We start from the raw sequence: 55,448 nt of genomic DNA on the forward strand, positions 1-55,448 counted from the left end.
CAGGCGCCGCCGATGCCCTCGGTGAAGGTCTCGCCGGTCCTGGGGTCGATGTCCTCGCCGGTTCCCGGCGTGCCGGGCGCGGCCTCGTCACGGTCGCTGGCCGGTTTCCGGCTGTCGGGATCGTAGCTGCGCGGGGGATGGACGGCGGTGTCGTCCGGCTTCTTCGGGTCGCTCATGCGCCACCTCTGCGAAAGGGATTGCAACCTTCCCGTCAACAAGGGCGGCGGCGTATCCTCACGCGAACCGGCGACGCACCGACAGGGAAGGGACACGCCATGACGACCGCCAAAAACACCATCTGCCTCTGGTACGACAAGGACGCGGAGGCCGCGGCCCGCTTCTACGCCACGGTCTTTCCCGACAGCGCGGTGGGGGCCGTTCACCGCGCGCCCGGCGATTACCCGTCCGGCAAGGCGGGCGACGTGCTGACGGTGCAGTTCACGGTCGCCGGCATTCCTTGCCTTGGCCTCAACGGCGGGCCGACCTTCAAACACAACGAAGCCTTCTCGTTCCAGATCGCCACCGACGACCAGGAGGAGACCGACCGCTATTGGAACGCCATCGTCGGCAACGGCGGGCAGGAAAGCGCCTGCGGCTGGTGCAAGGACCGCTGGGGCGTCTCCTGGCAGATCACGCCGCGCGTGCTGACCGAGGCGCTGGCGGCCGGCGGCGACGAAGCCGGGCGCGCCTTCGCGGCGATGATGGGCATGACGAAGATCGATGTCGCCGCGATCGAGGCCGCAAGGCGCGGCTGACGATCCCCGGAGGGAAGGTTACCGGCCGGGGGCCGACGCCTCCACGGTCTCCGCCGCACCGCTCGCGGGAACGCGCAGCAGGCTGGTCAGGCCGCCCGCCAGGGTGAGGGCGGCGGCCACGGCGAGGCCGAGGCGCGGCGCGGCTTCCGGGCCGGACAGCAGCGAGAACAGCACGGTCATGAGCACCGCGCCGGCGGTCTGCCCGACCAGACGCGCGGTGCCCTGCATCCCTCCGGCGGCGCCGCTGCGCGTCTTGGGCACGGTCAGCAGCATGTTGCGGTTGTTGGGCGTCTGGAACAGCCCGAAGCCGAAACCGCACATCACCATGAAGGCCAGCAGCGGCCGCGCGTCCTGCCCGAGCGGCCAGACCGCCGCCAGGGCGAGACCGGCTGCGAGGAGCAGGCCGCCCAGCGCGCACAGCCAGCCCGTGCCCACGCGGTCGGACAGCCGGCCCGCGATGGGTGCGGCAACGGCGGTCGCCAGCGGCCACGGCACCAGGAACAGCCCTGCCGTGACGATGTCCTGGCCGAGCCCGTGCTGCAGGTAGAAGGGCAGGGCCACGGCGGCGGCCATCTGGCCGGTGAAGCAGAGGACGGAGGCGACGACCGACAGGCGGAAGGAGCGCACCCGCAGCAGATCGAACGGCACCAGCGGCGCCTCGCGGTCCTTTTCGCGCCGGACCAATCCGGCGAGGCAGAGCGCCGCGGCCAGCAGCAGCGCGCCGCCGCGCAGGGGCTGCGCCGCGACGGTCTCGGCCCCCATCACCAGGGCGGCGAAAAAGCCGGCGTTGAGGGCGACGCTGGCGGGATCGAGGCGGCGCTTGGTTCCCGCGACGGCGGGCAGCGCGCGGGCGGTCGCCAGAACCACGAGGCCGACCGGGATGTTGACCGCGAACAGGACGGGCCAGGGGGCGACGGCGAGGATGCCCGACCCGATCGTCGGTCCCGCCGCCGAGGCCAGCGCGATGGCCAGCGCGTTCCAGCCGATAGCGGCGCCGAGCAACCGCTGCGGATAGACGAAGCGCAGCAGCGCGACGCCCAGCGCCATCACCGCCGCGCCGCCCAGCCCCTGCACGAAGCGCGCGGCGATCAGCCAGGGCAGCGTCGGCGCCAGGGCGCAGCCGGCGGAGGCCGCGGTGAACAGCAGCACCCCGCCGGTGAACACCCGGCGGTGCCCAAGGCTCTCGCCGAGGGCGCCGACGGGCAGGAGCGCGATCACCAGCGCCAGCTGGTAGGCGGTGATGATCCAGACGGTGTCGGCGGGCGGAACCCCGAGGGTGCCGGCGACGGTTGGCAGGGCGATGTTGGCGATGGCGCCGTCGAGCACGACGAGCACGATCGCGGCGATGACGGACGCGCCGGCCACGGCGCGGCGGGGCATGGGCAGCCCGTCCGGATGCGGGCCTTTCGGGTGCATGGTTTCGGGCGTTCGGGCGATGGTGGAACGGGGCATCGGCGTCTCCAACAGGGGTTGGATCAATGTCGCTCTCCCCTTGGCATGGCGGAAGACGCCGCCTGTGCAGGTTATTCCTGCATGGAACGCCATGTGTTAACCTCGCGCTCCATGGCCGATCCCGATCTCAACCTGCTCATCGCGCTCGACGCATTGCTGTCGGAGGGCAGCGTCGTCAAGGCGGCGCGACGGCTCGGCCTCAGCGACTCCGCGATGAGCCGCACCCTGGCGCGGCTGCGCGAGGTCACCGGGGACCCGCTGCTCGTCCGGGCCGGGCGCGGCCTCGTCCCGACGCCGCGGGCCATCCAGTTGCGGGAGCGGGTGCCCGCCCTCGCCGAGGAGGTCCGCGCGGTGCTGCGTCCGGCGGAGGCCATCGACATCGCCCGGCTGGAGCGCAGCTTCACCCTGCGCGCCAGCGAGAGCTTCATCGAGGTCTACGCCGCCCGGCTGGTCGGCCGCGTTGCCGCCGAAGCCCCCGGCGTCCTTTTGCGCTTCGCGCCGCGGGGGAACCGCGACGCGCAGGCGTTGCGCGACGGTCTGATCGACCTCGACATCGGGGTGCATTCGGAAACCACGCCGGAGCTGAAGGTGCAGAGCCTGCTGCGCGACCGGCTGGTCGCCGCCGTGCGGGAGGGCCATCCGCTGACCCGGCTGGAGACGGTGACGCCGGAACAGTACGCCGCCTGCGGCCATGTGCTGACCTCGCGGCGCGGGCTGGTGCGGGATCGGATGGACGAGGCGCTGGCCGCCCTCGGCCTCGCCCGCAAGGTGGTGGCGGTGGTGCCGAGTTTCCCGGCGGCCCTGGCGATCGTCCGCGACTCCGACCTGACCGCCCTGGTGTCCGAGCGTCAGCTCGCCGCGGGCGTGGCCGGGGTCCGCACCCTGCCGCTTCCCATCTCTTTGGATGAGGTCGTGGTGACGCAGATGTGGCATCCCCGGCAGGACGCCGACCCGGCCCACCGCTGGCTGCGCGGGGTGGTGCTTGCGGCTTGTCGGGAGGCGGCGGGCGCGGCCTGATTTGACAAGCGTGAATTGGGTGGCAGGAGGCGACAGGGGAGGGTGCCGGCTGTCTGCAAAGCGCCATCACCGGACCCCAGAGCCCACCCATAATCTTGCGTTTTGACGCCCTGACCCACGCCTCGGCGCCTCCTGCCGGTCAATCTACACATTACCCAGCCGTCCACCCCCACCACACTTCGCCCGCAGGCATGGCAGCAAGTAAGAATGCGACTTGTTCGCAATTGCATATTGCCCTATAGGTCTGGCGGCTCGGGGGAGGATTCCGGGGGTCTGTTCAATCCGCTGGCTGGGAGGCCGATCCATGCCGTTCCATCCCAGAATGCAAAGCAGCACGGAAGGGTTCACCATCCTCGGGGACCTTCAGTGGCGCGCTTGGAACGGGATGATCGCCGACATCTGGAACGTCGCCTGCGACCAGAACGGCCAGGGCGAGTATGTCTCCGAAGCCCCGCGGCTGGTGGTGGTCCTCGATCAGGTGGGGGAGGGCGGGCTGCACGTCACCGCCTCGCCCGGCCGGGGCGAGGCCGGCCGGCTCAGCCGGCGCGAGCCGCTGAGCTACGTGCCCGCCGGTCTGCGGGTGTGGTCGCGCACGGTGAACGTCCGCCGGCTCACCCATCTCGATCTCCATTTCGACATGTCCGTGCTGGGGGGCCGCTTCGTGGACGGGCTGGATGTCCGGGGCATGGAACGGCCGCGGCTGAATTTCGCGGATGAGCGGCTGTTCGCGCTGGCCCGCCTGATCGCGGCGGAATGCCGGATGTCGGCGAACCTGCACGACCTCTACGGCGAGAGCCTGATGGCCGCGCTGTTCGTCGGCCTCGCGCAGGCGGAGCCCGTCGCCGAACGCAAGCGGGGGCAGTTGCCGCCGCGCCAGTTGAGGCGCGTCACCGACTACATCGAGGAGCATTGCAGTCGTCCCATCCGCCTGCAGGAACTGGCCGAGCTGACCGGCCTGTCCACCACCCATTTCTGCACCGCCTTCAAGGCCTCGACCGGCCTGCCGCCCCACAAATGGCAGATGCGGGTCCGCGTGGAGCGGGCCAAGAGCCTGCTGACCGGATCGGACATGACGCTGGCCGCCGCCGCGGTGATGGCGGGTTTCTCCGATCAGGCGCACCTGACGCGCGTCTTCCGCCAGATCGTCGGCACCACACCCGCCGCGTGGCTGCGCAACCAGTGCGGCTGAGGCGGGGCATCGCCCGACGCACCGCCCGACGCCCCCTGGGACCGACGAATGCCGGAAGATTGTCCAACCCATCCAAAGACCGTTCAATCGCGCCGCTTCATGCACATGCTAATCATTCGCAACAACGAAGGCGCTTCGGTACCCGCCGGTCCGAAGGCGCTTCGCGGATGCCGCATACAGTCCGAGGCCGATTGCGATGAGTGATATTTCCAACACGCGACTGACCCGCTTCCTCTTGAACGGCACGGCGCTCGCCGCCCTGCTGGTGCCGGCGCTCGCCCAGGCGCAGGACGCGACCGCCCCGGCGGTTCTGGCTCCGGTGACCGTCGAGGGCAGCCGGGCCGTCGACACCGCGACCAGCCCGGTCCGCGGCTATGTGCCCGGCCGCTCGGCCACCGGGTCCAAGACCGACATTCCCCTGGAGGCGGTCCCGCAATCCGTCTCGGTGATCGGGCGCGAGGAGATGGACGACCGCGGCGCGCAGAAGGTGGACGAGGCGCTGCGCTACACCCCCGGCGTCTTCAGCCAGCCCTTCGGCCCGGACAGCGACACCAACTGGATCTTCATCCGCGGCTTCCAGGCGACGCAGACCGGCATCTACCAGGACGGGCTCCAGCTCTACAGCTACGGCTTCGGCGGCCAGTTCGTGGACAGCTACACGCTGGAGCGGATCGAGGTGCTGCGCGGCGCCTCCTCCGTCCTCTACGGTGGCAGCAACCCCGGCGGTCTGGTGAATTACGTCTCCCGGCGGCCCGGCGACACGCCGGTGCGCTCGGTCGAGGCGGGGATCAACCAGCATGGCACCGCCCATCTCGGGCTGGACGTCGGTGGTGCCATCGACCCGACGCTGAGCTACCGGCTGACCGGGCGCATCGCCGGCGGCGACAGCTACACCGACTTCGCCGACGGCTTCCGCGGCACCATCTCGCCGAGTTTCAAGTGGTCGCCGAACGAGCGCAGCACGCTGACGGTGCTGAGCAACTACACCGACATCGACGAGACGCACAACGGCGGCGCCTTCCTGCCCTATGTCGGCACGGTGAAGCCGGCCCCCTTCGGGCGCATCGACCGCAAATCCAACTTCACCGAGCCGGACATCGACACCTACCGGCGCCGTCAGGCCTCCATCGGCTACGAGTTCGAGCACCGCTTCGACAATGACCTGACCTTCCGCCAGAACGCCCGCTATGGCTACAGCCGTGTCCACGAGGTCACGGTCTATCCCTTCGGCTACAACGGCTTCTCGGCGGTGCCGACCGATCCGAACAACCTGCTGTCGCGCATCAATTTCGAGCACACGACCAAGGTCAACACCTTCCTGATCGACAACCAGCTCGAATCCAAGTGGCAGACCGGGCCGGTCGCCCACACGGCGCTGGTCGGCGTCGACTACAAGTATTTCAAGATGGATCAGGTGCAGGCGTCCGGCTCGGCCACGCCGATCAGCGCCACCAACCCGATCTACGGCGCCGCGCAGGGCCAGCGCTTCTCCTACATCGACCAGGAGCTGACGATGGGTCAGCTCGGCGTCTATCTCCAGGACCAGATGCGCTTCGGCCAGGGCTTCCTGGTGACGCTGAACGGTCGCTACGACATCGCCTCGACCGACGCCGAAGGCACGCCCGCCTACGACGGCAAGGACGGGAAGTTCAGCGGGCGCGCCGGTCTGGCCTACGAGTTCGCCAACGGCGTGACGCCCTATGTCAGCGCCTCCACCTTCTTCAACCCGGTGCTGGGATCGTCGGCGGTGGCCGGCGTGTTCAAGCCGGAAACCGGCCAGCAGTACGAGGTCGGCGTCAAGTACCGCCCGGCCTGGATGGACGCCATCTTCACCGCGGCCCTGTTCGACCTGACGCGCACCAACGTGGTGACCGGCCCCTTCAACGCCGAGACGCAGCTTGGCGAGGTCAACTCGCGCGGCATCGAGCTTGAGGCGAAGGCCAACATCACGCCGAACCTGAAGGCGGTCGCCTCCTTCACCGCGCTGGACCTCGACATCAAGAAGGACGCCAACCCGGCGCTGATCGGCAAGACCCCCTACATCGTGCCGCAGGTCCAGGGCTCGGCCTTCCTCGACTACACCTTCCGGGAAAGTGCGCTGGACGGCGTGTCGGTGGGCGGCGGCGTGCGCTACGTCGGCTCGTCCTGGGCCGACAACGAGAACACACTGAAGGTTCCCGCCGCCACCGTCTTCGACGCGCGGATCGGCTACAAGCCCGCCGCCTGGGGCGTGAATCTCGCCGTCACCAACCTGTTCGACAAGGAGTATGTGGCGAGCTGCCAGACCCAGTTCTCCTGCGGCTACGCCGAGGGTCGGACCGCCCTGCTGACCGTCAACATGACGTGGTGACCAGGTTAAATCCCCTCTCCCCTCTGCTCACGCGCAAACACAGTTTGCGCTGACGCGACAGGCGGACCTTTGGTCCGCCGAAAGCGGGGAGAGGGTTAGGGTGAGGGGGTTGCGCTTTTGCCGAACGTAAAACCAGGACCGATGAGCCAAGACCAGACCCAACCCCTCTACGACCTCGCAGGCGTAAGCTTCTCCGTTGCCGGACGGGCGATCCTGTCGAGACTGTCGCTCCGGCTGGATCCGGGGCGGATCTATGGGCTGGTCGGCCCCAACGGATCGGGCAAGAGCACGCTGATCCGCCTGCTGGCCCGCCAGCAGCCGCCGGGCGGTGGCGCCATCCGCTGCCTGGGGACGGACCTCGCGCGGATCGGCGACCGCGACTTCGCGCGCACCGTCGCCTACATGCCGCAATTCACCCCGCCCGCCGAGGGCATGACGGTGCGGGAGCTGGTGGCGCTGGGCCGCTTTCCCTGGCACGGCGCGCTCGGCCGCTTCGGGGCGGAGGACGCCGCCAAGGTGGCTGAAGCCATCGCCGAAACCCACCTCGACGCCTTCGCCGACCGGCTGGTCGACAGCCTGTCGGGCGGCGAGCGGCAGCGCGTCTGGCTGGCCATGATGCTGGCGCAGGACACGCGCTGCATGCTGCTCGACGAGCCGACCTCGGCGCTGGACATCGCCAGCCAGGTGGAACTGCTGGGGCTGGTGCGCCGGCTGAGCCGGGCGCGCGGCATCGGCGCGGTCATCGTGCTTCACGACATCAACATGGCGGCCAGCGTCTGCGACGAGATCCTGGCGATGCGCAACGGCGCGCTGATCGCCCAGGGCACGCCGGACGCCATCATGACCGGCGAGACGCTGGGGGCCATCTACCGCCTCGCCATGGCGACCGTCCCGCACCCGGTAACCGGCAAGCCGATCGGTTGCGTGCTGTGACGGGGCGCCCGACGATCACCCGCCGCCGCGCGCTGGGGCTGGCCGCCGGGGCGGTGCTGCTGCCCCGCCTCGGGCACGCCGCGTTCGGGCGGCGGGTCGCCGCCATCGACTGGGCGGGGCTGGAGACGGCGCTGGCCCTGGGCATCGTGCCGGTCGCCGCGACCGAACTGATCCAGTTCCGCAAGGTCGTCGTCGAGCCGGAGGTCCCAAAGTCGGTGATCGACCTCGGCTTGCGCGGCACGCCCAATTACGAGGCGCTGACGCTGGCCAAGCCGGACCTCATCCTCACCTCCAACTACTATGAGGGGCAGCGGGCCAGCCTGGAGCGGGTGGCGGAAACCCTGTCGCTGCCGATCTACCAGCCGGGCGTGCCGCCCTACACGCTCGCCGCCGAAGCGGCGCTGACCCTCGGCCGGGCGCTGGGTCGGGAGGCGGAGGCCCGCGCCTTCGTCGCCGGGGCCGACGCGGAGATCGCCCGGCTGGGCGACTCCCTGAGCGGCACCGTCCGCCGCCCGGTGCTGGCGATCAACTTCGGCGACGCCCGCCATGTCCGCGCCTTCGGTGACGACAGCATGTTCGGCGCGGTGCTCCAGCGGTTGGGGCTGCGCAACGCCTGGGCCTCGCAATCGAGCTACAGCGCCGCGGCACCGCTGGGGATCGAGGCGCTGGCGCGCATGCCGGACGCCATCACCGTCGTCGTTCCGCCGCTGCCCTCCGACGTGGTGCGGGGGCTGGACGACAGCGCCCTGTGGCAGGCCCTGCCGATGGTGCGGGAAAAGCGCGTGAGCGTGATCGAGCCGGTCAACCATTTCGGCGGGCTTCCGGCGGCGCTGCGCTTCGCCCGCCTCGTCACCGCCGCCCTGCTGCGGCCGGAGTCCGTCCGCCATGGCTGAGCGCATGGCCGTCAACCGCATCCTGCTGTGGAGCGGGCTGGCGCTGGCCGCCGCCGCGCTGTCCGCTTGGCAGGTCGCCGGGCATGCCGCGGCGCCATCCATACCCTTGCCGCCGGACGCCGCGTGGCTGGACGGCGTCATCCTCTATCACGGCGTGCTGCCGCGCATCGCGGTGGCGCTGGTCGCCGGGGCGGCGCTCGGCCTGTCGGGGCTTCTGCTCCAGCGCGTGCTGCGCAACCCGCTGGCCGAACCCTCGACGCTCGGCGTGTCGGCGGGCGCCCAACTCGCCCTGACGCTGGGGATGCTCTACGCCCCGGCACTGATGGACGGCGCGCGGGAGGGGGTGGCGCTGGCCGGCGGGTTGGCGGCGGTCGGGCTGATCCTCGCCATGACGTGGCGGCGCGGGCTGGAGCCGGTGGCCGTCGTGCTGGCCGGCATGATGGTCGCCCTGACCGCGACGATGGGCAGCGCCGCGCTGATCCTCGCCAACGGCGAATATCTCTTCTCCATCTTCCTCTGGGGCGGCGGGGCGCTGGCGCAGCAGAGCTGGGGGCCGACGCTGACCATCGCCGTTCGGCTGCTGATCGGCGTTGGCGCGGCCTTTCTGCTGATGCGCCCGCTGGCCATCCTCGGGCTGGACGACGCCAGCGCCCGCAGCCTCGGCGTCGCCCTCAACGCCACGCGCTTCGGCGTCATCGGGGTCGCTGTCTGGCTGGCGGCCAGCGTGACGGCGGAGGTCGGGGTGATCGGCTTCGTCGGTCTCGCCGCTCCGGCGTTGGCGCATCTCAGCGGCGCGCGGACCCAAGGCCAGAGGCTGGTCGCCGCCCCGCTGATCGGCGCGCTCCTGCTCTGGTTGACCGACGGGCTGGTGCAGCTTCTGGCCGGGGTGGACGGAGAGCGGGTGCCGACCGGGGCGGCGACGGCGCTGCTCGGCGGCCCGCTGCTGCTCTGGCTGCTGCCGCGCCTGCGCATGTTCGAATGGCCGTCGCTGAACAGCCGTCCCGCACCGTCGCACCGCAGTGCGCACCCTTACCGGCTGATCGCCCTGTTCGCCGTCTTCGGCGCGGTTGCCGTGGGCCTCGCGCTCACGGTCGGCTACGGGCCGGGCGGCTGGACGTTGTCCACCGGCCTGCTGCTCGACACGCTGCTGGGCTGGCGCGGTCCGCGCGTGGCGGTCGCCGCGGCGGCGGGGGCGATGCTGGCCGCCGCCGGAATGCTGTTGCAGCGGGTGACCGCCAACCCGCTGGCCAGCCCGGAAATCCTCGGCGTCGGCACCGGGGCGGGGGTCGGGCTGACCGCCGCGCTGTTCCTCGTCGCGGCCCCCGGCTTCGGTGTGCAGCTCGCCGCCTCGGCGGCGGGGGCGGTGCTGACTCTGGCCGCCATGCTGGCCCTGTCGCTGCGCGCCGGCTTCGGTCCGGAGCGGCTTCTGCTCGCCGGCATCGCCATGAGCGCCCTGTGCAGCGCCGTCCTGACCGCGGTCATCGCCACCGGCACGCCGCAGGCCTTCGCGCTTCTGCGCTGGCTAAGCGGCTCGACCAACGAGGCCGGTCCGGGCGACGCCTGGTTCTGCGTCGGCACGGCGGTGCTACTGCTGGCAACCCTGCCGCTGACCGCCAAGTGGCTGGACATCCTGCCGCTGGGCGACGTGACGGCGCGGGCCGTCGGGTTGCCGGTGCGGCGCTGCCGCGTCCTGCTGGTGCTGCTGGCCGGGCTGCTGACCGCGGCGGCGGCGCTGTTCGTCGGGCCACTGAGCTTCATCGGCCTGATCGCGCCGCATCTTGCCCGGCTGGCCGGGCTGGGTCGTCCGCTCCAGCAGGGGATCGGGGCCGTTCTGATCGGTGCCGGGCTGATGGTGGTGTCGGACTGGCTGGCCCGCACCGTCGCCTTCCCCTATCAATTGCCGCTCGGCCTATTCGCCGCGCTGCTCGCCGGCCCTTATCTGGTCTGGCTGCTCGGCCGCTCCGACGCCCGCGCCCATTGACCTCGCCTGACCCTTTCCGCTGTTCCGCAATGAGAAGAGCCATGCTTCGCCGCTTCCTCTCCTACTACCGCCCCTTCACCGGCCTGCTGGTCCTCGACATCGTCTGCGCCGTCCTGTCGGGCCTGCTGGAGCTGGGGTTCCCGATGGCCGTGCGCGCCTTCGTCGACCAGCTCCTGCCGACCCAGGACTGGCCGCTGATCGTCGCCGCCACCGTGGCGCTGCTGGCGATCTACATGGCGAACGGCGGGCTGATGGCCATCGTGACCTACTGGGGCCACATGCTCGGCGTGAACATCGAGACGGAGATGCGCCGCAAGAGCTTCGACCATCTGCAGAAACTCTCCTTCAGCTTCTACGACAACAACAAGACCGGCCATCTCGTCGGGCGGGTCACCCGCGACCTGGACGAGATCGGCGAGGTGGCGCACCACGGTCCGGAGGACCTGCTGATCGCGGTCATGACCTTCGTCGGCGCCTTCATCCTGATGGCGGTGGTGCATCTTCCGCTGGCGCTGATCACCGCGGCCATCGTACCGGTGATCGCCTTCGTGACCAGCCGCTACGGCGGGCGGATGACGAAGAACTGGCAGTCGCTCTATTCCCGCGTCGGCGACTTCAACGTCCGCATCGAGGAGAATGTCGGCGGCATGCGCGTGGTCCAGGCCTTCACCAACGAGGACCATGAGCGCAAGCTGTTCGCCGAGGACAACGACCGCTACCGCACCACCAAGCTCGCCGCCTACAAGATCATGGCGGCCTCGACGACGCTCAGCTACATGAGCATGCGGCTGATCCTGATCGTCGTCATGCTGACCGGCGCCCATTTCGTGCTGGTGGGCGAGCTGACCCAAGGCGGGTTCTTCGCCTTCCTGCTGCTGGTCAACACCTTCTTCCGCCCGATCGAGAAGATCAACGCGGTCATCGAGACCTACCCCCGCGGCATCGCCGGCTTCCGCCGCTACACCCAGCTGCTCGACACCCAGCCGGACATCGCCGACGCGCCGAACGCCGTTCCGGCCCCTCCGCTGAAGGGCGACATCCGCTACGAGGGCGTGTCCTTCGGCTACGACCCGGCGCGCCCGGTGCTGAAGGGCGTCGATCTGTCGATCAAGGCCGGCTCCACCGTCGCCTTCGTCGGGCCGTCGGGCGCCGGCAAGACGACGATCTGCTCGCTGCTGCCGCGCTTTTACGAGGTCATGGCGGGGCGCATCACCATCGACGGCGTGGACATTCGCGCCATGACTCTGGCCTCGCTGCGCCGGCAAATCGGCATCGTCCAGCAGGACGTCTTCCTGTTCGGCGGCACGATCCGCGAGAACATCGCCTACGGCCGTCTCGGCGCCGGCGACGCGGAGATCATGGAGGCGGCGCGGCGGGCGCATCTCGACGGGCTGATCGCGTCGCTGCCGGAAGGGCTCGACACGATCATCGGGGAGCGCGGCGTGAAGCTGTCCGGCGGGCAGAAGCAGCGCCTGACCATCGCCCGCATGTTCCTGAAGAATCCGCCGATCCTGATCCTCGACGAGGCGACCTCCGCGCTCGACACCCAGACCGAGCGGGAGATCCAGAAGTCGCTGATGGAGCTGGCGGAGGGGCGGACCACCCTGGTCATCGCCCATCGTCTGGCGACCATCCGCAACGCCGACGAGGTCTATGTCGTCGGCACCGAGGGCGGCCTTCAGCGCATCACCCACGAGGAGCTTGCGGCGCGCGGCTGATCGCGCCGCGTCCTGGGTCGCGGAAACGGTCCTCGGCGCGGCACCATCGCTTCATCGCCCTGTTTGTGGACGTGAGTCACAGGCAGGAGGGCGACATGGCATCGCGCGCCGAGCGCACCAACCCCCGTTTGTGGGAGACGGTGAAGGCAAGCATCTTGAAAGGCGGCAAGGGCGGCGAGCCCTGCCAGTGGTCCGCCCGCAAGGCTCAGATGGCCGTTCAGGAATACAAGCGGTGCGGCGGCGGTTACGCGGGGCCAAAAAGCGCGGACAACAGCTTGAGCCAGTGGAGCGACGAGGAATGGGACACGGGTTCCGGCAAGCCGAGCGGGGAAACGGGGGAACGTTACCTCCCCCGGCAGGCCCGCGAGCACCTGTCCAAAGCGGACTACCGGCGCACCAGCGACAAGAAGCGCGCCGATACGAAGAAGGGCAGACAATTCTCCAAGCAGCCGGACGACGTTGCCCGGAAGACGGCGCCGTTCCGGCACCATGCCGACGAGAACGCGACCCGCGCGGCCCTCTACGAGAAGGCAAAGCAGCGGAACCTGCCCGGCCGGTCCCGCATGAGCAAGGAGGAGCTGCAGAAGGCGCTCTCCTGACCCGTCACGCGATCGGCGCTCTCCCGGCTTGGAGAGGACCGTGCACAGGTTACTCGCGCATCAGCGTCGGCAGGTCCATGGCGACGCGGCCGATGTCCTCGCGGCGCAGGTCCCGCGCGGCCAGTTCGGCCCTGCTCAAAGCCGACAGCTCACAATAGACGGTATAGGCGGCGGAAGCCTCGAACCAAGCGCTCACGAACTCACGGACGCCCTTGACGATGCCCGACAGAAGACCGTCGTGATCGGTGTGCGAAGCGGTGGTGTAGGCCATGGTGCATCTCCCTCATGTCTGATGGAGACGACCTTACACTGGCATACCAAATACCAGATACGCGGAGTGTGCAACGCAGCGAGGCAATAAAATTACAGCCAACTCAAGCATCTGTCTGACGAATTGTTGGAAGACAAAATATTTCGTGCACTCTTCATGGATCCCGGAGCGGCGCACGGCGAGCCGCCATCAGAGCATTTTCCTCATGGCGCAACGCTGTGCGACGGGGAGCCCGGCCCGCTCCTCCGCGTCCAGAACGGCGCGCAGACGGGCCCCGAGTTGCCCGTCATCCAGTGTGACGAAGCCAAGCCTCTGATAATAGGGTTCGTTCCACGGCACGGCCCTGAAGGTGGTCAAGGTCAGGGAGGGGATGCCATGGCCGGCGGCGTGGCGCTGGGCCGTTTCGATCAATTGCCGCCCGAGGCCATGGCCCTGCTGGTCGTGGTGGACGGCCACCTGCCAAAGGTGAAGGGCATCGGGAGTCGCCGTGCCGTTCAGGAAGGCGGCGAGTCCATACCCTGCCAATTCAGCGACGAATGCGACGCCGTCGGCGATCAGGGCGCGATGCCGCTCCTCCGACTGGACGTCGTCGTCGGCAATCCACTCCAGCCCCGCCCGTTGTCGGAAGATCACGCCGGAACTGCGCTCGATCCCCGGCAGGGCGGGGGCATCGCACGGGGTTGCCGGTCGTATGCGGATCATTGATGCCCCACTCCCAAGCCATGGATGTCCGAGATACAAAACGGGCGGAGCCTTTGGTGCTTCAGCCAAAGAATGATAAGTGAATGTCTTGAAATTCAATGGTGTCAATATGCTCTCTCATTCCGAATGGGAATCTTCTAGCGCAAAACTTGATAGATGGAGGCTTCATTCGCTCAAAGAATGATCAGCATCTGATTGGCGTTGGTGCATGGAGGCATTGGCGGACCAAATGGCGGGGCGCCCGGCAGCCGCGGCGTTGGCGAAAGCTGCACCTGTATGTGGACGCAGCGTCCTTAAGCATCGTGGGCGCGCTGCTGACGACCACCGAGGCCGGCGACGCCTCGCAGGTCGGCCCCTTGCTTGAGCATACGGTCATTCCGCCACGCGCCACCGCGGTGCCCAGCGACACCGCTGCCAACAGCCCGACACAGCGCGATCATCACATCCAGCGGATCGCCGAAACCGGACGCATGGGCTGAGAGGAAGGTCAAATACGGCCGTCGGTCCAAGGGCGAAACGGCTAGGGCGCGCGACAAGGGCATCCTCGGTGACCGCTTGCACGCCCGGACTCTGCCCGCCCAGCAAGCCGAGGCCATGATCGGTGTCGCCGCCCTGAACCGCATGTTCGAGGCAGGACGCCCGGTTTCGGTTCGCAAGGCGTAACTGGTACCAGAAAGGACGAACAGACCGCCCGCCTCCGTGCACCAACGCTACATTGATCCGGATGGCAACTTGCTGCGGGTCGGCGCACCCATCACGCCAAATACTCTATATGGCTCCAGCCCGAGCGGATAAACCGACGTTACGGATGCCTCAACACAGTTGAGATGGTGACGGGCTCCGCATCGTTCAGCGCCTGACGCATCGCCCGCTCGTCGGTGAAACGGCCGCGCAGGAGCCGCCCCTCGCAGACCACCTCGACATGGTCGGCAGCGAAGGGCCAAGGATCAACGGCCAGTTCCGTCGGGTTGCCAGACGGTGAACGGAGGTGGATCTCCGTCCGGGCCTCGCCGATGGTCGGAACATTGGGAATGCACGCTTCGCTGGTGTGACCCCATCCGATCTGCAAGGACATGCGGTCCACAGCGGCGACAAGCAATCGGTTGCGCTCGATCGCTGGCGGGGAGAGAGCTGGCGTGTAACGCGGGTTGCCCGACAGCGCCTCGATGCAGGCGCGTTGGAAGCGGTGCTGGTCGTCCAGGAAGCGGCGAACCAGCGCGGCATCCTCCGGCGGTGCCTTGGCGAAATCGAAAAAGCTGCCGTAGATCGTGTCGGCGTGCAGCGAGACGAGGAGGGCCGGATAGCGCCCGAACGCGAGCGCGCGGCGCACCCCGTCCGTCCAAAGGCTGGTATGGATGGCCGCACCAAGTTCCTGGAAGCTGTGCGGGCGGGCGGTCCGGGGGTTCAGCGTCGGCTCGGCTTCCCAGGACAGCCAGCCGATGTCGTGCAGTTCCGCCCCGAGGCAGACCTCCTCGTAGGGTACGGGCGGAGCGAAGACCCCATTGCCCCAGGCGCGGAGCAGTTGGCCCGACAGCCAGGCATGGCTCGGCTGTGGGATGGCGATCACATCTTTGCCGACATCGCGAAACAGCATGGTTCATTCCCCAGCTCATGGTCGAGCGCGAAGCCGGCGACCTAGGCCCTGTAAACGGATGCTGCCGGGGATCGTCTCTTTGGATGCTGGTGTGCCGGTCGGCCGAATGGATGGAACGCTCGTCCCGCTTACCCAATCACACCAAATCGGTCATGGACTCATCCGCGTTCCCCTTGGCCTGGTTCAAAAAGCCCACGCTGCCCGGGCAGCATGAGGCGCACCTCCAACCCATTGCGGAGAAGACCCGCTTTGGGTCAAGCCGGGTTCATTGGCTCGGCAGGCTGGACGGCAGCGTCCTCGGGTTCCGCTGGCGCGGCGGGGACGGGCTCCGCATCGTCCTCCTCCGGAGGGCGGCCAACGCAGGTCCCATCAGGGCGGGCGAATGGTGACAAGGTCCGGGGTGCGGGCCGGTGAGACTTCATGGTGCCTCCTCTCCTCACGCCAGAACACGGTCCAAGCGGCATCGTCACGGGGAAATGCTGAAAAACCTAATTGCGGTCGGGCGTCTTGGCATGCTGAATGTTGAGTAACGTGCGCATGCGGGCCGAGACGACCTCTGGCTTGGCCGGATGAAACGCGGCCCAATCCGACACCGCTGATCTTGCGCGTTTACCGCACGCAGTTGCCGACGATCTGGTAACAGAGGGTGGCGTCGCGGTTCTGGTTGTAGCGGACCTCGACGATGCGGTCCTCACGAAGAACGACCGTGGCCTCGCACCGGTAGGTCCGGACATAGGTCGTCACGTCGGGCTCCCAGAGCAGCGGTCCCCGTGGTCCCAGCCATGGATTGGGCTCCCAATCGACATCGCGGTCGATGAGGGTCTGTTGCCGGCTGTAGACCATGAACTCGGCGTCGCCGCCGGCGGTCATGCGTTCCGGCACGCCGGCGCACGCCATGAGATCCCCCTTGCTCATGCCGACCATGGCCGTTGGGGCGCGCAACGCCAGCTCCGCCTGCGGGTTGGCGCAAGACCCCGTCAGAACGGCAACGGCCGCCAGAAATCCGCAACGCCGGACCGTCGTCGTCCACCCTTCGGCAATGGCCATGACTGCTCCTGATGGTTGGCTGGGCGGTTCCATGCCCTGAACAGGAAACAACGGACCGGCCACGATGGATTTGTTTAACAAGCGTTGCTGACTGGAGCCGTTTGTTCGCGCGTCGTCCGCACCATGTGGTCAGGGCGCCTCAGCGTTCGCCGACATGGGTCTGCTCGATTGCTTCATACGAGGACCAATTCGTCACCATGAACCGCATCTTGAGGATGCGGTGGCGACGGGCAGCGTTGTCCTTGAAGGGCATGTCGGGCGCGGTGGTCAGGGCAACGGGGCCGCCCTTCTACACGGCGCGTTCGACCCCGCCAACCGGTCCGGCTCTCCTCCGTGCACCAACACTCCGTCTCACCAAATGTGAGCCGGAATCCCTTTCCCGTCTCAGGAAATCCGGTCCCAGAACGGGACGGAATCTCGGGTCCGACCGCCAAGGATCTCGGGCCACTACAGTTAGAGGCTTGGGTCGATGACCGTAAAGCGGAGGTCCTGTGCGATCGCATCCAGGACGAGGATGCTGTCTCCGCCTCCGAGATCGACATGCACGCTTCCCCCCAATTCGATGACGTGCTCTGCCCGCCATGCCGCCGTACCGATGTCCTGCTCGAATCCCTTCAGAATGATGACGTCCAGCAGCGGGTCGAGGGCGATCAGCACATCAACGCCGCTGCCTGGGGCGAAGAAGAATTGGTCGCTCTCGCCGTCCCGCTCGGCAAGCAGCACATCATCGCCGGCACCACCATCCACGATGTCCCGCCCAGCCCCCGGCACGAGGACATCCCGCCCGGACATGCCATAAAGGCGATCGGCACCTTCCGCCCCGTCGATGAAGTCTGCGCCGGCGCCGCCGTTCAACCGATCGTCCCCGGCACCGGCCAAGATGTGGTCGTCACCACCCAATCCATGAATCCGGTCCGCACCATCTCCGCCCAGCAACGTGTCGTTGCTTTCAGATCCTCGGTGGATACCGTCCGGTGCTGCGATGACACCGAGCAGCTTGGCCGTGTGATCCCAATAGTCGTTCCCTATTCCAGGGGGAAGCTCCGCGAGTACGATGGTGCCGTCCGTCGTGCCGTCGGACAGGAAGAACCGATCGGTTTTGGCGGCGTAATCACGATCGAACCCCAGCATGTGGCCATCAAGATCCCCGAGGAGCTTGTCGCCGAAGGCTCCCCCCGATGTGTCCTGCACCTTGTGTGTGCCTTCGGGCGTGCCATCGGTCACCCACAGAGCAGCGGGATTGGCTCCGCTCTGGTCCGTCAGAAAGAAGGCCCGGCCGCCGGCAATCTCAATGTCCTGGTACATCCAATCGTTCTGATGAAGTTCGGCGGTGCCCCCAGGTGTGCCGTCGCTCGCCAGCAGGCGTTGCGAGCCCGACCAATAGCTTTCGTCTAAGAAGAGAAGGCGATCTCCATCATCGCCGGGCAGTCCCGTATCGAGCCATCCGACCGGGTTGGCGAGTTCCTGGCTCGGCAGAAAGCTTACCTTGCCAGTAGCCTCTTCCAGAATTCCGATCAGCGAGGCAGAACCTTGTTCCACCCGGTAGGTATCCATGTCGGTTGTGAACACCACATGGCCGTTACGCACGCCGGCGATCCGCTCAAGGTCCCAGCCCTGCATAGTCAGGTCGCCAAGGTAGCGCGTGCCCTCGGACGTGCCATCGGTGACCCAGAAGGTTGAATGACGGACGGCGGTAGGCCATTCCATGCTCCCGGTCCAGTCGATCACATTCGTGACTGACACCACGATCCCCTCGGGCGAGGAGGAATAGCGGACGGCCCCGCTGTCGGGGATGAGGTTCGCAAATGCCGTCGCGGTGCCGTTGGCATTGACGAAGGTGAGCTTGGAAGGCCAGGACGCCGTCCCCTCGTGAAAGGCTACCCCTCCGTCATTCATGCTGACCAGCGTTATGCCGTAGGACCAGGAGGGCAGCGGCGCCATCGCATGGAAGAGGAGAGTTCCGGCGGCGGTGCCATCGGAACTCCAGATCCCATCCTGAGTGTCACCGTCTGCGTGCAGGTAGATCCGGCCGTGTGCAGCTGTCAACGCCGATGGGGAGGACCCTTGTGTCCCTGGCATGAGGTCAGCGACCATCCGCGTCCCCGCCGCGGTTCCGTCGCTCACCCACAGTTCGCGGCCGTGGATCCCATCGTCCGCAGTGAAGAACAGCCGGTTGCCGACCAAGGTCAGGTCGTCCGGGGTGCCTGATGCGGCGCCGGCCGCAGCGTCGAACATCCGGGTCCCGCCGCTGGTGCCATCCGTGACCCAGAGTTCGCGTCCGTGCAGGCCGTCGTCGGCGGTGAAGAATACCTTGCCGCCGGCAACGACAGCGTCCTGGGGAGCGCTTCCCTCCTCGCCGGGTCTGATGTCGGCAATAAGACGCGTTCCCAACGGCGTGCCGTCGGTGACCCAAAGTTCAGCGCCCGTGTTTTGCATTGTGGCTGTGAAGACAGCGATCTTCGTTAGTGACATGCCCCCTCCAATCGGATGAAGCATTGATCAGAAGATAGCGTGTTGCAGAATGACAATTTTGGGATGAGCGCACCCTAAACATAGTTGGGTTACTTTATTTTTATAGTCTTTGCAATCTTAATACTGTGTATGGCCCATGATGGGGATGGGGCATAGGACAGGCGTGATTATACGTTAATGGGGGGCAAACCAAGAGCCTCTGTCCTCCAAGCTGTGCCGGACCGCAACGGAAGGCTTCGTCCGATGACATCCCAAGCGGGATCGGGACCCTGCTGCGTGTCGAAACACAGTAAGAGCCGGTTTTCAGAACGCGTTGAGCCGGTTGGCGACGATGAAGATGGCCGCCGCGGTGAGCAGATGATCGGCCAGTCGGTGATCAATGTGAAGTCGGGCGGCTGGGTGCGCGCTCGACATGGTGGTGCTGAAGTTCCGCCGGGAAGGGGCCGAGGTCGAAATCGTCGGCCTGAACCATGCCAGCGAAACCATCGTGGACAAGTTGGCGATTCACGACAAACCGGGTGCCATGGAGCGCCTGCCGGCCCATTGAGGGAGGATGGGCAATGACATGCCTGCTGACACTGGTAGACGGCTCAGCCTTCACGCCGAGCGTTTGTGACCATGCCGCCTGGGCCGCCGGGAGGAGTCCGCCGCGCGCCCTGACTTCACCGGCAGCCTCAGCCGCCATGACACCCTCGGCCCCGCCGACTTGGCGGTCATCGCCCGGCGTCGTCGACCGCTCAACCGCCCCCAAGTACAAAACAACCATTTGGAGCAACATCACCGCGGGGTGAAAGGGCGCACACGGCCGATGCGCGGCTTCGACCAGCCGAACAGCGCTCACCGCTTCTGCCGCGCTCATGATGAGGTGCGCAACGTCCTGCCGTCGGCGACCAAGCGCAAGCAGCACGTCCCGGCCGCGCTGCGCCCACTCGCCAGTCCTGGCGTGAGAGCTGACGGAACCCTCGATGGGATAGGAGGGAGGCTTCAGGAGGTTCGAGCAGGCGCGCAGCTAACCTCATCCCATGCTTGAACAGTAAGATGCCGGGCGATCCGACCGTCGCGCAGCTCGAGGGTCATCGCCGACATCACATGGCACCCGTCAGGGTAGGCGCACTCCTCAACGAAGGCGGCGCGGTCCGCCCCAATCACCTCTCGACCGACACGATGCGTCATGTTCCTGGAGCAGACATCGCGCCAGAATGCCGTGATTTCTTCTTTGCCCAACAGCGTCATCGGCGCGCTGGGCGGACGGTTGCGATCGACGATGATCATCTCGGCATCATCGGTATAAAACTGGACCAGTGTGTCGGCATCGCTGCATTCGATGGCTCGTTTCAGGTCACTGAAATCGATGGTTTTCGCTGCCGACGTGGTCATGGCACCCCTCCATGGGAAAGTTAAGGTGCGAAGGTGCCAAAATACGCCTCTGGATGCGGCAAGTCCGCAGCGCGGATGGGTATGGAAAGGCCGTCCTCGCGTTCACGGAGCCCGCAGATCAGGCCATCGGCGTGGGACCTATGGATGTGGATGGCGCATAAGACGCGCCGGGGTTCCAGCACCACCTGATCACCATGCGTTTATCCCAATTATTCTGAACCAGATTTGGGATGACTAAACCCACTTATGGAAGAACCGACAAGCCCCTTTCCTTCGCATCACGAACCTCTGTGTCGCGATACCCTCCTTGTTAGGCGCGTGGCGACTTGAGAGGTTCCTCCATGGCCACTTGGACCCCCGATCCCAGCTTCTATCCGTCTCCACGTATGGCGATGCAAGCTCCCCCGGAGCGGCTGGCCTATGTGGCGATGTTGAACACGGACACCGACGCCCGCCCGGATGCCCTCGGTGTCGTCGACGTCGACCCCGGCTCTTCGGGGTACGGCCGGATCATCAGCCGCCTCGACATGCCAAATGTCGGTGATGAGTTGCATCATTTCGGCTGGAACGCCTGCAGTTCCGCTTTGTGCCCTTATGCGCCTCATCCGCACGTCGAGCGCCGCTACCTCATCGTACCGGGGCTGCGGTCCTCGCGCATTCACATCGTGGACACCAAGGCGGACCCAGCCCATCCAAAGATCGCCAAGGTGATCGAGCCGGAGCAGCTGGCCGCCCGCGCCAACTATTCCCGCCCCCACACGCTGCATTGCGGTCCCGAGGGCATCTATGTCAGCGCGCTCGGCAACGGCGGGGGCAATGGCGGTGGGCCGGGCGGCGTGTTCCTTATCGACCATGAGACGTTCGACGTGCTCGGCCAATGGGAGATCGACCGCGGCCCGCAGTTCCTCTCTTACGACGTCTGGTGGCATCTCGGCCAGGATACGATGATCACCAGCGAATGGGGTACGCCCGACATGATCGAGGACGGCCTCAACCCGGAACTTCTGCTGGGTGCGAAGTATGGTCGACGAGTCCACTTCTGGGACCTGCACCGCCGCCGGCACCGGCAGACCATCGATTTGGGTCCGGAGTATCAGCTGGCACTGGAGTTGCGCCCGGCGCACGATCCGACCAAGGCGCATGGCTTCATGAACGCTGTGGTCAATCTGAAGGATCTCTCCTCGTCGATCTGGCTGTGGCATCGCGACGGCGAACAGTGGGCAATGCGGAAAGTCATCGATATCCCGGCTGAACCGGCCGATCCAGATCAACTGCCGCCCATTCTCAAAGGCTTCAAGGCGGTGCCGCCGCTGGTCACCGACATCGACCTGTCGCTGGACGACCGTTGGCTGTACGTGTCGTGCTGGGGCACCGGAGAGATGCAACGCTACGACGTCTCTGACCCCTTCCGACCCAAACTGACCGGCTCGGTCCGGTTGGGCGGGATCGTCGGGCGCAGCCGACACCCAAGTGCTGAAGGAGACCTGAACGGCGGCCCGCAGATGGTCGAGGTCAGCCGTGACGGCAAACGGGTCTATTTCACCAACTCGCTGTACCGGAGCTGGGATGAGCAGTTCTATCCCGAGGGCATCAAGAGTTGGATGGTCAAGCTCGACGCCTCCCCGGAGGGTGGTCTGAGCATCGACGAGCGGTTCTTCCTGCGGTTCGACGACGGTTTCCGCGGACACCAGATCCGGCTGGAAGGCGGCGACGCGTCCTCGGACTCGTACTGCTATCCATGAGCGATGCGTGGCAGTGGCTGGCGCTGATCGGCCTCGGCGCCTTTCACGGAGTCAACCCGGCCATGGGGTGGCTCTTCGCCGTAGCTCTCGGACTTCAGGAAGGCCGCCGCGGGGCGGTGGTCAAGGCGCTGCCACCCATCGCGCTGGGCCACGCGCTGTCAGTGCTGATGGTGGTGATCAGCTTTACCATGGTCCAACTGGTCATCCCGCCAGATCTCCTGAAGCCGGCCACGGTGACGGTGCTGATCGGCCTTGGTGGCTATCGGCTGGTGCGTGGCTACCGGCATCGGGTGCGGGTCGGCATGCGCACAGGTTTTGCCGGGCTGGCGCTGTGGTCGTTCCTGATGGCATCGGCGCACGGGGCCGGGCTGATGATCCTGCCCCTGCTGCTGGGCATGCTCGCGCCGGCCCAACTGATGGCGCTGTCGCTGTGTGGACCGGGAGCCGAGATGACGGGCATGATTGCCGCACTCGGGTCAGCGGCCGCCGGGCTGGCTGTCGTCCTGGTGCATATGGCGGCCATGCTGGTGGTAATCGCGATCGTGGGGCTGGTGGTCTTCGAGACCGTCGGGCTCGGTATCCTGCGCCGTGGCTGGGTGAATTTCGATCTGGTGTGGGCGGGCGCTTTGATCGGCACCGGGATTGGTCTCCTCCTCCTGAGGTGACTGGCTTTGGCGCTACCAACGGGGTGTTGCAGCGAGGTGAGCGGAGCAAGAGATCGCCCCACCCCCGTTGGCGCTCAGGCAACGCAAACGGATTCAGGGCGTCCAAGGTCGAGCATACGGTCAAGGGCTGCGACGCCAACGGCGACCCTATACTCGCCAAACCCCCAACACCGCCAGCCTCCGATGATTTATGCGCCAACGTCGCGCGACACGGCTGACCGCCGCGAGGGGCGGCAGGCCTTTGCCGGAAAAACGTAAGCCGGTTTACATTGGCTGCTGATGGTTCGGGATGGTGCCGGAAACTTGTATTTTGTATTCTCTCCGGCTTCCGGTGGAGTCGTGATGAGCAGACCGCCGCGGTCATGGACCGGCAGGTGGAGGTGCCTCTGCAACGAAACGCTGCGGCAGGACCATCAATTCCAGACGAAGAAGGCCGTGAACGGTGACGGCTCACGGGGGTCGGTGTCATAGACGCAAGGGACTGCCAGGACCGACAGCCCAAGGACGAGGATGATAGCGAGTTTCATCATGGCGGAAATCTCCTTCAGGATCTCCATCGGCGCGGCGCTCAGCCAAAGGTGAAGGCAAAAGCCGCGACACCCGGATCCAGGAAGCGGACTTCAAACGTGCGCTCCCCGATGTCGCGGCTCTGCCGCACGAGTTGGTACAGGCGGGTCTGGGTGACGGTGCCATGCCCTTCGGCGTCGATGTCGGCGCCATGGTTCTCGCCCGGCACCTTGCCGTCGATGGTCACCTGGAAACGGACCGGCTGGCCATCCGCGCCCGGCCCAAGGATCAGGTGAAGGTCACGCGCGCTGAACCGATAGATGATCCCGCCCCCGGCTTGGTTGAGGGTCGCCTGTTCGGCACCGACCGTCCAGTTGCCGGCCAGGGCCCACTGGTTGAGCCTCAGCGGCTTCGTCGTGTAGGTCCGGGCGCGGTCGCCGCCCATCCCTTCCGGGGAGGCGAAGTTCGACGCCTGCTGATAACCGATGTAGGTCTCAGAGGATCGGATGTGGGCAAGGTCCGGCGCAGCCTGGGCGCCCTTGGCGTCGGGTGTCACGACGTCGGGCGTCACGTCGTCGTCGGACGCGCTGCGTTCGCCGGCTTCCGCCAGAAGCGCCTGGATGGCCTTTTCGGATTCCTGATAGTTGCCCTCGCCGAACGCGTGATGCCGGATGCGGCCCTTGGCGTCGATAAAGTACAGCGCCGGCCAATAGCTGTTCCGAAAGGCGCGCCAGACCTTGAAATTGCTGTCGACCGCAATCGGATAGTCGATCTGGAAATCGGTCAGCGCCTTCCGGATGTTCTGGACGTTTCGTTCAAAAGCGAACTCGGGCGTGTGCACGCCGATCACGACAAGTCCCTGATCTTTGTACTTGTCCGCCCACGCACGGACATAGGGCAGGGCTCGGATGCAGTTGATGCACGAGTAGGTCCAGAAATTCACCAAGACCACCTTGCCCCGCAGCGCTTCCGTCGACAGCGGCGCCGAATTCAGCCACTCCACCGTTCCGTCGAGCGACGGGAACGTCCCCTCCACTGGGAGGTCGCTCTGGAACGGCTTGCCCGCCGTTTGGACCGCGGCGTTGCTCGCCAACATGCTCATTCCAAGTTCCTGGCCCAACTCCGGATCCTCCGAACCAAAATTGTCGAGCAGGGCGCGCTCGATCCGGTCGGTGTTGGCGCTCGACAGGGTGGCGAAAAGCCCGGTGTCGAGGCCAAGCCCGATGGCGGCAACCCCCGCGATGACGGCCACGCCAAGGCCCCGGCGAACCCATTCTCCGCCGCCGAGCGACCGCTTCATGGCACCGAACAGCCGGCCGCCGACCAGCAGCGCCAGCGCCAGCGACGTGGCCGCCCCGGCCGCGTAGGCCAGGAGGAGAAGCGTGGTCTGCACGTTGGCGCCCTGCAGGGCCGCACCGGTCAGCACGAGGCCGAGGATCGGCCCGGCACAGGGAGCCCAGAGCAGCCCGGTCGCCACCCCGATCAGAAGCGATCCGCCGAAGGTCGGGGCAGAACCGGGCTCGCCCGCCGTATGCAGGATGCGGTTCCCGAAGGCGACGGCCGGTCGTGTCAGGATGCCGGCGACCCGCGAGGAGACCAGCGCCACGCCGAACACGGCCAGCAGCGCCAGCGCGACGAGGCGGCCCAGGTCATTGGCCTGGACGGCCCAGCCGCCGCCGACCGCGGCCAGCGTCGCGACCGCGGCGAAGGTGATGGCCATGCCGGCCAGCATCGGCAGAGTGCTCGTGACGAACGGCTTTTCCGCGCGCGCAAAGACGAAGGGAAGAGCCGGCAGGATGCATGGGCTGACGATGGTCAGCATGCCCCCGAGGTAGGCAACAACCAGAAGGGTCATCATCGTTTCCTTGGGGCGGAGCGGCAGCCTGCGCCGCTCGCCTCCGGCGAAGGGGGGATGGCGGGGGAACGCGTGCGCCGGAACCGGTCAGAGCTTGGTAACGTCGACGACCGCGTCCACGAAGGCCCGCGGGGCTTCCTGGGGCAGGTTGTGGCCGGTGCCGCCGGCAATGAGCCGGTGCGCGTATTTGCCCGAGAATTTCTTGGCGTAGGCGCTGGCGTCCGGGTGGGGGGCGCCGTTGGCGTCGCCTTCCATGGTGATGGTCGGCACGGCGATCACCGGAGCTGCGGCAAGCCGCTTTTCCAGTTCGTCATACTTCGGTTCGCCCTGAGCCAGGCCAAGCCGCCAGCGGTAATTGTGGATGACGATGGCGACGTGGTCGGGGTTGTCGAAGGCCACCGCGGAGCGGTCGAACGTGGCGTCGTCGAACTCCCACTTCGGCGAGGCGAGCCGCCAGATGAGCTTGGCAAAGTCACGCCGGTACTGGTCATAGCCGACCCGGCCGCGGTCCGTGGCGAAATAGAACTGATACCACCATTCGAGTTCGGCCTCCGGCGGCAACGGCTTCCTGCCGGCCTCCTGGTTGCCGATGAGGTAGCCGCTGACCGATACCATGGCCTTGGTCCGCTCCGGCCATAGCGCCGCGACGATGTTGGCGGTCCGCGCGCCCCAATCGAAGCCGGCGAGCGTTGCCTTCTCGATCTTGAGGGCGTCCATCAACGCGATGGTATCGAGGGCGAGCGCCGACGGCTGGCCGTTGCGGAAGGTCTCGCCGGACAAAAACCGCGTCGTGCCATAGCCGCGCAGATAGGGCACGATCACCCGATGGCCCGCCGATGCCAGCGCGGGCGCGACGTCGACGAAGCTGTGGATGTCGTAGGGCCAGCCGTGCAGCAGGACGACCACGGGGCCAGCGGCAGGGCCGGCGTCCACATAGCCGATGTTCAGGACGCCCGCGTCGATCTGCTTCAGCGGACCGAACGGCGTGTCCGTTCCCGGCTTGATGGGGGGCGCCGTCGGCTTCGCTTCGGCGGCCTGCGCGGTGGCTGGCCCGGAAAGGCCGATCTGCGTTGCGGCAAGAGTCATGGCCGCGGTGCCCAGAAAACGGCGGCGGTCGCGGTTGATGGCCTCGGGCATCTGTCTGTCTCCGGTGGGATGGCGCAATGGGGCTGAGGGAGCCATGGAAGTGGAAGCGATCAAATCGGATGCGATCAACATCTGCGGATCGGTTCACGCGACAGCGTTCCGATTTGACCGCCTCCGATCCTGGACCGGGAGGCGCGTTCTCAGACGACGGTGATCGTGACGTCGATGTTACCGCGCGTCGCCAGGGAATAGGGGCAGGTTCCGTGCGCGGTCTGCACCACGGTTTCGGCGGTTTCGCGGTCGAGCCCCGGCAGGCTGACGTTGAGACGGGCCGCGAGGCCGTAGCCGGTGCCGGTGCCGGTGCCGGTGCCGGTGGTGCCGAGATCCACCTCCGCGTTGACCGAGAGGTCGGCCGGAAGTGTGATCTGCATCTTCTGTGCGGCAATGTTCATGGCGCCGATGAAGCACGCCGACCAGCCGGCGGCGAACAACTGCTCCGGATTGGTGCCGCCACCCGACGAACCGGGGGAGGACAGGGCGATGTTCAGGCGGCCGTCGTCACTGCGGACTTTGCCGTCCCGTCCCCCGGCGGAGGTGTGGGTCCGGCCGGTGTAAATCACTTTGGTCAGCTGGGGCATGGTGGGGTCCTTCCAGGGGAAGCTCTTTATAACGTATCCGATCATATCGGATGCGATTGGAATCTATGCAGAGAACGCGGGAGAGTCAACCTTCCGATTTCATCGGATGCGAGTTATATTGGCTCCAGGCCCTTCACATTTTCGTGTGCCGGAGAGGATGACGATGACTCCCCCAATGACGCCAGACGACCCGGCGAGCCCCAGACTGGCCGATTTCCTGTGCTTCGCGGTCTATTCGGCCAACCTGGCCTTCGGGCGGGCCTACCGGCCAATCCTTGAGGAACTCGGGCTCACCTATCTCCAGTACATCACCATCGTGGCGCTGTGGGAGGAAGACAACCAGACGGTCCGGGGGCTTGGCGAAAAGCTGTTCCTGGAGTCCAACACGCTTACGCCGATCCTCAAGAAGCTGGAGGCGATGGGCTATGTCACCCGGCAGCGCGACCCGGAGGATGAACGCCACGTCCGGGTGGGCCTCACCGACGCCGGCCGCCGCTTGCGCGAGAAGGGCCTGAACATGACCCTCGTCAAGCAGACCGGCCTGCCACCCGATGAGTTTGCAAAGCTGCAAAAGGCCGTCGCGAACCTGCGCGACACATTGCTGGAGGTGAGCAAAGGGAAGTAACGGTACCCCGTCACCCCTCTCCGCCGTTTCCTTCCCCGGCCGCTTCCTCAATGATCCAGTCGACGAAGGCGTGGACGTTCGCTCGCGACGCGACCTGGGGCGGATACACGAGGTAGTAGCCGAACCCCGCCGGGCAGGACTCCGCAAAGGGGCGGACCAGCCGCCCGGCCGAGAGATCGTCGGCAACGATCAGGCTGCGCCCCAGCAGCACCCCATGCCCATCGACGGCCGCCTGGGTCGCCGTCACCGAGGAATTGAAGCGCAGTCCCCGGTTGAGGTCGACGGCCTGCTCCAGCCCGACCGTTTGCAGCCAGACCCGCCATGACGGGATCGGCCCCGCGAAATTGATCGTCTCGTCGTGCAGCAGCGTGTGTTGCCGCAGGTCGGTGATGCTCCGCAACGGAACGGCGCCGGACAGCAGCCGGGGGCTGCACACCGGAAACAGCTCCTCCTCGAACAGCAGCACGCTTTTCAGGCCGGGGTAGGAGCCGGGGCCATAGCGGATGACGATGTCCACCTCGTTGGCGGAAAAATTCACCAGCCGCACGTCCGCGTCGATGCGCAGGTCGATGTCGGGGTGGCGCGTCCGAAAATGCTCGATGCGCGGCATCAGCCATTTGGCCGCGAAGGACGGCGACATGCTGACCGTCAGGATGCCGCCCGCGGCCAGCCGCTTGACCTGCCCCATGGCGGCCTCCATCAGGTCGAAGCTGCGCCGCAGGTCCGGCAGCAGGATCTGCCCCGCCTCCGTCAGCAGCACGCGCCGGCCGCTGCGCCGGAACAGCGGCACGCCGAGATAATCCTCCAGCGTCCGCACCTGATGGCTGATCGCCGCCGGGGTGACGCGCAGTTCGTCCGCAGCACGGGCGAAGCTGAGGTGGCGGGCGGCGGCCTCGAAGGCGCGGAACCCGCTGAGGGGCAGCAACGGTCGCGACATCGACAAATCCACCTTGTCGATTCGATGAGGAAAGCTCGTTTGCCGTTCTACGCGTCCTACGGCATTTTTCAACGGGAAAGCGGGGCGACAAGACAGGGCGGTCGCAAGTTCCGACGGTTCTCCGGCCCCCGCCTCACAACAGAAATTCTCATCGTTTCAATCCACGCCAAGGGGCGTGATGCGACCCGCGAATGGCGGGCCATCCACACACGCCCCTTGTTCGAACCCAAAGGAACCATCATGAGCACGCAAAAGGTTGCGCTGATCACCGGCGCGTCGCAGGGCATCGGTGCGGGTCTCGTGGCGGGCTTCCGCCAGCGCGGTTTCGCCGTCGTCGCCAACTCCCGCTCCATCAAGGCCAGCGACGACCCGAACGTCGTGACCGTCGGCGGCGACATCGCCGACCCGGACACCGCCAAGCGCCTCGTGGAGACCGCCCGCGAACGCTTCGGGCGCATCGACACGCTGGTCAACAACGCCGGCATTTTCATCGCCAAGCCCTTCACCGAATACACCGCGGCCGACTATGCAGCGGTCGTCGCCACCAACCTGACCGGCTTCTTCCACGTGTCCCAGCTGGCCGCGGTGCAGATGCTGAACCAGGGCAGCGGGCACATCGTCAACATCACCACCACGCTGGTGGAACAGCCGCTGGCCAGCGTGCCCGCGGCGCTGGCTTCCCTGACCAAGGGCGGCTTGGACGCGGTGGTCCGCTCGCTCGCCATCGAATACGCCGGCAAGGGCATCCGCGTGAACGCGGTGTCGCCGGGCATCATCAAGACGCCGATGCACGCCCCGGAAACGCACGAATTCCTGGCCGCTCTGCACCCGGTCGGCCGCCTGGGCGAGATTCAGGACATCGTGGACGCGGTGCTCTACCTGGACTCCGCCAACTTCGTCACCGGCGAAACGCTGCACGTCGACGGCGGCCAGCACGCCGGTCGCTGGTAAGGCCCTGGCGGTAACGCCATCAAGTGGAAAGGAACACCCGATGCCGTACGTGAACATCCAGATCACCCGCGAGGGCACGAGCCCCGGTGCAACCGGCGCGACGCCGGAGCAGAAGGCGGCCCTGATCAAGGGGGTCAGCGACCTGTTGTTCGAGGTGCTGAACAAGCCGCACGCGGCGACCTTTGTCGTGATCGACGAGGTTCCCATGGAGAACTGGGGTGTGGGCGGGTTGCCGGTTGAGGAATACCGGCGCCAGATGGCGGGCAAGATGTCCTGAACCGGCATTGTCAACCTGTCGACCACTCAGTGCCATGGTCGACGGAGGCGGGGTATGGGGCGGCATGACGACGCGCCCAGATCCCCGCTACGCCGGCTTTCGCTATCCCGCCGAGATCATTGCGACGGCGGTTTGGCTGTACTTCCGCTTGGTACTATCAACTTCACGGTTGGTTGGCGAACTGAGGGTCTGAACACCCTGCGTTCTGGATGGTTCAGGCGGTCAGAGCGAGGCCGGTCACCTCGCGCCAGATGGAGAAGGCGCGAGTTCGGGCGGCTCGGTACTCGGTGGCGGAGATCAGATGGCGGCGCAGCTGGAAATGGTTGTGGATCGGGCTGTGGGTGGAAAGAAAACGTTGGGCATGCTTGGCGGACTTGAACCGTCTCATGTGCCGTTCGCGCCGCCGGGTCGGCTGAAGCGAGACTTCGCAGGCGTTGTTCAGATATCGGCTTTGTCGGTGTTCGCCGCCGATCTTCAGATCCTTCTTTGCTGCCGCGTATGACTTCAGCTTGCCAGTCACGATGACACGCGGGGCGTAACGCAACCCTTTCAGCAGCTTGCGGAAAAAGCGTTTGGCCGCCTTCGTGTTGCGCCGGCTCTGGGCCAGGACGTCGAGGACAACGCCGTTCTGGTCGATGGCCCGCCACAAATAGTGCTGTTTGCCGCGGATGCGGATGAACACCTCGTCCAGCAACCACTTGTCGCCCGGCTGGGGTCGACGGCGTTTGAGCGTGGTGGCGAACGCCCGGCCAAAGCGCAGGTCCCACTCCCGGATGGTCTCGTAGCTGACCTCGATGCCGCGCGCGGCCAGGATCACCTCGACCTCGCGCAGGCTCAAGCTGAAACAATGGTACAGCCACACGGCCTCGTTGATGATCGCCGCCGGAAAGCGGAAGCCATGGTACGGATTGGGCGTCGTGCTCATGACCGGAAACCTGCCACGGACAGGGTGCGTCCGCCAACCTGACAGCACCGCCTGGATCGGCTGAAGGCCCGCTGCGGCAGGACGGTTGCAAGCGGCAACAGCCGGATCCAGGATGCCCCTTATTCCCAGCGCTTCTGGTAGGAAAAGGTCGGCAGCCGCCAGCCGGCCCGGATGGCCAGCAGGCGCAACGTCAAGCCTCCGGCAAAGCTGATGGCGGTGTTCAGGTCCGTGCTGATCCCGAATGCCCGAAGGACAAGGAATAGGGTGCAGACGACGAGCGAGACGCTTGCGTAGAGTTCGTGGCGGAACACAACCGGGACATGATTGCACAGCACGTCGCGCAGAACGCCGCCGCAGATCCCGGTGATCATGCCGGCCATGACAACGACGGGCGTCGAGTAGGCCATTTCAAGCGCGACGCTGCAGCCGATCAACGAGAAGGCGATCAGCCCCATGGCGTCGAGGACGAGGAAAACACGTTTCAGGTGATGCAGGTAGCGTGCAATCACGGTGGTCAGCAGCCCGGCGAAGATCACTAGGTAGATGTACTCCGGGTTCTGGGTCCATCCGATGGGAAAGCGGCCGAGGATCAGGTCCCGGACGGTGCCGCCGCCCAGCGCGGTGACGAAGGCGATGACGGCGACACCGAAGATGTCCATGTTGCGGCGCCCGGCTGCGAGCGCTCCGGACATGGCCTCGGCGGTGATGGCGACCAGGTAGATGGCGATCAGCATGCCGCGTCTCCGTTCATGGGAGGACGCGGCCGCGGAGCGGATGCCAAGGGCAGGGGCAGATGCATCGGGAGAGACTCCGGACAGAGGCAGGACACGCCGCGCGGTGTGTCCTGGTGCGCCTCTCCCCCTGTCCTTACTACCTGAGAGTTTCGGCTCCGCGGAGAGCCTGCCCCTTCGGTGGGCCGGAGCGCGCAATGCGCGGCGCCTCGGCCTCTCTCCAGACGGCGATCTGTTTCTGCGGTTCCGTGTGCCTGAGCGATTATGGGAGGTTGCGCCTTCGGCGGAGGCGGGTGCCGCCTCTCTCTCCCGCAGAACATGATGGATTATCGGAGAGCGTCCGCCGCCTGTCAACCGTCACGCCGCTCCATCCTTCGGCATGGAAGCGTGCGCCGGCAGCGGAATGACGGCGGACGATGGCGCCGAACCCTCGCCTTCGCCATTATCCCTGAGGACGGCCTTGAAGCTCTTCACGCCTTTGGCGAGGTCACCCATTGCCTTCGACAATTTGCTTGCGCCGAACACGAGCAGGACAGCGACCAATGGCCCAACGCGCGATGCTTGAGAAACCCATGATGATGTTCCTATGTGAACTCCTGTGCGGGGCGATCGTATCGAACGACACGTTGACGCGCCTGACCTCAGCGTCGGCCAGTCCCCCGGCATGTTTGAACAGCATCGAGCCGTTGGTGGTCAGCGCGAGTTCGTCAAGAGCGCCGGATCTGGAGATGGCGGCCAGGGGTCCTGATTCAGCGCATTCTTCACCCGACGTCGCATACGCGCTTCAGGCATCCGGGAACGTATGAGCGAGATGTCCCGCCCCTGAGGGAAGCTCTTTCCTCGGCTCCCTAGTCCTTTCCTAGGTTTGATCTCGACCGATATAGGTCTAACCACGCTGACAAGCGCGGCTCCTGGCGCGGCCACTGTTTGCCGGCCCCCAACTCTCCGGGGTCCCGGGCAGGCCTGTAGCGATCTCAAAAACAACCACGGAACCGGCAGGTCACCTCATCAACGACGCTGCCGACGACTCCTCTTTTGAGGGCTTGCCGCTGTGCCCGCAATCAAAGAACCAAAGTCCCTGAGCGTGTGAGCGTGTCCAGAAAGCCGAGAAGATGCCGGTTCACACGATCGGCGCGCTCGATGGCGAGGAGATGCGCCGCGCGCGGCAGGACGACCATTTCGGCATCGGGGATGCGCGCGCGGATGTCTTCCATCAAGGGCACCGGGGTCGCGGGGTCGTCGGCTCCCGCGACGATCAGGGTCGGTGACACGATGGCCGGGATCGCCTCCCGCAGGTCCATGTCCCGGATCGCGCGACAGCAGGCCGCATAGCCGCGAGGATCGTTCTTCAGGAACCGCTCACGAATCGCGGCGACCGCTTCCCCCGAAGTTTCGATGAACGGGGGGGTGAACCAGCGGGGAATGATAGCGTCCACGATGGCCCCCATGCCGTCCCGGCACACCGTCCGCGCCCGCTGCTCCCAGCCCTCGGGCGGCGGCAGAAAGGCGGCCGTCGCCATGAGAACGAGGCCGGCGACCCGGTCTGGGTGTTCGACCGCGAAGGCCTGCGCCGTCATACCCCCCAGCGACAGGCCGACGACATGGGCCTTTTCGATGCCGAGCGCGTCCAGCAGCTCGGCAAGGTCGGCGGCCAGATCGCCGATGGTGGCGGGGCGGTCGATCACGGCCGACCGGCCATGGCCTCGGGTGTCGTACCGCAGGCAGCGATACCGCCCAGAGAGCGCCGGCACCTGGGCATCCCACATCTCCAGCGTGGTGCCGATGGAGTTGGAGAAGACGACGACGGGTGCCCCCGCAGGGCCGGCGAGTTCATAATGCAGTTCGACGCCGTTGGCGTTGATCGAAGGCATAGGATTATCCCTCCGCAAGGCAGAGCGAGGTATGATCGCGGAGGCGGTCCGTATCGACGCCGAAGTCGGCTTCGGTCTTCTCGCGGACCTCAATCACGGTGACGCCGGGGGCCAGCTCGACCAGCGTCAGGCCGCCGTTGTGCTTATCAATGGTGAAGACAGCGAGTTCGGTGACGACCATGTCCACCACGCCCGCCCCGGTCAGCGGCAGGGTGCAGCGCTTAAGCAGCTTGCGCTCGCCGTCCTTGGCCGTGTGGTCCATGACAACGACCACCCTTTTGACCCCGGCGACGAGATCCATGGCGCCGCCCATGCCCTTGACCATTTTACCGGGAATCATCCAGTTGGCGAGGTCGCCGTTCTCGGCCACCTGCATGGCGCCCAGGATCGACAAATCGATGTGCCCGCCTCGGATCATCGCGAAGCTGTCGGCCGAGCTGAAATAGCTGGTGGTCGGCAGCTCCGTGATGGTCTGCTTGCCGGCGTTGATCAGATCCGGGTCCTCCTCCCCCTCGTAGGGGAAGGGACCCATGCCCAACAGGCCGTTCTCCGATTGCAGCGACACCGTCATCCCCTCGGGGATGTGGTTCGCCACCAGCGTCGGGATACCGATGCCGAGATTGACGTAGTAGCCGTCGCGCAACTCCTTCGCGGCGCGGGCGGCCATCTCTTCGCGGGTCCATGCCATGGTTCGGTTCTCCCTTCTTGTCAGGCGCGCTGGCGCACGGTGCGCTGCTCGATGCGCTTCGCCACGCCCGGCGCGTGGACAATGCGCTGCACGAAAATGCCGGGGGTGTGGATGTGGTCGGGGTCGATCCCGCCGGGCTCGACCAACTTCTCCACCTCGGCGACGGTGACCTTGCCGGCAGCCGCCATCATCGGGTTGAAGTTGCGCGCGGTCTTGCGGAAGACGAGGTTGCCCTCGGTGTCGGCCTTCCAGGCCTTGACGACGGCGAGGTCGGCCTTCAGCGCCGTTTCCATGACGTAGGTCTCGCCGTCGAACACGCGCAGTTCCTTGCCTTCGGCCACCAGCGTGCCGGCGCCGGTCTTGGTGAAGAAGGCGGGGATGCCGGCACCGCCGGCCCGGATGCGCTCGGCCAACGTGCCTTGCGGGTTGAACTCGATCTCCAGTTCGCCGGCCAGATACTGCTTGGCGAAGGTCTTGTTCTCACCCACGTACGACGAAACCATCTTGCGGACCTGCCTCGTCTCCAGCAGGACGCCCAGGCCGACGTCGTCGATGCCGGCGTTGTTGGAAATCACGGTCAGGCCTTCAACGCCGGAGTCCCGGATCGCCCCGATCAAGATCTCTGGAATGCCGCACAGTCCAAAGCCGCCAGCCATGACGGTCATACCGTCCTTGAGCAAGCCGGCCAGCGCCGACGTCGCGTCGGGATAGATCTTTCTCATGTCCATTTCTCCCTCGGGGATCACGAAGCGGTGACCGCGGTCTCCAGGGCCGGCAGGCCCAACATCGCCCTGGCCTCGGCAGGGGTCGCCGGGCGCGCATCGTGTTCGGCGCAGAGGTCCACCGCGACCCGCACCAGCTCGGCGTTGTTCTTCGCCAGCCGGTCCCTGGTGATGCGGACATTGTCCTCCAGCCCGGTCCGGACGCCGTCGGCGCCGCGCTCCAGCACCCAGCGCATCACTTCGGACTGGTGGCGGCCGATGCCCGCCGCGGTCCAGGTCGCCTTGGGCAGGACCCGCTTCAGCTCGATCAGCAGGGTGTCGAGAAGACGTTCCTCGGCGGGCATGGCGTTCTTCACGCCCATCACGAACTGCACGTGCGGGCGGTCGTTCATCAGCCCCTCTTCCACCAGACGCTTGGCGCCGTGAATGTGGGAGAGGTCGAAAATCTCGATCTCCGGCAGCACGCCGTTGTCCCGCATCTTGGTCGCGAGATCGCGCACCAGGGTCGGCCCGTTCTCGTAGACGATGGTCGGGAAGTTGACGGAACCGGTCGAGAGCGAGGCCATGTCGGGCTTCAGGTACAGGGCGCTGCCGCGCGCCGCCGGATCGCGCCCGCGCCCGCCGGTCGAGAACTGGACGATCATCCCCGGGCAGTGCCTGACGATGCCCTCCTGCACGCGGGCGAAGAGTTCGGGGTCGGAGGAGGGGCTTTCGTCCGGATTCCGGACATGGATGTGGACCAGGGATGCGCCGGCCTCGAACGCCTCGTGCGTGGACTCGACCTGCTCCGATACGGTAACCGGCACCGCCGGGTTGTCCTTCTTGCGCGGAACGGAGCCCGTGATCGCGACGGTGATGATGGTGGGTTTCATGACTAACATCCTTGAACGCTGGGGCGGAAATCAGGCGACCTCGGCGGCCGGTTGACCTGTGGTTCGCGTGTCGGGGAGGACATGAGCGGCCGTGGCGTGCGTCGGCTGGGGTGCGAGCCGTCCCTTCACGAGCATGGCGATGCCGGCGATGACCACGGGGATGCCCACGATGGCGAAGGCGGTCGGCAGGCCCAGGCCGCTGGCGAGGATCGCGCCGCCGACCATCGACCCCAGCACCGAACCGCTGCGGCCGATCCCGTTCGCCCAGGCGACGCCGGTCGCGCGGCTGGCCGTGGGGTAATAGCCGGCGGCCAGAGCGTTGACCCCGACCTGCGATCCGGCAAGGCAGAAGCCCGCACCGAAGACCGCAACCCCCAGCAGCCACGGCGACACCGTCGCACTGCCGATCAGGGCGATGAACAGGGCCGCCGAGGCGTAGGACACGCCGAGCACGCGATGGGGGTCCATCCGGTCCATCAGCGCCCCGATCAGCAGCGCACCGATGGTGCCGCCGATTTGCAGCAGCATGGCCATCAGGGACGCGTCCTTCAGGGACATGCCGGCGCCGCTGATCACGGTCGGCAGCCAGCTCGCCAGCAGGTAGAAAACCAGCAGGCTCATGAAGAAAGTGAGCCAGAGCAGAAGCGTGCCCTTGATCAGGTCGGGTTTGACGAGTTGCGCCACCGGCGAGCCCTTTGGCTTGGCGATCCCGACGAAGGTCGCGCCATCGAGATCCGCATCGGGCGCGCTTGCGGAGCACGGCGGCGATCCGCTCGGATGGGGCGTTCCTCAGCACCAGGAAGCGCACGGACTCGGGCAGGGCGATGAGGAGGAGCGGAACCATGGCGAGCGGCGCAATGCCACCGATCAGCAGAACGGAAGGCCACCCGTAGCTGGCGACGAGCTGCGCGGCGGCGAGCCCGCCCAGGGCCGAGCCTAGCGTGAAGCCGCAGAACATCACCGTGGTCAGGAAGGAGCGACGCTTCTCCGGACAGAACTCCGACGTCAGCGTGATCGCGTTCGGCATCGCCCCGCCCAGGCCCATGCCGGTCAGGAAACGCAGCACGATCAGCATCTCGAGCGACGTTGACCAGGCGGAGAGCCAGGCTGGTCGCGCCGAAGAACACGACGGTCAGGATCAGGGCATACTTCCGACCGATCCTGTCGGCGAGCGGGCCGAAGATGAAGGCACCCACCATCAGGCCGAAGAGACCGGCGCCGAACACGGGCGCGAGCTGCCCCGGCGTCAGTTGCCAATCGGCCCTGAGGGCCGGCGCGATGAAGCCGATGGCCGCCGTGTCGAAGCCGTCGATGGCGACGATGATGAAGCACAGGGCGATGATCGTGATCTGGAATCGCGAAAGTTTGTGCGAATTGATGAAGTCTTGGACGTCGATGGTCCGGGCGTGCGCCATGGTTTCCTCCCTCTTTGTGTTGTGATGGACGCCGATGCGGGATCAGACCGCGTCGCGGTGGATCTGGAAGCCGGCGAAGGACCGGCTGACCGGCATGATTTCCAGGCCGCTGACGTTCAGGGACGCGCGGGGCCGGCATCCGCCCGGCCGCGTTCGTTGGCATCCCAGGGGACGACCCGTTGACGGTCTCGATGATCTGTAGAAGTGCCGTGGAGGAGGCGGCTCAGCCGAGGTCGCCGCCGGCAACCGGCAGTATCGTGCCGGTGATGTAGGAGGCCTCGTCGGAGGCCAGGAACAGGATCGCCGCCGCCTGTTCCCCAAGCGTCCCATAACGCTTCATGAAACTCGATTTGATCGTCTGGTCCACGATGCGCTGGTACCAGACCTTCTCTTGCTCGCTCTGCTCGCCGGGGTTCCGGGGAACCCGGCGGGGCGGCGCCTCCGTGCCGCCGGGGGCCGTTCCGACGACGCGGATTCCGTGCTCGGCGTATTCGAAGGCCAGGGAAGCGGTGATCGCGTTCACTCCACCCTTTGCCGCCGCGTAGGGCACGCGGTGCACGCCGCGCGTGGCGACCGACGACACGTTCACGATCACGCCCCTGCGCCGTTCGAGCATGTGCGGCAGCGCCGCGCGGCAGCACCACAGGGTCGGGAACAGCGAGCGGCGGACCTCCGCCTCGATCTCCCGCTCCCGGTACTCGGCGTAGGGCTTGGCCCAGATCGTTCCGCCGACGTTGTTGACGAGGATGTCGATGCGGCCGAACCCCTCCATGGCGGCGGCCATCGATGCCTCGGCACCGGCGTAGGTTTCCAGGTCGGCGGTGACCGCCAGCGCCCTGCCCCCGGTTGCGCCGATCTCCTCGCGGACCTCGTGGACGAGGTCGGAACGATCCACCAGGACAACTCGTCCGCCCTCGTGGGCGGCGTTGACGGCGACCGTGCGGCCGATGCCCTGCGCGGCGCCGGTGACGACCAACACCTTGCCATCGAAACGCTGACGCCCCCCTTTGACAAATGGGCTCATGATGCGCCTCCCTCGCTCGGCGCGAACTTCTCATAGTGGAAGTTCACGGGGGTGATGCCCTGGTCGCGGAAGAAGACGCGCACGGCTTCGACCATCGGCGGCGGGCCGCAGAGGTAGACGTCCATGTCGCCCGCGTTCAGGTGCCGCTCGTCGAGGTGATGCGTGACGTAGCCCTTCAGCGGGTGGTTGCTGCCCTCATTGGCGACGCAGGTCGCGAAGGTGAGGCCGGGGATGCGCTTGGCGTGGTTTGCGATGGTTTCCACCTCGACGAGGTCGCCGTCGTTGGTGACCCCGTAGACGAGGTGGATCGGGTGGTCGCAGCCGGTCTCCACCATCTTGCCCAGCATGGACAGGAATGGCGCCAGACCCGTTCCACCCGCCAGCATCAGAACCGGCCGCTTGGTGTCGCGCAGATAGAAGCCGCCGAGCGGCCCCTTGACGGTCAGCCGGTCGCCGGGCTTAGCCCGTTCGGCCAGATAGCCGCTCATCAGGCCGCCCGGCACGTTGCGGATCAAAAAGGTGGTGATCTCCGCACCCGGCGGGGAGCTGAAAGAATAGGAGCGGGTCTCGCTGGTGCCTGGCACCTGGATATTGACGTACTGGCCAGGCAGGAAGGCGAGCCGGCTGGCGTTCTCCAGCTTCAGGGACAGGTTGAAGGTGCTGTCGGAAAGTTTGTCCACACCGACGACCTCGGCGGCATAATCGGTCGCCTGCGTCTTGCACACCTCCGAAGAGGCTTCGATCCGCAGCACGACGTCGGATTGCGGCCGCATCTGGCAGGTCAGGCAGTAGCCTTCCCCGGCCTCCTCGTCGGTCAGCGCGTCCTCGATGTAGTCGCCGCCGTCGTAGCGCCCGGCCTCGCAGAAGCTCTTGCAGGTGCCGCAGGCGCCGTCGCGGCAGTCGAGCGGGATGTTGATCCCCTGGCGATAGGCGGCGTCGGCCACCGTCTCGCCGGGATTGCTCTGAATGAAGCGGGTGATCCCGTCTTCAAAGTTGAGAGCGATGTTGAAGCTCATGGTCGCCTCCCTGACCCTAAGTCCTCCAGCCCAAACACCGGAGCGAACGGATCAGACGTGATAGATGTCGATGACGTGATGGATGTAGTCGTTCTTAAGGATGACTTTCTTGTTCTTGACCAACGGCGCCTTTCCCGAAACATCGAGCGTGTAGAACGAGGTGCCGAAGTAGATATCCGTGGTCTTGTAGCGGTGGTTCAGCGTGAACCAATTGAAGCGCAGCTTGACCGTGCCGCCCTGCCGCTCCAGAACCTCGACGTTGCTGATGTTGTGCGAGGTGCGCGGCTCGGGCAGGCTGGTGGCGCTCGACCGCTCGGTCTTGATGCGGAACACCCGGTCCTCCAGGCCGCCGCGGCTGGCGTAGTAGATCAGCGAGATTTCGCGGTGAGGGTCGGCCACCAGGGTGCCGTCGTCGTCCCAGGCCGGCATCCAGAACTCGGCGTCCGGCGCGTAGAGGGTCAGCCACTCGTCCCATTGCTTGTCGTCGAGCAGACGCGCCTCGCGGTAGAGGAAGGCCAGAAGGGTCTCATAGGAGACGGTCGCGGGGGCAACGCTGGTCATCTCGGAAACAGTCATGGCGCAATCCTCCTTCAGGACATCTTGTCCGCGTTGGCCGCCAGGGCCTTGCGCATCGTGTCCTGCCAATGCTGGTGCTGCACGACGAACAGCCCCTCGTCCTCGGTCTTGACGCCGCTCATCAGCGGCTTGAGGCCGATCGTTTCCGCATTGGCGTCGGCACCCATGACCCAGTGGGCGGCACCGCGGGTCATGTCGTTCCACGCCGCCGCGCTGCCCATGTAGCCGATCTGGCAGGACCGGAACTCCTCCAGGTCGTCCGGCGTCGCCATACCGCTGGCGTTGAAGAAGTCCTCATACTGGCGGATGCGCCGGGCGCGCGCCGCAGCACTCTCGTTCTTCGGCGCGATGCAGTAGATCGTCACCTCGGTCTTATCGACGCTGATCGGCCGGTAAGTGCGGATCTGCGAACCGAACTGGTCCATCAGGTACACATTGGGGTAGAGGCACAGGTTGCGCGAGATGCCGATCATCCAGTCCGCCCGCGCCGCGCCATGCTGCGCGACCAACTCGGCGCGGCGCTCGTAAAGCGGACGGTCCTCCGGATTCGACCAGCGGCTCCACAGCAGCAGGTGGCCGTTCTCGAAGGAGTAGAAGCCGCCGCCCTGCTTGGCCCAACCGCCCGCGTCCATGGCACGCGTCGTGTCGGGGATGGCGGCGGTCTTGCGACGGCCGGTCGTCGCGGCGTAGTTCCAGTGGACCGCGCTGACGTGATAGCCATCGGCGCCGTTTTCGGTCTGGAGCTTCCAGTTGCCGTCGTAGACGTAGGTGGAGGAACCGCGCAGCACCTCCAGCCCGTCCGGCGACTGGTCGACGATCAGATCGATGATCTTCGCCGCCTCGCCCAGGTGTTCGACCAGCGGCGGGACGTCCGGGTTGAGGCTGCCGAACAGGAAGCCTCGGTAGGATTCGAAGCGCGGAACCTTCTTCAGGTCGTGCGAGCCGTCCTTGTTGAAGGACTCCGGATATCCTGCACCCTCCGGGTCCTTCACCTTCAGCAGCTTGCCGGAGTTGTTGAAGGTCCAGCCGTGGAAGGGGCAGGTGTAAGTCGCCTTGTTGGCCCGCTTGTGCCGGCACAGCATGGCGCCGCGATGGCTGCAGGCGTTGATGAAGGCGTTCAGATCTCCGCTCTTGTTGCGCGCGATGAAGATCGGCTGCCGACCCATGTGGGTCGTGAAATAGTCGTTCTTGTTCGGGATCTGGCTTTCGTGGGCCAGATAAATCCAGTTGCCCTCGAAGATGTGCTTCATCTCCAGTTCGAACAGCTCGGGATCGGTGAAGATGTCGCGCTTGCAGCGGTACAGGCCGCGCTCCTTGTCCTCGACGACCGCACCCTCGATCCGTTCCATCAGGTCGATGGCCATGGCGTAACCTCCTCTTGCGTTCCGGCTCTTGCGTTCCGGGTGTGCGGATTGGCTCAGGCCACTTCGGCCTCGGCTGCGGCGCGGGGGCGCTCGATCAGGCCGCTGGGCAGACCTTCGACGGCATGGGGAAGCGTGAAGTCGAAGGCGATCGCGGCGAACGGCCGGTCCACGCCCTTCTCGCGCAGCAAAGCCTTGTCGGCATGCCGCACCACGTCGGGGACGAGGCCGTCACGGGTGGCGAAGGCGAAGTCGTCGTCGACGTACGGATCGTCCTGGATGTTGATCTGCGTGGTGAGCGTCCGGAACCCGGGCGCCGATACGAAGAAGTGGATGTGCGCCGGGCGCCGGCCATGACGGCCGAGCAGGGTCAGCAGTCGCTGCGTCGGGCCGTCCGGCGGACAGCCGTAGCCCGAGGGCATGATGCTGCGGAAGAGGTAGCACCCGTCGGCATCGGTCACGATGGTGCGGCGCAGGTTGAACGGGCTCTGCGACGTGTCGAAGAACGAGTAGTTGCCGTAGGAGTCGGCGTGCCAGACTTCGACCTGGGCTCCGGCGATGGGGTTGCCCTTCGTGTCGGTGACCCGGCCGTTCATGAACAGGGGCTCACCGTTGTCGGTGCCGTCGTCCAGGCGCGCTTCGCCCTGGCAGACCGGGGCGCCGGCGACGTAGAGCGGCCCTTCGATGGTGCGCGGCGTGCCGCCTTCCATGCCGGCGGCCTGCTCCTTCTCATCGAGCCGCAGGTCCAGGAAGTGGTCGAAACCGAGGCCCGGCGCCAGCAGCGCGGATTCGTTGGCCTTGCCGAGTTCGGACAGGTAGTTGACCGCCGACCAGAACTCCTCGGGCGTGACGTCGAAGTCCTCGATCACGTTGAACAGGTCGAGCACGATGCGGTCCACGATGGCCTTGACGCGCTCGTTCGCGGGGCCGCTTTGCGTGGCGGCGATGCGACCGGCGACGTTCTTGATCTGTGCCTTGTTCATGGGTTTCCTCCCTAGCGTGTGTGGTTGTGCGTTCGGGTGCCCGGCAGCGGGGCTACCGGTCGTCTTCGTGGATGGAGGAGGGATGGCGGCAAAGGGCCGTGACCTTGATCGCCATGTACGGAAAGAGCGGCAGCGAGGTGAGAAGTTCGTGCAGTTCGTCGGTGCTGCGCACGTCGAAGATGCTGGTGTTGGCGTAGCGCCCGGCGACCCGCCAGAGGTGGCGCCAGATGCCGTCGCGCTGAAGCTGCTGCGCGCGCTCGCGCTCGATCCGCTTCAGCTCCTGAGCGACGTCCGGCGCCATATCCGGCGGCAGTCGGACATCCATTTCGACTTGAAAGAGCATGGGTTGCCTCTTTGGAATTAAGCGCTGTAAGTCCGCGTCACGACGCGGTCCCGGCGGAAGAAGGCGACGCGGTCCTCATCCAATTCGATGCCGAGGCCGGGCTTGTGCGGCACCTTCAGCGCGAAGTCGCCGTAGGACAGCGGCTCGACGAGAATCTCCTCGGTCAGCAGGAGGGGGCCGAAAAGTTCGGTGCCCCAGGCGAGCCGGGGGAAGGTCGCGAAAAGGTGGGCCGACGCGATGGTGCCGATGCCCGCCTCCAGCATGGTGCCGCCGTAGAGCCCGACGCCGGCAGCGTCGGCGATGGCGGCGACGCGGCCGGCAGCGCGGGGGCCGCCCGACGGCGCGATCTTGACCGCGAACACCTCCGCGGCGCCACGGCAGGCGATGTCGAACGCATCCTCAGGCCCGTGCAGGGTCTCGTCGGCCATGATCGGGACGGTGGACCGCATCGCGAGCCGCGTCAGCCCGGCGCGATTGCTGCGCGCGATGGGCTGCTCGACCAGATCGACCCCGGCATCCTCCAGCATCGCGAGCCCACGGCTCGCGCTGGCCTCGTCCCAGGCCTGGTTGACATCGACGCGCACGCTCGCCCGGTCGCCGAGCGCCTTCTTGATCGCAGCCACATGGGCCACGTCGGCGACGATGGCGCGCTTGCCGATCTTCAGCTTGAAGATGTTGTGCCGGCGGGAGCTGAGCATCTGCTCCGCCTCGCCGATGTCCTTGCCGGTGTCACCGCTGGCGAGCGTCCAGGCGACCGGCAGTTCGTCGCGGAGGCGCCCGCCCAGCAGTTCGGAAACCGGCAGCCCGACGCGCTTGCCCATGGCATCGAGAAGCGCCGTCTCGACCGCCGACTTGGCGAAGTGGTTGCCGACCACGAACCGGTCGATGGCCGCCATCGCCGAGGCTACCTGAAGGGCGTCGCAGGTCCGCAGGAGGGGTGCGATGTAGGTATCGATCGCCAGCTTGATGCCTTCCGGGCTCTCGTCACCGTAGCTCAAGCCCCCGATCGTGGTGCCCTCGCCGATGCCGACGACTCCGTCGGAACAGCGGATGCGAACGACCACAATGGTCTGGCGATGCATCGTCGCCATCGAGAGAACATGCGGCCGGATGGTAGGGAGATCGACCAGAAAAGTCTCGATCTCTTCGATCTGTGCCATGAACTCATTGCTCCAGTAGCGGAATGTTTCTGCACTGACTGTTGGGTAACGAATACGGCTTGCTTAACGGGAAGTAAAAGACCATGTTTGTCTGAGTCCATACCCACCGGGTATGGACGGGCGGGGGCCCGAGAAAGGTCAAGGGATCGCCGCGTCAGCAGCCGGAGGTGCCCCTTGGAACTCCGCCACCTGCGTTACTTCGTGGCCGTGGCGAGCGAGCAGAGCTTCACGCGCGCGGCTGAGAAGCTGCACATCGCGCAGCCGCCGCTCAGCCGCCAGATTCAGCAGCTCGAAGAAGAGTTCGGGCTTGTGCTGATCGACCGGGACAGCCGGCCGCTGCGTCTCACCGATGCCGGGCGCCTCATGCACGAACAGGCGGTCCAGGTGCTGGAGCGCGTCGACGAGATCCGGGCGATGGCCAAGCGCCTGCGTGCGGCCGGGCGTGACCGGTTCGCCATCGGCTTCGTCACTTCGACGCTCTACGGCGGCTTGCCCGAGGTGATCCGCCGCTACCGGGCCGCACGGCCGGAGGTCGAGCTGACACTGCTCGAAATGACCACCATCGAGCAGGTGGCGGCGCTGAAGGAGGGGCGCATCGATGTCGGCTTCGGTCGCATCGCCCTGGACGACCCCACGGTGGACCAACGGCTCCTGAGGAACGAGGCGCTGGTGGTGGCATTGCCGACCGGCCATCCCCTCGCTACCCACGAGGATCCGCTGTGCCTGGACGACCTTGCCGGAGAAGGGCTGGTCGTCTTCCCAAAGGCTCCGCGACCGAGCTTCGCCGACATGGTGCTGTCACTCTATCGTGAACGCGGGCTGCGGCCGGGCGCCGTGCACGAAGTGCGCGAGCTGCAAACCGCGCTGGGGCTCGTTGTGGCCGGTGAAGGGATCTCCTTGGTGCCGGCGTCCGCGCAGCGGCTGCGGCGCGATGACATTGTCTACAGGCCGCTTCACGGGGACAAAGCGGTCGCGCCGGTGATCATGAGCCACCGGGCACAGGACGGCTCGCCGGAAATCGGTGTTCTGCTGGATCTCATCTACGATATGTACCAGGCGTATGGCATCCCGCATGAGCCGCGGCGCTGACCGGACGGTTCCGTTATGTGTATCTTTGGTTCTTTGATTGCGGGTACGGGAGGCAAGCCCTCAAGGAAGGGATTATCGGCAACGGTGTTGATGAGGTGACCGGCTCTGTTGCAAAGTTTGTCGGCAATCGCGAAATGATGGTTACGGGCATCACCGCCGACGCTATGCGTCCTGAAGCTCGAACTGCTGGCTGATGAACTGCACGGCCTCGACGAGCACACCGGGTCCAAGATTGAAGGCGCGTTCGACGAGGCGCGCCTCGCCCCTCATGTCGCGGGTGATGTTGAAGCTGGACGCTTGGCCTTTGCGGAGCGCCCGCATCACCTCAAAACCCTTGATCGTTGCGTAGGCTGTCTTCAGGGTCTCGAAGCCCCGCACCGGGCGGATCAACTGCTTCAGCTTGCCATGGTCGGCCTCGACCACGTTGTTCAGATATTTGACCTGCCGGTGCACGGTCTCCTCGGGACATTTGCCCTCGGCCTTCGGTTCCGCCAAGGCCGGCCCATAAGTTGGCGCCTTGTCGGTGTTGATGACCGTCGGCATCTCCCACTCCTTCAAGCGGTTCAACGCCTTGGACAGGAAGCGCTTAGGGGCGGTGCTTCGCGTGGGAGAGAGGTAGAAGTCGATGGTGTTGCCATGCTTGTCGACGGCTCGGTACAGGAAGGCCCACTTGCCGCCCACCACATCATCTCACTCAGCGACTTGGAACGTGGCCGTTCCAATCCATCGCTTGCCATGGGGGTCGATTTGGCGCGTGCATTGGTGACGCATCCGTCCGTCATGCTGGCCGGCTTGGTCATTGAGGAGGACGCCGAGCTGCCGCGGCGGAAGCGTCCCAAGGATTGAGAGAGCGAGTCCGGACGACAACTCAGCGCTTGGTAAGGGGGGTCGTAAAGAGGGCGGGCCCGGTGGGGTCCGCCCTTAATCTGCATCTGTCCTGTCGAGCTCCAGCTGCGGTCAAACTCAGCTTTTCTCAATCATTGAGTTAGACTTCTCAATCATAGAGTTCGGTTTCTCAATCTTTGCGTTGACGACCAGCGATCCTTCAAGAGCCGTTTACACGTCCAGGTTGGCGACCTTCAGGGCGTTCTCCTGGATGAACTCGCGGCGCGGCTCCACAATGTCGCCCATCAGGGTGGAGAAGACCTCCTCCGCCTGATCGGCGTGGTTGACCTTCACCTGCAACAGCGAGCGCTTGGTCGGGTCCAAAGTGGTTTCCCAGAGCTGGTCGGGGTTCATCTCGCCCAAGCCCTTGTAGCGCTGGATCGTCACGCCGCGGCGGCCCAACTCCATTACCGTGTCGAACAGGGCGACGGGGCCGGTCAGGCTGCGGCTCTCCTTCTGCTTCTCGAAGGCGCGGCCCGGCTCGGCGTAGACGCGCTTCAGGTCCGCCGCGATGGCGTCCAGCTTGCGGGCCTCGGCGCTCTTCAGCAGGTCGGCGTCCAGATGGTGGCGGTGGGTCACGCCGCGGCGCGTCCGCACCAGCGCGTAACCGCCCTGGAGCAGGCTCTCGCCGCGCCAGCCGCCTTCCACGTCCAGCGCGTTCAGCCGGGCGGCGACCGTCTCGGCCGCCTGCTGCGCCTGGGCGGTGTCCTGCGACAGCGCGACCGACAGGGCGCCGCTCACCGCCGCCGATTCCACCACCGACAGGTTGCCGGCCTTGCGGGCCAGCGTCTCGATGTGCAGGCGGGCGCCGCGGGCCTGTTCGACCATCTCGCGCAGCGGCTCGCCGTTCAGCAGGGAGCCGTCGGCGGGGCGCACGGACAGGTCGCCCAGTGCCGCTTCGATCAGATACTCTTCCAGCGCCCGGTCGTCCTTCAGGTACCGCTCCTTCGCGTTGCCGCGCTTGATGCGGTAGAGCGGCGGCTGGGCGATGTAGAGGTAGCCGCGCTCGATCAGCTCCGGCATCTGCCGGAAGAAGAAGGTCAGCAGGAGCGTGCGGATGTGGCTGCCGTCCACGTCCGCGTCTGTCATGATGATGATCTTGTGATAGCGCGTCTTGTCCGGGTTGAACTCGTCGCGCCCGATGCCGGTGCCCAGCGCCGCGATCAGCGTGCCGATCTCCGCCGAGGACAGCATCTTGTCGAAGCGCGCCCGCTCCACGTTCAGGATCTTGCCGCGCAGCGGCAGGATGGCCTGGAACTGGCGCGACCGGCCCTGCTTGGCCGAACCGCCCGCCGAATCGCCCTCCACGATGAAGAGTTCGGACAGCGCCGGGTCGCGCTCCTGGCAGTCGGCCAGCTTGCCGGGCAGGGAGGCGATGTCGAGCGCACCCTTGCGCCGGGTCAGCTCGCGCGCCTTGCGGGCGGCCTCACGGGCGGCGGCGGCCTCGACCACCTTCTGGACGACGCGCTTGGCGTCCGCCGGATGCTCCTCGAAATACTGGGCGAGGCATTCGCCCACCACCGCCTCGACCACCGGACGGACTTCGGAGGAGACCAGCTTGTCCTTGGTCTGGCTGGAGAATTTCGGGTCGGGGACCTTCACCGACAGCACGCAGGTCAGCCCCTCGCGCGCGTCGTCGCCGGAGAGGTTGACCTTCTCCTTCTTCGCGATGCCCGACTCGTTGGCGTAGTTGTTGATCGCCCGCGTCAGCGCCGCGCGGAAGCCGGCGAGGTGGGTGCCACCGTCCTTCTGCGGGATGTTGTTGGTGAAGCAGAGCGTCGTCTCGTGGTAGCTGTCGTTCCATTGGAGCGAGCATTCCACGGTGACCACGCCGCCATGCTCGGTCGGGCGCTCCGCCTTGATCGAGATCGCCGGCTTGTGCAGCGGCACCTTGGAACGGTCGAGCCAGTTCACGAAGGCTTCCAGCCCGCCTTCGTAATGCAGGTCCTGGACCCGCGGCTCCACACCGCGGGCATCGGTCAGCACCAGCCGCACGCCGGAGTTCAGGAAGGCCAACTCGCGCAGCCGGTGTTCCAGAGTCGCGAAGTCGAATTCGGTGTTGGTGAAGGTATCCTTGGACGGCAGGAAGGTGACCTCGGTGCCGGAGAGCGGTTTCTGCCCGCCGTTGCCGTCGTCGACCATCGGGGCCGGGCCGACGTCGGCCAGACGGGCATCGGCAACGCCGTGGCGGAAAAGCATGAACCATTCGCGGCCGTTGCGCCAGATGCGCAACTCCAGCGTCTCCGACAGGGCGTTCACCACCGACACGCCCACGCCGTGCAGCCCGCCCGACACCTTGTAGGAGTTCTGGTTGAACTTGCCGCCGGCGTGGAGCTGGGTCATCACGACCTCCGCCGCCGACACGCCCTCTTCGGAGTGGATGTCCGTGGGGATGCCGCGGCCGTTGTCGCGCACCGTGACCGACCCGTCGGCGTTGAGCTGCACCACGACCGCGTCGCAGTAGCCGGCCAGCGCCTCGTCGATCGCGTTGTCCACGACCTCGTAGACCATGTGGTGCAGTCCGGAGCCGTCATCGGTGTCGCCGATGTACATGCCCGGACGCTTGCGCACGGCGTCCAGCCCGCGCAAGACGGTGATCGATTCCGCGCCGTAATCCTGCTGCGGGAGGTCGTTCTTCAGTGCTTCCTGTGCCATGGTTCGACTATAGCAGACTGCGTTGGGTTTCGGCGGAATACCGTACTTCGGTCGGTGATTTTCTGGGCTTTTGAGCCCTTTTTCAGGAGCTAGGCCGGGGTCACGGTCGCATCCTCGATGTGAAAGCGTTTGGCCGCACCGCCCAGCGGCCCGAAGACCGAATCGTCGGTGCCGGTCATCCAGGCCTGGGCGCCCAACGCCAGGATCTCGTCGAACAGCGCCTCGCGCCGCTGCGGGTCCAGATGGGCGGCCACCTCGTCCAGCAGCAGCAGCGGGGCGGCCCCGCGCTCCGCCGCCAGAAGGCGGGCGTTGGCCAGCATGATGGCGATCAGCAGCGCCTTCTGTTCTCCGGTGGAGCAGAGCGCCGCCGGCATGTCCTTCTGGGCGTGGCGCACCGCGAGATCGCTCTTGTGCGGCCCCAGCGTGGCCCCGCCACTGTCCGAATCGGCTCGCCGGCTGTCACGCAAGGAACGGCGCAGCGCGTCCTCGGCGGCCAGCGCCGGACCGTCGTCGAGCCAGCGTTCCACCGCGCCCTGCACCGTCAGGTCGGCGCCGGGGAAGGGGCCGACGGCCCGCCCACAGGCGGCGCGCAGCCGCTGCACCACGTCGCGGCGGGCGGCGGCCACGGCGACTCCGGTGGTCGCCATCTGGTCCTCCAGCCCGCTCAGCCAGCCCTCGTCACCGTTCCAGCCGCGATGCCCCTCGCGCAGCAGGCGGGCGCGCTCGCGCAGGGCGTGCTCGTAGCGGCTGAGCCGCCCGGCGTGGGCGGGGTCGAAGCCGAAGACGAGGCGGTCGAGGAAACGGCGACGCCCGCTGGAGCCCTCCAGGAACAGCCGGTCCATCTGCGGGGTCAGCCAGACGACGGCGACATGCTCGGCCAGCACGGTCTGGCCCTTGGCGGGGTGGCCGTCGACCCGGACGACGCGGCGGTCGCGCTCGGCTCCGGACGCCGCCTGGGGGCCGATCTCGCGGCCGGTGCCGATCTCCACCGGGCCGGTGGGAGTGTCCAGAACGGCGGCGACCGCCCAGCCGGTGCCTGCGCCGGAGCCGATCCGCTCCACCTCCGCCAGCTTGGCGCCGCGCAGGCCGCGTCCGGGGGCGAGGAAGCTGACCGCTTCGAGCAGGTTGGTCTTGCCGGCGCCGTTCGGCCCGGTCAGCACCACCGGGCGGTGGTCGGGCTCCAGGCGCGCGCTGTCATAGCCGCGGAAGCGGGTCAGGGTCAGGCGCGTCACCGCCAAAGCGGCCGGAGTGTCCATCACGGGGACGGGATAGGGCGAAGTCTGTCTGGCGTCGAGCAAAGCGTCCGATCCGGGATGCGGGGACCGGGCCGCCGCACCCCGTCAAACACGGGGTCCGGAGCGCACCGGCCCGAAAAGCGCCGATCCGTCCGGACCGGTCACACACGCATCGGCATCAACACGTAAAGGGCCGTGGGGTCGGCGACGTCGCGCACGATGGTCGGCGACGCGGCGTCGGCCAGCGAGAAGCGTGCGCCCTCACCCTCGATCTGCTGCGTGATATCAAGCAGATAGCGAGAGTTGAAGCCGATTTCCAGGGGGCCTTCCTGGTAATTGACCTCCAGCTCCTCGGTGGCGCTGCCGGCCTCGGGGCTGGTGGCCGACAGGGTCAGCGTGCCGCGGGTCAGCGACAGCTTCACCGCCCGGCTCTTCTCGGTGGAGATGGTGGCGACACGGTCCACAGCGGCGGCGAACAGCTTGGCGTCCACCTCCATCGTCTTGTCGTTGCCGACCGGGATCACCCGCTCGTAGTCCGGGAAGGTGCCGTCGATCAGCTTGGAGGTCACCACCACCGAATCGAAGGCGAAGCGGATCTTGTTGTCCGACAGCGACAGCTCGATGCGGTCGGCGGCCTCGTCGATCAGCTTGCGGATCTCGTTCACGGTCTTGCGCGGAACGATGACGCCGGGAATGCCGGCGGCCCCCTCCGGCAGCGGCATCTCGACCCGCGCCAGACGGTGGCCGTCGGTCGCCACGGCGCGCAGCACCGGCAGCTCGGACCCGCCGGCCTTGGCCTTGGCGGCGTGCAGGTAGATGCCGTTGAGGTAGTAGCGCGTCTCTTCGGTGGAGATGGCGAAGCGGGTGCGGTCGACCAGCGCCCGCAGGTCGCCCGCCGTCAGGTCGAAGCGGTTCGGCAGGTCGCCGCCGGAGAGCTGCGGGAAATCGTCGACCGGCAGACAGGACAGCTTGAACTGCGACCGGCCGGCGCGCAGCGTCAGGATCGTGCCGTCGCCGCCGATATCCAGCTCCACCTGGCTGCCGTCGGGCAGCTTGCGCACGATGTCGTACAGCGTGTGGGCCGGGGCGGTGGTGCCGCCCGCGCGGGTCACCGTGGCCGGGACCGTCTCGACGATCTCCAGGTCCATGTCGGTGGCGGCCAGCGACAGTTCGCCGTCGCTCGCCCGCAGCAGCACGTTGGACAGAATGGGGATGGTGTTCCTGCGCTCCACCACGCTCTGCACATGACCAAGGGACCGGAGAAGGGCGGCGCGTTCGATGATGATGTTCATGCTGGTCGTCGTCTCGGCAGGTCGTGTTTTTTGCGATTCGCAGGCGTACCCATGCCGGTCCGGCCACAATCCAGCGGGCCGGAACGGGCGCGCATGATACCACAACGTCGGTTTTGCCGAACCAAATTCGTTCGGCGCGGTCGGACGGTCGCCGGAAACGCCGATTCCGGCCCATCCGGAGGCCCGTGACGCCCCCGCGGGGTGCTGCCGTAGGGGGAATGCGGCCGGGGCGGGAGGACGCGCGATTCGCGCCGCCGCGACTCTACCGCCCGCTCTCCGCGGCGAATTGCGCGTCCAGCCCGGCGCGGTAGTCCGGGTAGGTCAGCGTCACGCCGAGCTGGCGCTTGATGCGGTCGTTCTTCACCCGGCGGCAGTCGGCGTAGAAGCTGGCGGCCATCGGCGACAGCCCGGCCTGCTCGAAGGGCACCAGCGGCGGCGGCTCGACCCCCAGCAGGCCGCAGGCGTAGCTCACCACCTCGTGGGAGGGGGAGGGCAGGTCGTCGGCGACGTTGTAGACCGCGCCCAGTGTAGGCTTGTCCATCGAGGCGCGCAGCGTCGCCGCGATGTCCTCCACATGGATGCGGCTGAACACCTGTCCGGGCTTGTCCACCCGCCGGGCGGTGCCGTCGCGCACGTTGTCCAGCGCGCTGCGCCCCGGTCCGTAGATGCCGGCCAGCCGGAAGAGATGCATCGGCACGCCGTACTGACGGTAGAGGTTCAGCCAGCCGCGCTCCGCCTCGACGCGGCGCTTCTGCCGCTCGCCGGTCGGGCGCAGCCACGCCGCCTCGCCCACCCATTCGCCCTTGGTGTCGCCGTAGACCCCGGTGGTGGAGAGGTAGCCGGCCCAGTCGAGTGTCCGCAGGTCCGCCAGATCCATGGCGTGCTGGTCGAGCACCGGGTCGCCCCGCTCGTCGGGCGGCACGCTGACCAGCAGATGGGTGGTGCCGGCCAGGGCGGCGCGGGCGTCCTCCAGCGGGCGGCCCCGGTCGAACAGGAACGCCTCGATGCCCTGCGCCTCCAGGGCGGCGCGCTTGTCCTCGCCGCGGCAGGTGGCGGCGATCCGCCAGCCCTCGGCCTTCAGCCGGTCGGCGAACACGCGGGCGGTGAAGCCCAGGCCGAAGACGAACAGACGGGGTGAAGCCATGTCTTGCGGGGTCCTTGCGTCGGAAGCGGCAATGACGGAGTGTAGGGCCGCCATGAACCGACGCAACGCTTACCTCATCACGGCCGCGCTGGCGCTCTTCTCCGCCGTCCCGGCCTTGGCCGCTCCCGCCGTCGATCACAACCGGGAATTCCAGGCCTGCCTGACGCTTGCCGAAAAGCGTCCGGCCGAAGCGCTGGAGAGCGCTCAGACCTGGCTGAACCGCGGCGGCGGTGACCATGCCCGGCTGTGCCAGGCGCTGGCGCTGTTCCACAAGGGCGACTTCACCACCGCCGGGGCGCGGCTGGAGGAGCTGGCCCCGGTGCTGGGCAAGGACGACCCGAAGGCCGGGGCCTCGATCCTCGGGCGGGCGGGCTGGGCGTGGCTGCGCGCCGGTGACAATGTGCGGGCGGAGCGCGGGCCTACAGCCGCGCCCTGGCGCTCCAGCCGGACGACGTGGATCTGCTGATCGACCGCGCCATCGCGCGGGCCGAGACGGAGCGCTTTTGGGACGCCGTGACCGACCTGGACGCGGCGCTGGCGAAGGACCCGCGGCGGCCCGAGGCCTATCTCTACCGCGCCGCCGCCCACAAGGCGCTGGCCAACGACCGGCAGGCCGTCGCCGACATCGACCGCGCGCTGGAGCTGCGCCCCGGCGACCCCGACGCCCTGTTGCTGCGCGCCAACATCAAGGCGCAGGCCGGCAATCTGCCCGGGCGCGCGGGAGGATTGGAGCCAGATCGTCCGCAACGCGCCGAACAGCGGGGCGGCGAAGACGGCGCAGGCCAACCTCGACCGCTCCGCAAGGGCGCCGGCTCCCGCCGCCAAGGGCGACGCGAAGGGGGCGGTCCCCGCAAAGCCCTAATCGCGATGTGGTCGATACGCTCATTTTACAAGGCTCCTGCGACATTTAGCCGGCTGGACGGATGCGAACGCTTCGCAGGATCATTCGCGGCGAAGAGGGGCGGACAGGAACGCGCCCCCCACCTCCCGGTGCGATCAGGTGCAGCCATGAGCGGTCATCCCACCCCCGAAACGGGCCAGTCGCCCGGCGGACGGCATTTGGGCGAGTTGAAGAAGGGCGAGCATGCCCGTGTGACCGGCGTCGATGAGCGGGGGGTCGTCACCACCCTTCCCGAAGGGGAGCTGGAACGGCGCATGATCGAGATGGGGCTGGTCGAGGGCTCCCACGTCGAGGTCCTGCACGAAGCCTTTCCGGGCCGTGACCCCATCGCCATCCGCGTGAACGAGCACACGCTGGCGCTCCGCCGTGCCGAGGCGCGCGCCGTGCTGGTGGCGCCCGCCGCCTGACGCGCGGCGTCATCTCCTTCCTTCAAAGCGACTCCCTGCAAGGACATCCGGCCATGTCGGTCCTGGACTCCGCCCTGCCGCCGCGCATCGCGCTGGTCGGCAACCCGAACTGTGGCAAGACCGCCCTGTTCAACGCGCTCACCGGTTCCCGCCAGAAGGTGGCGAACTATCCCGGCGTCACGGTGGAACGGAAGATCGGGCATTTCGTCAGCCCGCTCGGCCGCCGCGTGCAGGTGATCGACCTGCCGGGTACCTACAGCCTGCGCGCCCGCTCCCCCGACGAGGAGGTGACCCGCGACGTCGTGCTCGGCCGCTTCTCGCACGAGGACAGCCCCGACCTGCTGGTCTGCGTCGCCGACGCCACCAACCTGCGCCTGAACCTGCGGCTGGTGGTGGAGCTGAAACGGCTGGGCCGCCCGATCATCCTGGCGCTGAACATGATGGACGCGGCGGAGAAGCGCGGTTGCCGCATCGACGCGGCGGCGCTGTCCGCAGCGCTCGGCGTGCCGGTGGTGCCGACCGTCGCCATCCGCCGCGGCGGCGTCCAGCCGCTGCTGGAGCAGATCGACGGCGCCATGGCCATGGCGGCCGATGCGGCGGAGAACCCTGCCCCCTGCGGCTGGAGCGAGCCCTCCTCGCGCGACCTGCGGGCCTATCATCAGGAGGTCGAAAGGCTGCTGGCCGGCTGCGTGGCCGACGCCGGCCTGCCGCCGCTGGCAACCCGGCGGGTGGACGCCGTGCTGCTGCACCCGGTGTTCGGGCTGGCCTTCCTGTTCCTCGTGCTGTTCCTGATGTTCCAGGCGGTGTTCGCCTGGGCCGAGGCGCCGATGAACCTGATCGACGGCGCGGTCAGCGGGCTGAAGGACTGGGTGGCCGCCACCCTGCCGGACGGCGCGCTGCGCAGCCTGCTGACCGACGGGATCATCGCCGGGGTGGGCAGCGTGGTCATCTTCCTGCCGCAGATCCTCGTGCTGTTCTTCTTCATCCTGGTGCTGGAGGCGACCGGCTATCTCGCCCGCGCCGCCTTCCTGCTGGACCGGTTGATGGGCGGGGTGGGGCTGCACGGGCGCGCCTTCATTCCGCTGCTGTCCAGCTTCGCCTGCGCGGTGCCCGGCGTCATGGCGGCGCGCACCATCGAGAACCGCGCCGACCGGCTGGCGACCATCATGATCGCCCCGCTGATGACCTGCTCGGCCCGGCTGCCGGTCTACACGCTGCTGATCGCGGCCTTCGTGCCGGACCGTCCGCTGTTGGGCGGGCTGGTCGGGCTGCCGGGGCTGGTGATGTTCGCGCTCTACGCCGCCGGCATCCTGTCGGCGCTGGCCGTCGCCTTCGTTCTGAAGGGAACGGTGTTCAAGGGGGCCCGCGAGCCGCTGCTGATGGAGCTTCCAGCCTACCGCCTGCCCAACCCGCGCGACATCGCGCTGGGGCTGTTCGAGCGGGCCAAGGTCTTCCTGGCGCGGGCCGGCACGACGATCTTCGCGCTGATGATCGTCATGTGGTTCCTGGCGAGCTTCCCCGGCGCGCCGGAGGGGGCGACCGAGCCGGCCATCCAGTATTCCATCGCCGGCATGATCGGCCACGCGCTGGAACCGCTGCTGGCGCCCATCGGCTTCACCTGGCAGATCGCCGTGGCGCTGGTGCCGGGCATCGCGGCGCGCGAGGTGGCGGTCGGCGTGCTGGGCACGATCTACGCGCTGAGCGAGAGCGGCGACGCGCTGCAATCCTCGCTGGCCGGGGCGCTGGCCGCCTCCTGGAGCCTGCCGACCGCCCTGTCGCTGCTCGCCTGGTACGTCTTCGCCCCGCAATGCGTCGCCACCCTGTCGGTGGTGAAGCGGGAGACCAACGGCTGGTTCTGGCCGGCGGTGATGTTCGCCTACATGATCACGCTGGCCTACGGGGCGAGCTTCATCACCTACCGCCTCGCGTCTGCGCTGCTGTGAAGGAAGGGGAGGGCACGGCCATGTGGCAGGATTTGCTGGTCGCGGTGGTGGTGGCGCTGGCCGCGGCGTGGACGCTGTGGCGGGTGATCCTGCCGGCCGGGCTGCGCGCCCGCCTGCTGGGCAGGGCCGCGCCGAAGGGGTCTGGCTGTGGCGGCAGGTGCACGGGCTGCGGCCCGGCCGGTGGCGGTTCAAGCTGCCACTGAGCCGGCACTCCTACAGGGCCGGGACGCGGGCGGCGCCCCTCTTGACCGCGTACATCGCCTGATCGGCGTGGACGATGAGTTGCTGGGCATCCCGCCCGTCCTGCGGGTAGACGGCGACGCCGATCGACAGGGCGAGCGGCAGCCGCAGCCCGTCGATCAGGATGGGCTCCTTCAGCGCCGTCCGGCACTTGTCGGCGACGGTTTCCGCCCCGGCGGGGGTCACCTCCACCTCCAGGATGATGGCGAATTCGTCGCCGCCGATGCGGGCGATCAGGTCGGACTTGCGCAGCAGGCCGGACAGGCGGCGCGCCACCACCCGCAGCACCTCGTCGCCCCGGCTGTGGCCGTGGGTGTCGTTGATCGGCTTGAAGCCA

The 55,448-nt window shown here is 67.0% G+C and carries 53 protein-coding genes, 2 pseudogenes and 1 riboswitch (2 of these 56 running past the window's edge); of the genes and pseudogenes, 22 read left to right on the forward strand and 33 right to left on the reverse strand.

Annotated elements, in window-relative coordinates:
* On the reverse strand, positions 1-176 hold the 5' portion of the coding sequence (locus H1Q64_RS21500; RefSeq protein ID WP_175429719.1) for a hypothetical protein. Its footprint begins 1 nt before the window's first position; 176 of the gene's 177 nt are visible here — the first part of the coding sequence; it begins with the start codon at positions 174-176; its stop codon straddles the left edge of the window (only 2 of its three bases are visible, at positions 1-2).
* Between the two features lie 99 nt (positions 177-275).
* Here H1Q64_RS21500 and H1Q64_RS21505 point away from each other — a divergent pair, with 99 nt between their 5' ends.
* A complete protein-coding gene (locus tag H1Q64_RS21505) occupies positions 276-755 on the forward strand; it encodes a VOC family protein (protein WP_200485948.1) in 480 nt (159 codons plus the stop codon).
* Between the two features lie 18 nt (positions 756-773).
* Here the strand turns inward: H1Q64_RS21505 and H1Q64_RS21510 are convergent, their stop codons facing one another.
* Positions 774-2,207: an MFS transporter gene (locus H1Q64_RS21510; RefSeq protein WP_237905528.1), complete on the reverse strand. Its 1,434-nt coding sequence runs from the start codon at positions 2,205-2,207 to the stop codon at positions 774-776.
* Between the two features lie 111 nt (positions 2,208-2,318).
* On the opposite strand from H1Q64_RS21510, the gene H1Q64_RS21515 reads away from it, so the two are divergent.
* The 8 genes from H1Q64_RS21515 to H1Q64_RS21550 all read left to right on the forward strand — a co-directional run bounded on the left by H1Q64_RS21515 (position 2,319) and on the right by H1Q64_RS21550 (position 12,887).
* Positions 2,319-3,224 carry a LysR family transcriptional regulator gene (locus H1Q64_RS21515; RefSeq protein WP_237906490.1) on the forward strand — a complete coding sequence of 302 codons (906 nt, stop codon included), beginning with the start codon at positions 2,319-2,321 and terminating at the stop codon, positions 3,222-3,224.
* Between the two features lie 385 nt (positions 3,225-3,609).
* Positions 3,610-4,413, forward strand: coding sequence for an AraC family transcriptional regulator (locus H1Q64_RS21520; RefSeq protein WP_237905529.1), 804 nt, complete (start codon positions 3,610-3,612; stop codon positions 4,411-4,413).
* Between the two features lie 196 nt (positions 4,414-4,609).
* Positions 4,610-6,763: a TonB-dependent siderophore receptor gene (locus H1Q64_RS21525; RefSeq protein WP_237905530.1), complete on the forward strand. Its 2,154-nt coding sequence runs from the start codon at positions 4,610-4,612 to the stop codon at positions 6,761-6,763.
* Positions 6,764-7,021: 258 nt separating this feature from the next.
* On the forward strand, positions 7,022-7,696 hold the full coding sequence (locus tag H1Q64_RS21530; RefSeq protein ID WP_419468853.1) for an ABC transporter ATP-binding protein: 675 nt from the start codon (positions 7,022-7,024) through the stop codon (positions 7,694-7,696).
* Entirely contained in the window at positions 7,693-8,589 is an 897-nt protein-coding gene (locus H1Q64_RS21535) for an iron-siderophore ABC transporter substrate-binding protein (protein WP_237906491.1), read from the forward strand. The genes H1Q64_RS21530 and H1Q64_RS21535 overlap by 4 nt, the downstream gene beginning before the upstream one ends.
* Positions 8,582-10,570 (forward strand): Fe(3+)-hydroxamate ABC transporter permease FhuB, encoded by a 1,989-nt coding sequence (gene fhuB, locus H1Q64_RS21540; protein ID WP_237905532.1) that lies wholly within the window; start codon positions 8,582-8,584, stop codon positions 10,568-10,570. The genes H1Q64_RS21535 and fhuB overlap by 8 nt, the downstream gene beginning before the upstream one ends.
* 41 nt (positions 10,571-10,611) lie before the next feature.
* On the forward strand, positions 10,612-12,288 hold the full coding sequence (locus tag H1Q64_RS21545; RefSeq protein ID WP_237905533.1) for an ABC transporter ATP-binding protein: 1,677 nt from the start codon (positions 10,612-10,614) through the stop codon (positions 12,286-12,288).
* Positions 12,289-12,383: 95 nt separating this feature from the next.
* Positions 12,384-12,887: a hypothetical protein gene (locus tag H1Q64_RS21550; RefSeq protein WP_237905534.1), complete on the forward strand. Its 504-nt coding sequence runs from the start codon at positions 12,384-12,386 to the stop codon at positions 12,885-12,887.
* A 49-nt stretch (positions 12,888-12,936) separates the two neighbouring features.
* Here H1Q64_RS21550 and H1Q64_RS21555 read toward each other — a convergent pair whose 3' ends face one another.
* Both H1Q64_RS21555 and H1Q64_RS21560 read right to left on the reverse strand, forming a co-directional pair.
* Positions 12,937-13,158 (reverse strand): hypothetical protein, encoded by a 222-nt coding sequence (locus tag H1Q64_RS21555; protein ID WP_237905535.1) that lies wholly within the window; start codon positions 13,156-13,158, stop codon positions 12,937-12,939.
* A gap of 189 nt (positions 13,159-13,347) precedes the next feature.
* Positions 13,348-13,860, reverse strand: a complete 513-nt coding sequence (locus tag H1Q64_RS21560) for a GNAT family N-acetyltransferase (protein WP_237905536.1) — start codon at positions 13,858-13,860, stop codon at positions 13,348-13,350.
* Between the two features lie 302 nt (positions 13,861-14,162).
* Here H1Q64_RS21560 and H1Q64_RS21565 point away from each other — a divergent pair, with 302 nt between their 5' ends.
* Complete coding sequence (locus H1Q64_RS21565; protein WP_237905537.1) at positions 14,163-14,339, forward strand: hypothetical protein; 177 nt, start codon at positions 14,163-14,165, stop codon at positions 14,337-14,339.
* Between the two features lie 323 nt (positions 14,340-14,662).
* Here the strand turns inward: H1Q64_RS21565 and H1Q64_RS21570 are convergent, their stop codons facing one another.
* The 3 genes from H1Q64_RS21570 to H1Q64_RS21580 form a co-directional block, all read right to left on the reverse strand.
* On the reverse strand, positions 14,663-15,454 hold the full coding sequence (locus tag H1Q64_RS21570; protein ID WP_237905538.1) for a DUF3891 family protein: 792 nt from the start codon (positions 15,452-15,454) through the stop codon (positions 14,663-14,665).
* A 609-nt stretch (positions 15,455-16,063) separates the two neighbouring features.
* Positions 16,064-16,501 carry a hypothetical protein gene (locus tag H1Q64_RS21575; RefSeq protein WP_237905539.1) on the reverse strand — a complete coding sequence of 146 codons (438 nt, stop codon included), beginning with the start codon at positions 16,499-16,501 and terminating at the stop codon, positions 16,064-16,066.
* Between the two features lie 453 nt (positions 16,502-16,954).
* Positions 16,955-18,973 (reverse strand): ELWxxDGT repeat protein, encoded by a 2,019-nt coding sequence (locus H1Q64_RS21580; RefSeq protein WP_237905540.1) that lies wholly within the window; start codon positions 18,971-18,973, stop codon positions 16,955-16,957.
* 412 nt (positions 18,974-19,385) lie between these two features.
* On the opposite strand from H1Q64_RS21580, the gene H1Q64_RS21585 reads away from it, so the two are divergent.
* Positions 19,386-19,520, forward strand: coding sequence for a hypothetical protein (locus tag H1Q64_RS21585; protein WP_269145384.1), 135 nt, complete (start codon positions 19,386-19,388; stop codon positions 19,518-19,520).
* Between the two features lie 437 nt (positions 19,521-19,957).
* On the opposite strand, the gene H1Q64_RS21590 is transcribed toward H1Q64_RS21585, so the two are convergent.
* Complete coding sequence (locus H1Q64_RS21590) at positions 19,958-20,350, reverse strand: nuclear transport factor 2 family protein (RefSeq protein WP_237905541.1); 393 nt, start codon at positions 20,348-20,350, stop codon at positions 19,958-19,960.
* 341 nt (positions 20,351-20,691) lie between these two features.
* Here H1Q64_RS21590 and H1Q64_RS21595 point away from each other — a divergent pair, with 341 nt between their 5' ends.
* Together H1Q64_RS21595 and H1Q64_RS21600 are read left to right on the forward strand one after the other, a co-directional pair.
* Positions 20,692-22,092: a selenium-binding family protein gene (locus H1Q64_RS21595; protein WP_237905542.1), complete on the forward strand. Its 1,401-nt coding sequence runs from the start codon at positions 20,692-20,694 to the stop codon at positions 22,090-22,092.
* A complete protein-coding gene (locus H1Q64_RS21600; protein WP_237905543.1) occupies positions 22,089-22,757 on the forward strand; it encodes a hypothetical protein in 669 nt (222 codons plus the stop codon). Before H1Q64_RS21595 ends, H1Q64_RS21600 begins: the two co-directional genes overlap by 4 nt.
* 568 nt (positions 22,758-23,325) lie before the next feature.
* Here the strand turns inward: H1Q64_RS21600 and H1Q64_RS21605 are convergent.
* The 3 genes from H1Q64_RS21605 to H1Q64_RS21615 form a co-directional block, all read right to left on the reverse strand.
* Entirely contained in the window at positions 23,326-25,119 is a 1,794-nt protein-coding gene (locus H1Q64_RS21605) for a cytochrome c biogenesis protein DipZ (protein ID WP_237906492.1), read from the reverse strand.
* A gap of 87 nt (positions 25,120-25,206) precedes the next feature.
* A complete protein-coding gene (locus tag H1Q64_RS21610) occupies positions 25,207-26,256 on the reverse strand; it encodes an alpha/beta fold hydrolase (protein WP_237906493.1) in 1,050 nt (349 codons plus the stop codon).
* Positions 26,257-26,405: 149 nt separating this feature from the next.
* Positions 26,406-26,843 carry an organic hydroperoxide resistance protein gene (locus H1Q64_RS21615; RefSeq protein ID WP_237905544.1) on the reverse strand — a complete coding sequence of 146 codons (438 nt, stop codon included), beginning with the start codon at positions 26,841-26,843 and terminating at the stop codon, positions 26,406-26,408.
* 175 nt (positions 26,844-27,018) lie between these two features.
* Between H1Q64_RS21615 and H1Q64_RS21620 the strand changes: the two genes are divergently transcribed.
* Positions 27,019-27,468, forward strand: coding sequence for a MarR family winged helix-turn-helix transcriptional regulator (locus H1Q64_RS21620; RefSeq protein WP_237905545.1), 450 nt, complete (start codon positions 27,019-27,021; stop codon positions 27,466-27,468).
* A gap of 10 nt (positions 27,469-27,478) precedes the next feature.
* Here H1Q64_RS21620 and gcvA read toward each other — a convergent pair whose 3' ends face one another.
* Entirely contained in the window at positions 27,479-28,405 is a 927-nt protein-coding gene (gene gcvA / locus H1Q64_RS21625) for a transcriptional regulator GcvA (protein ID WP_237905546.1), read from the reverse strand.
* A gap of 240 nt (positions 28,406-28,645) precedes the next feature.
* Here gcvA and H1Q64_RS21630 point away from each other — a divergent pair, with 240 nt between their 5' ends.
* Positions 28,646-29,356 (forward strand): SDR family NAD(P)-dependent oxidoreductase, encoded by a 711-nt coding sequence (locus H1Q64_RS21630; RefSeq protein ID WP_237905547.1) that lies wholly within the window; start codon positions 28,646-28,648, stop codon positions 29,354-29,356.
* 40 nt (positions 29,357-29,396) lie between these two features.
* Positions 29,397-29,633, forward strand: a complete 237-nt coding sequence (locus H1Q64_RS21635; protein WP_237905548.1) for a tautomerase family protein — start codon at positions 29,397-29,399, stop codon at positions 29,631-29,633.
* Positions 29,634-29,847: 214 nt separating this feature from the next.
* On the opposite strand, the gene H1Q64_RS21645 is transcribed toward H1Q64_RS21635, so the two are convergent.
* The 15 genes and pseudogenes from H1Q64_RS21645 to H1Q64_RS21720 form a co-directional block, all read right to left on the reverse strand.
* Positions 29,848-30,558 carry an IS6 family transposase gene (locus tag H1Q64_RS21645; protein ID WP_237905549.1) on the reverse strand — a complete coding sequence of 237 codons (711 nt, stop codon included), beginning with the start codon at positions 30,556-30,558 and terminating at the stop codon, positions 29,848-29,850.
* 119 nt (positions 30,559-30,677) lie between these two features.
* Positions 30,678-31,292: a trimeric intracellular cation channel family protein gene (locus tag H1Q64_RS21650; RefSeq protein ID WP_237905550.1), complete on the reverse strand. Its 615-nt coding sequence runs from the start codon at positions 31,290-31,292 to the stop codon at positions 30,678-30,680.
* A 228-nt stretch (positions 31,293-31,520) separates the two neighbouring features.
* A riboswitch (glycine riboswitch) is annotated at positions 31,521-31,611 on the reverse strand.
* 35 nt (positions 31,612-31,646) lie between these two features.
* Positions 31,647-31,832: a twin-arginine translocase TatA/TatE family subunit gene (locus tag H1Q64_RS21655; protein WP_237905551.1), complete on the reverse strand. Its 186-nt coding sequence runs from the start codon at positions 31,830-31,832 to the stop codon at positions 31,647-31,649.
* A 518-nt stretch (positions 31,833-32,350) separates the two neighbouring features.
* Positions 32,351-33,160, reverse strand: coding sequence for a 3-oxoadipate enol-lactonase (pcaD, locus tag H1Q64_RS21665; protein ID WP_237905552.1), 810 nt, complete (start codon positions 33,158-33,160; stop codon positions 32,351-32,353).
* A 4-nt stretch (positions 33,161-33,164) separates the two neighbouring features.
* Positions 33,165-33,848, reverse strand: coding sequence for a CoA transferase subunit B (locus tag H1Q64_RS21670; protein WP_237905553.1), 684 nt, complete (start codon positions 33,846-33,848; stop codon positions 33,165-33,167).
* A gap of 20 nt (positions 33,849-33,868) precedes the next feature.
* The gene (locus H1Q64_RS21675) at positions 33,869-34,570 is read right to left on the reverse strand and encodes a CoA transferase subunit A (protein ID WP_237905554.1); all 702 of its coding nucleotides are present in this window, start codon (positions 34,568-34,570) and stop codon (positions 33,869-33,871) included.
* A gap of 20 nt (positions 34,571-34,590) precedes the next feature.
* A complete protein-coding gene (locus tag H1Q64_RS21680) occupies positions 34,591-35,442 on the reverse strand; it encodes a 3-keto-5-aminohexanoate cleavage protein (protein ID WP_237905555.1) in 852 nt (283 codons plus the stop codon).
* A gap of 30 nt (positions 35,443-35,472) precedes the next feature.
* Positions 35,473-36,857: pseudogene (locus H1Q64_RS21685) on the reverse strand (MFS transporter).
* Between the two features lie 223 nt (positions 36,858-37,080).
* Positions 37,081-37,881 (reverse strand): 1,6-dihydroxycyclohexa-2,4-diene-1-carboxylate dehydrogenase, encoded by an 801-nt coding sequence (locus tag H1Q64_RS21690; protein ID WP_237905556.1) that lies wholly within the window; start codon positions 37,879-37,881, stop codon positions 37,081-37,083.
* A complete protein-coding gene (gene benC, locus H1Q64_RS21695) occupies positions 37,878-38,897 on the reverse strand; it encodes a benzoate 1,2-dioxygenase electron transfer component BenC (protein ID WP_237905557.1) in 1,020 nt (339 codons plus the stop codon). Before benC ends, H1Q64_RS21690 begins: the two co-directional genes overlap by 4 nt.
* A gap of 51 nt (positions 38,898-38,948) precedes the next feature.
* Positions 38,949-39,458, reverse strand: a complete 510-nt coding sequence (gene benB, locus H1Q64_RS21700) for a benzoate 1,2-dioxygenase small subunit (protein ID WP_237906494.1) — start codon at positions 39,456-39,458, stop codon at positions 38,949-38,951.
* A gap of 29 nt (positions 39,459-39,487) precedes the next feature.
* The gene (gene benA / locus H1Q64_RS21705) at positions 39,488-40,837 is read right to left on the reverse strand and encodes a benzoate 1,2-dioxygenase large subunit (RefSeq protein ID WP_237905558.1); all 1,350 of its coding nucleotides are present in this window, start codon (positions 40,835-40,837) and stop codon (positions 39,488-39,490) included.
* A 53-nt stretch (positions 40,838-40,890) separates the two neighbouring features.
* Complete coding sequence (gene catA / locus H1Q64_RS21710; RefSeq protein WP_237905559.1) at positions 40,891-41,817, reverse strand: catechol 1,2-dioxygenase; 927 nt, start codon at positions 41,815-41,817, stop codon at positions 40,891-40,893.
* A gap of 52 nt (positions 41,818-41,869) precedes the next feature.
* Positions 41,870-42,160: a muconolactone Delta-isomerase gene (catC, locus tag H1Q64_RS21715; RefSeq protein ID WP_222071271.1), complete on the reverse strand. Its 291-nt coding sequence runs from the start codon at positions 42,158-42,160 to the stop codon at positions 41,870-41,872.
* Between the two features lie 17 nt (positions 42,161-42,177).
* Positions 42,178-43,320 carry a muconate cycloisomerase family protein gene (locus H1Q64_RS21720; protein WP_237905560.1) on the reverse strand — a complete coding sequence of 381 codons (1,143 nt, stop codon included), beginning with the start codon at positions 43,318-43,320 and terminating at the stop codon, positions 42,178-42,180.
* A gap of 174 nt (positions 43,321-43,494) precedes the next feature.
* Between H1Q64_RS21720 and H1Q64_RS21725 the strand changes: the two genes are divergently transcribed.
* Positions 43,495-44,409: a LysR family transcriptional regulator gene (locus H1Q64_RS21725; protein ID WP_237905561.1), complete on the forward strand. Its 915-nt coding sequence runs from the start codon at positions 43,495-43,497 to the stop codon at positions 44,407-44,409.
* Positions 44,410-44,571: 162 nt separating this feature from the next.
* Here the strand turns inward: H1Q64_RS21725 and H1Q64_RS21730 are convergent.
* Positions 44,572-45,090, reverse strand: a pseudogene (locus H1Q64_RS21730) (IS6 family transposase); the annotation flags it as partial.
* Here H1Q64_RS21730 and H1Q64_RS21735 point away from each other — a divergent pair.
* Complete coding sequence (locus tag H1Q64_RS21735) at positions 45,046-45,255, forward strand: hypothetical protein (RefSeq protein WP_237906526.1); 210 nt, start codon at positions 45,046-45,048, stop codon at positions 45,253-45,255. The pseudogene H1Q64_RS21730 and the gene H1Q64_RS21735 sit on opposite strands and share 45 nt — an antisense overlap.
* A gap of 210 nt (positions 45,256-45,465) precedes the next feature.
* On the opposite strand, the gene gyrB is transcribed toward H1Q64_RS21735, so the two are convergent.
* The 4 genes from gyrB to H1Q64_RS21755 form a co-directional block, all read right to left on the reverse strand.
* Entirely contained in the window at positions 45,466-47,949 is a 2,484-nt protein-coding gene (gene gyrB, locus H1Q64_RS21740; protein ID WP_237905562.1) for a DNA topoisomerase (ATP-hydrolyzing) subunit B, read from the reverse strand.
* Positions 47,950-48,038: 89 nt separating this feature from the next.
* On the reverse strand, positions 48,039-49,205 hold the full coding sequence (gene recF / locus H1Q64_RS21745) for a DNA replication/repair protein RecF (protein WP_237906495.1): 1,167 nt from the start codon (positions 49,203-49,205) through the stop codon (positions 48,039-48,041).
* A 140-nt stretch (positions 49,206-49,345) separates the two neighbouring features.
* The gene (gene dnaN / locus H1Q64_RS21750) at positions 49,346-50,476 is read right to left on the reverse strand and encodes a DNA polymerase III subunit beta (protein WP_237905563.1); all 1,131 of its coding nucleotides are present in this window, start codon (positions 50,474-50,476) and stop codon (positions 49,346-49,348) included.
* Between the two features lie 262 nt (positions 50,477-50,738).
* Positions 50,739-51,620: an SDR family oxidoreductase gene (locus H1Q64_RS21755; protein ID WP_237905564.1), complete on the reverse strand. Its 882-nt coding sequence runs from the start codon at positions 51,618-51,620 to the stop codon at positions 50,739-50,741.
* Between the two features lie 52 nt (positions 51,621-51,672).
* Here H1Q64_RS21755 and H1Q64_RS21760 point away from each other — a divergent pair, with 52 nt between their 5' ends.
* Genes H1Q64_RS21760 through H1Q64_RS21775 form a run of 4 tightly spaced genes read left to right on the forward strand, consistent with a single transcriptional unit; the run spans position 51,673 to position 55,074 of the window.
* Positions 51,673-52,086 (forward strand): hypothetical protein, encoded by a 414-nt coding sequence (locus tag H1Q64_RS21760; RefSeq protein ID WP_237905565.1) that lies wholly within the window; start codon positions 51,673-51,675, stop codon positions 52,084-52,086.
* Positions 52,074-52,928: a FeoA family protein gene (locus H1Q64_RS21765; RefSeq protein ID WP_237905566.1), complete on the forward strand. Its 855-nt coding sequence runs from the start codon at positions 52,074-52,076 to the stop codon at positions 52,926-52,928. Before H1Q64_RS21760 ends, H1Q64_RS21765 begins: the two co-directional genes overlap by 13 nt.
* Before the next feature lie 53 nt (positions 52,929-52,981).
* Positions 52,982-54,871 (forward strand): ferrous iron transporter B, encoded by a 1,890-nt coding sequence (feoB, locus tag H1Q64_RS21770; protein WP_237905567.1) that lies wholly within the window; start codon positions 52,982-52,984, stop codon positions 54,869-54,871.
* Positions 54,872-54,891: 20 nt separating this feature from the next.
* Entirely contained in the window at positions 54,892-55,074 is a 183-nt protein-coding gene (locus H1Q64_RS21775) for a hypothetical protein (RefSeq protein ID WP_237905568.1), read from the forward strand.
* 10 nt (positions 55,075-55,084) lie between these two features.
* Here H1Q64_RS21775 and H1Q64_RS21780 read toward each other — a convergent pair whose 3' ends face one another.
* Positions 55,085-55,448, reverse strand: partial view of a GGDEF domain-containing protein gene (locus tag H1Q64_RS21780; protein WP_237906496.1) — the 3' end only. Its footprint extends 1,274 nt past the window's final position; 364 of the gene's 1,638 nt are visible here — the last part of the coding sequence; its start codon lies off the right edge, out of view — the gene reads right to left on this strand; its stop codon occupies positions 55,085-55,087.

The sequence above is a fragment of the Azospirillum brasilense genome (assembly GCF_022023855.1).
In the GTDB taxonomy this organism is placed as follows: Bacteria; Pseudomonadota; Alphaproteobacteria; order Azospirillales; family Azospirillaceae; genus Azospirillum; species Azospirillum brasilense_F.

Excerpts from the sequence above, each read along its gene's own strand:
- H1Q64_RS21505 (WP_200485948.1), top strand. The coding sequence starts at position 276 with ATGACGACCGCCAAAAACACCATCTGCCTCTGGTACGACAAGGACGCG.
- H1Q64_RS21510 (WP_237905528.1), bottom strand. The coding sequence starts at position 2,207 with ATGCCCCGTTCCACCATCGCCCGAACGCCCGAAACCATGCACCCGAAA.
- H1Q64_RS21515 (WP_237906490.1), top strand. The coding sequence starts at position 2,319 with ATGGCCGATCCCGATCTCAACCTGCTCATCGCGCTCGACGCATTGCTG.
- H1Q64_RS21520 (WP_237905529.1), top strand. The coding sequence starts at position 3,610 with ATGATCGCCGACATCTGGAACGTCGCCTGCGACCAGAACGGCCAGGGC.
- H1Q64_RS21525 (WP_237905530.1), top strand. The coding sequence starts at position 4,610 with ATGAGTGATATTTCCAACACGCGACTGACCCGCTTCCTCTTGAACGGC.
- fhuB (WP_237905532.1), top strand. The coding sequence starts at position 8,582 with ATGGCTGAGCGCATGGCCGTCAACCGCATCCTGCTGTGGAGCGGGCTG.
- H1Q64_RS21545 (WP_237905533.1), top strand. The coding sequence starts at position 10,612 with ATGCTTCGCCGCTTCCTCTCCTACTACCGCCCCTTCACCGGCCTGCTG.
- H1Q64_RS21550 (WP_237905534.1), top strand. The coding sequence starts at position 12,384 with ATGGCATCGCGCGCCGAGCGCACCAACCCCCGTTTGTGGGAGACGGTG.
- H1Q64_RS21555 (WP_237905535.1), bottom strand. The coding sequence starts at position 13,158 with ATGGCCTACACCACCGCTTCGCACACCGATCACGACGGTCTTCTGTCG.
- H1Q64_RS21560 (WP_237905536.1), bottom strand. The coding sequence starts at position 13,860 with ATGATCCGCATACGACCGGCAACCCCGTGCGATGCCCCCGCCCTGCCG.
- H1Q64_RS21570 (WP_237905538.1), bottom strand. The coding sequence starts at position 15,454 with ATGCTGTTTCGCGATGTCGGCAAAGATGTGATCGCCATCCCACAGCCG.
- H1Q64_RS21575 (WP_237905539.1), bottom strand. The coding sequence starts at position 16,501 with ATGGCCATTGCCGAAGGGTGGACGACGACGGTCCGGCGTTGCGGATTT.
- H1Q64_RS21580 (WP_237905540.1), bottom strand. The coding sequence starts at position 18,973 with ATGTCACTAACGAAGATCGCTGTCTTCACAGCCACAATGCAAAACACG.
- H1Q64_RS21585 (WP_269145384.1), top strand. The coding sequence starts at position 19,386 with ATGGTGGTGCTGAAGTTCCGCCGGGAAGGGGCCGAGGTCGAAATCGTC.
- H1Q64_RS21590 (WP_237905541.1), bottom strand. The coding sequence starts at position 20,350 with ATGACCACGTCGGCAGCGAAAACCATCGATTTCAGTGACCTGAAACGA.
- H1Q64_RS21595 (WP_237905542.1), top strand. The coding sequence starts at position 20,692 with ATGGCCACTTGGACCCCCGATCCCAGCTTCTATCCGTCTCCACGTATG.
- H1Q64_RS21600 (WP_237905543.1), top strand. The coding sequence starts at position 22,089 with ATGAGCGATGCGTGGCAGTGGCTGGCGCTGATCGGCCTCGGCGCCTTT.
- H1Q64_RS21605 (WP_237906492.1), bottom strand. The coding sequence starts at position 25,119 with ATGACCCTTCTGGTTGTTGCCTACCTCGGGGGCATGCTGACCATCGTC.
- H1Q64_RS21610 (WP_237906493.1), bottom strand. The coding sequence starts at position 26,256 with ATGCCCGAGGCCATCAACCGCGACCGCCGCCGTTTTCTGGGCACCGCG.
- H1Q64_RS21615 (WP_237905544.1), bottom strand. The coding sequence starts at position 26,843 with ATGCCCCAGCTGACCAAAGTGATTTACACCGGCCGGACCCACACCTCC.
- H1Q64_RS21620 (WP_237905545.1), top strand. The coding sequence starts at position 27,019 with ATGACGCCAGACGACCCGGCGAGCCCCAGACTGGCCGATTTCCTGTGC.
- gcvA (WP_237905546.1), bottom strand. The coding sequence starts at position 28,405 with ATGTCGCGACCGTTGCTGCCCCTCAGCGGGTTCCGCGCCTTCGAGGCC.
- H1Q64_RS21630 (WP_237905547.1), top strand. The coding sequence starts at position 28,646 with ATGAGCACGCAAAAGGTTGCGCTGATCACCGGCGCGTCGCAGGGCATC.
- H1Q64_RS21635 (WP_237905548.1), top strand. The coding sequence starts at position 29,397 with ATGCCGTACGTGAACATCCAGATCACCCGCGAGGGCACGAGCCCCGGT.
- H1Q64_RS21645 (WP_237905549.1), bottom strand. The coding sequence starts at position 30,558 with ATGAGCACGACGCCCAATCCGTACCATGGCTTCCGCTTTCCGGCGGCG.
- H1Q64_RS21650 (WP_237905550.1), bottom strand. The coding sequence starts at position 31,292 with ATGCTGATCGCCATCTACCTGGTCGCCATCACCGCCGAGGCCATGTCC.
- pcaD (WP_237905552.1), bottom strand. The coding sequence starts at position 33,160 with ATGCCTTCGATCAACGCCAACGGCGTCGAACTGCATTATGAACTCGCC.
- H1Q64_RS21670 (WP_237905553.1), bottom strand. The coding sequence starts at position 33,848 with ATGGCATGGACCCGCGAAGAGATGGCCGCCCGCGCCGCGAAGGAGTTG.
- H1Q64_RS21675 (WP_237905554.1), bottom strand. The coding sequence starts at position 34,570 with ATGAGAAAGATCTATCCCGACGCGACGTCGGCGCTGGCCGGCTTGCTC.
- H1Q64_RS21680 (WP_237905555.1), bottom strand. The coding sequence starts at position 35,442 with ATGAAACCCACCATCATCACCGTCGCGATCACGGGCTCCGTTCCGCGC.
- H1Q64_RS21690 (WP_237905556.1), bottom strand. The coding sequence starts at position 37,881 with ATGAGCCCATTTGTCAAAGGGGGGCGTCAGCGTTTCGATGGCAAGGTG.
- benC (WP_237905557.1), bottom strand. The coding sequence starts at position 38,897 with ATGAGCTTCAACATCGCTCTCAACTTTGAAGACGGGATCACCCGCTTC.
- benB (WP_237906494.1), bottom strand. The coding sequence starts at position 39,458 with ATGACCAGCGTTGCCCCCGCGACCGTCTCCTATGAGACCCTTCTGGCC.
- benA (WP_237905558.1), bottom strand. The coding sequence starts at position 40,837 with ATGGCCATCGACCTGATGGAACGGATCGAGGGTGCGGTCGTCGAGGAC.
- catA (WP_237905559.1), bottom strand. The coding sequence starts at position 41,817 with ATGAACAAGGCACAGATCAAGAACGTCGCCGGTCGCATCGCCGCCACG.
- catC (WP_222071271.1), bottom strand. The coding sequence starts at position 42,160 with ATGCTCTTTCAAGTCGAAATGGATGTCCGACTGCCGCCGGATATGGCG.
- H1Q64_RS21720 (WP_237905560.1), bottom strand. The coding sequence starts at position 43,320 with ATGGCACAGATCGAAGAGATCGAGACTTTTCTGGTCGATCTCCCTACC.
- H1Q64_RS21735 (WP_237906526.1), top strand. The coding sequence starts at position 45,046 with ATGCTTGTCGACGGCTCGGTACAGGAAGGCCCACTTGCCGCCCACCAC.
- gyrB (WP_237905562.1), bottom strand. The coding sequence starts at position 47,949 with ATGGCACAGGAAGCACTGAAGAACGACCTCCCGCAGCAGGATTACGGC.
- recF (WP_237906495.1), bottom strand. The coding sequence starts at position 49,205 with ATGGACACTCCGGCCGCTTTGGCGGTGACGCGCCTGACCCTGACCCGC.
- dnaN (WP_237905563.1), bottom strand. The coding sequence starts at position 50,476 with ATGAACATCATCATCGAACGCGCCGCCCTTCTCCGGTCCCTTGGTCAT.
- H1Q64_RS21755 (WP_237905564.1), bottom strand. The coding sequence starts at position 51,620 with ATGGCTTCACCCCGTCTGTTCGTCTTCGGCCTGGGCTTCACCGCCCGC.
- H1Q64_RS21760 (WP_237905565.1), top strand. The coding sequence starts at position 51,673 with ATGAACCGACGCAACGCTTACCTCATCACGGCCGCGCTGGCGCTCTTC.
- feoB (WP_237905567.1), top strand. The coding sequence starts at position 52,982 with ATGTCGGTCCTGGACTCCGCCCTGCCGCCGCGCATCGCGCTGGTCGGC.
- H1Q64_RS21775 (WP_237905568.1), top strand. The coding sequence starts at position 54,892 with ATGTGGCAGGATTTGCTGGTCGCGGTGGTGGTGGCGCTGGCCGCGGCG.